Annotated in this window: 38 protein-coding genes and 5 pseudogenes (1 of these 43 running past the window's edge); 14 read left to right on the top strand and 29 right to left on the bottom strand. The window is 67.0% G+C overall.

Going from position 1 to position 57,671, the window contains the following annotated elements; translation table 11 throughout:
* From RZR99_RS27385 to RZR99_RS27355, 7 genes and pseudogenes are all read right to left on the bottom strand, one after another.
* A pseudogene (locus RZR99_RS27385) lies at nucleotides 1-381 on the bottom strand (TolC family protein) (its annotated part extends 756 nt beyond the left edge of the window); the annotation flags it as partial.
* Nucleotides 368-2,362, bottom strand: a complete 1,995-nt coding sequence (locus RZR99_RS27380; RefSeq protein WP_323122910.1) for an FUSC family protein — start codon at nucleotides 2,360-2,362, stop codon at nucleotides 368-370. The gene RZR99_RS27380 and the pseudogene RZR99_RS27385, both read right to left, overlap by 14 nt.
* The gene (gene mdtN, locus RZR99_RS27375) at nucleotides 2,343-3,392 is read right to left on the bottom strand and encodes a multidrug transporter subunit MdtN (RefSeq protein WP_323122909.1); all 1,050 of its coding nucleotides are present in this window, start codon (nucleotides 3,390-3,392) and stop codon (nucleotides 2,343-2,345) included. Before mdtN ends, RZR99_RS27380 begins: the two co-directional genes overlap by 20 nt.
* The gene (locus RZR99_RS27370) at nucleotides 3,389-3,706 is read right to left on the bottom strand and encodes a YtcA family lipoprotein (RefSeq protein WP_323122908.1); all 318 of its coding nucleotides are present in this window, start codon (nucleotides 3,704-3,706) and stop codon (nucleotides 3,389-3,391) included. The genes mdtN and RZR99_RS27370 overlap by 4 nt, the downstream gene beginning before the upstream one ends.
* An 86-nt stretch (nucleotides 3,707-3,792) precedes the next feature.
* A pseudogene (locus tag RZR99_RS27365) lies at nucleotides 3,793-3,975 on the bottom strand (hypothetical protein); the annotation flags it as partial.
* Between the two features lie 374 nt (nucleotides 3,976-4,349).
* Nucleotides 4,350-4,913: pseudogene (locus tag RZR99_RS27360) on the bottom strand (transposase); the annotation flags it as partial.
* A 39-nt stretch (nucleotides 4,914-4,952) separates the two neighbouring features.
* Nucleotides 4,953-5,660, bottom strand: coding sequence for a hypothetical protein (locus RZR99_RS27355; RefSeq protein ID WP_323122907.1), 708 nt, complete (start codon nucleotides 5,658-5,660; stop codon nucleotides 4,953-4,955).
* Between the two features lie 344 nt (nucleotides 5,661-6,004).
* On the opposite strand from RZR99_RS27355, the gene RZR99_RS27350 reads away from it, so the two are divergent.
* A complete protein-coding gene (locus tag RZR99_RS27350; RefSeq protein WP_323122906.1) occupies nucleotides 6,005-6,340 on the top strand; it encodes a hypothetical protein in 336 nt (111 codons plus the stop codon).
* Nucleotides 6,341-6,444: 104 nt separating this feature from the next.
* On the opposite strand, the gene RZR99_RS27345 is transcribed toward RZR99_RS27350, so the two are convergent.
* The 3 genes from RZR99_RS27345 to RZR99_RS27335 all read right to left on the bottom strand — a co-directional run bounded on the left by RZR99_RS27345 (nucleotide 6,445) and on the right by RZR99_RS27335 (nucleotide 17,564).
* Nucleotides 6,445-15,618: a hemagglutinin repeat-containing protein gene (locus RZR99_RS27345; protein ID WP_323122905.1), complete on the bottom strand. Its 9,174-nt coding sequence runs from the start codon at nucleotides 15,616-15,618 to the stop codon at nucleotides 6,445-6,447.
* Complete coding sequence (locus RZR99_RS27340; protein ID WP_323122904.1) at nucleotides 15,615-15,800, bottom strand: hypothetical protein; 186 nt, start codon at nucleotides 15,798-15,800, stop codon at nucleotides 15,615-15,617. Before RZR99_RS27340 ends, RZR99_RS27345 begins: the two co-directional genes overlap by 4 nt.
* A 558-nt stretch (nucleotides 15,801-16,358) precedes the next feature.
* Nucleotides 16,359-17,564 (bottom strand): MFS transporter, encoded by a 1,206-nt coding sequence (locus RZR99_RS27335; RefSeq protein WP_323122903.1) that lies wholly within the window; start codon nucleotides 17,562-17,564, stop codon nucleotides 16,359-16,361.
* Nucleotides 17,565-17,690: 126 nt separating this feature from the next.
* Here RZR99_RS27335 and RZR99_RS27330 point away from each other — a divergent pair, with 126 nt between their 5' ends.
* On the top strand, nucleotides 17,691-18,677 hold the full coding sequence (locus RZR99_RS27330) for an AraC family transcriptional regulator (protein WP_323122902.1): 987 nt from the start codon (nucleotides 17,691-17,693) through the stop codon (nucleotides 18,675-18,677).
* Nucleotides 18,678-18,830: 153 nt separating this feature from the next.
* Here RZR99_RS27330 and RZR99_RS27325 read toward each other — a convergent pair whose 3' ends face one another.
* Genes RZR99_RS27325 through RZR99_RS27315 form a run of 3 tightly spaced genes read right to left on the bottom strand, consistent with a single transcriptional unit; the run spans nucleotide 18,831 to nucleotide 21,445 of the window.
* A complete protein-coding gene (locus tag RZR99_RS27325) occupies nucleotides 18,831-19,940 on the bottom strand; it encodes an agmatine deiminase family protein (RefSeq protein ID WP_323122901.1) in 1,110 nt (369 codons plus the stop codon).
* Between the two features lie 45 nt (nucleotides 19,941-19,985).
* A complete protein-coding gene (locus tag RZR99_RS27320; protein ID WP_323122900.1) occupies nucleotides 19,986-20,387 on the bottom strand; it encodes a type 2 periplasmic-binding domain-containing protein in 402 nt (133 codons plus the stop codon).
* A gap of 11 nt (nucleotides 20,388-20,398) precedes the next feature.
* Nucleotides 20,399-21,445 (bottom strand): agmatine deiminase family protein, encoded by a 1,047-nt coding sequence (locus RZR99_RS27315; RefSeq protein ID WP_323122899.1) that lies wholly within the window; start codon nucleotides 21,443-21,445, stop codon nucleotides 20,399-20,401.
* Between the two features lie 101 nt (nucleotides 21,446-21,546).
* On the opposite strand from RZR99_RS27315, the gene RZR99_RS27310 reads away from it, so the two are divergent.
* Nucleotides 21,547-22,446 (top strand): LysR family transcriptional regulator, encoded by a 900-nt coding sequence (locus tag RZR99_RS27310; protein ID WP_323122898.1) that lies wholly within the window; start codon nucleotides 21,547-21,549, stop codon nucleotides 22,444-22,446.
* 126 nt (nucleotides 22,447-22,572) lie between these two features.
* Here the strand turns inward: RZR99_RS27310 and RZR99_RS27305 are convergent, their stop codons facing one another.
* Nucleotides 22,573-24,498: an NHL repeat-containing protein gene (locus RZR99_RS27305; protein ID WP_323122897.1), complete on the bottom strand. Its 1,926-nt coding sequence runs from the start codon at nucleotides 24,496-24,498 to the stop codon at nucleotides 22,573-22,575.
* Nucleotides 24,499-24,984: 486 nt separating this feature from the next.
* Between RZR99_RS27305 and RZR99_RS27300 the strand changes: the two genes are divergently transcribed.
* The gene (locus tag RZR99_RS27300; RefSeq protein WP_323122896.1) at nucleotides 24,985-25,188 is read left to right on the top strand and encodes a hypothetical protein; all 204 of its coding nucleotides are present in this window, start codon (nucleotides 24,985-24,987) and stop codon (nucleotides 25,186-25,188) included.
* Nucleotides 25,185-26,582, top strand: a complete 1,398-nt coding sequence (gene dbpA / locus RZR99_RS27295; RefSeq protein WP_323122895.1) for an ATP-dependent RNA helicase DbpA — start codon at nucleotides 25,185-25,187, stop codon at nucleotides 26,580-26,582. The genes RZR99_RS27300 and dbpA overlap by 4 nt, the downstream gene beginning before the upstream one ends.
* A gap of 186 nt (nucleotides 26,583-26,768) precedes the next feature.
* Here the strand turns inward: dbpA and RZR99_RS27290 are convergent, their stop codons facing one another.
* Nucleotides 26,769-27,707 (bottom strand): helix-turn-helix domain-containing protein, encoded by a 939-nt coding sequence (locus tag RZR99_RS27290; protein ID WP_323122894.1) that lies wholly within the window; start codon nucleotides 27,705-27,707, stop codon nucleotides 26,769-26,771.
* Between the two features lie 84 nt (nucleotides 27,708-27,791).
* Between RZR99_RS27290 and RZR99_RS27285 the strand changes: the two genes are divergently transcribed.
* Entirely contained in the window at nucleotides 27,792-29,225 is a 1,434-nt protein-coding gene (locus RZR99_RS27285) for a cytochrome P450 (protein ID WP_323122893.1), read from the top strand.
* 302 nt (nucleotides 29,226-29,527) lie between these two features.
* On the opposite strand, the gene RZR99_RS27280 is transcribed toward RZR99_RS27285, so the two are convergent.
* From RZR99_RS27280 to RZR99_RS27270, 3 genes are all read right to left on the bottom strand, one after another.
* Complete coding sequence (locus RZR99_RS27280) at nucleotides 29,528-30,295, bottom strand: class II aldolase/adducin family protein (RefSeq protein ID WP_323122892.1); 768 nt, start codon at nucleotides 30,293-30,295, stop codon at nucleotides 29,528-29,530.
* 370 nt (nucleotides 30,296-30,665) lie between these two features.
* Nucleotides 30,666-32,183, bottom strand: a complete 1,518-nt coding sequence (locus RZR99_RS27275; RefSeq protein WP_323122891.1) for an MFS transporter — start codon at nucleotides 32,181-32,183, stop codon at nucleotides 30,666-30,668.
* A 402-nt stretch (nucleotides 32,184-32,585) separates the two neighbouring features.
* Nucleotides 32,586-33,479: a glutamate/aspartate ABC transporter substrate-binding protein gene (locus RZR99_RS27270; protein WP_323122890.1), complete on the bottom strand. Its 894-nt coding sequence runs from the start codon at nucleotides 33,477-33,479 to the stop codon at nucleotides 32,586-32,588.
* A gap of 612 nt (nucleotides 33,480-34,091) precedes the next feature.
* Between RZR99_RS27270 and RZR99_RS27265 the strand changes: the two genes are divergently transcribed.
* Nucleotides 34,092-35,252 (top strand): porin, encoded by a 1,161-nt coding sequence (locus RZR99_RS27265; RefSeq protein WP_323122912.1) that lies wholly within the window; start codon nucleotides 34,092-34,094, stop codon nucleotides 35,250-35,252.
* 555 nt (nucleotides 35,253-35,807) lie between these two features.
* Here the strand turns inward: RZR99_RS27265 and RZR99_RS27260 are convergent.
* A pseudogene (locus RZR99_RS27260) lies at nucleotides 35,808-36,776 on the bottom strand (D-2-hydroxyacid dehydrogenase family protein); the annotation flags it as partial.
* Nucleotides 36,777-37,038: 262 nt separating this feature from the next.
* Between RZR99_RS27260 and RZR99_RS27255 the strand changes: the two are divergent.
* The gene (locus tag RZR99_RS27255; protein ID WP_323122889.1) at nucleotides 37,039-39,411 is read left to right on the top strand and encodes a DNA polymerase II; all 2,373 of its coding nucleotides are present in this window, start codon (nucleotides 37,039-37,041) and stop codon (nucleotides 39,409-39,411) included.
* Between the two features lie 218 nt (nucleotides 39,412-39,629).
* On the opposite strand, the pseudogene RZR99_RS27250 reads toward RZR99_RS27255, so the two are convergent.
* The 6 genes and pseudogenes from RZR99_RS27250 to RZR99_RS27225 form a co-directional block, all read right to left on the bottom strand.
* A pseudogene (locus RZR99_RS27250) lies at nucleotides 39,630-39,987 on the bottom strand (hypothetical protein); the annotation flags it as partial.
* Between the two features lie 69 nt (nucleotides 39,988-40,056).
* Entirely contained in the window at nucleotides 40,057-41,328 is a 1,272-nt protein-coding gene (locus RZR99_RS27245; protein WP_323122888.1) for a hypothetical protein, read from the bottom strand.
* A gap of 216 nt (nucleotides 41,329-41,544) precedes the next feature.
* Entirely contained in the window at nucleotides 41,545-42,615 is a 1,071-nt protein-coding gene (locus RZR99_RS27240; RefSeq protein WP_323122887.1) for an NAD(P)H-dependent flavin oxidoreductase, read from the bottom strand.
* A gap of 25 nt (nucleotides 42,616-42,640) precedes the next feature.
* Nucleotides 42,641-43,906 carry an MFS transporter gene (locus RZR99_RS27235; protein ID WP_323122886.1) on the bottom strand — a complete coding sequence of 422 codons (1,266 nt, stop codon included), beginning with the start codon at nucleotides 43,904-43,906 and terminating at the stop codon, nucleotides 42,641-42,643.
* Nucleotides 43,907-44,067: 161 nt separating this feature from the next.
* The gene (locus RZR99_RS27230; protein WP_323122885.1) at nucleotides 44,068-44,274 is read right to left on the bottom strand and encodes a tautomerase family protein; all 207 of its coding nucleotides are present in this window, start codon (nucleotides 44,272-44,274) and stop codon (nucleotides 44,068-44,070) included.
* A gap of 96 nt (nucleotides 44,275-44,370) precedes the next feature.
* Nucleotides 44,371-45,105: an SDR family NAD(P)-dependent oxidoreductase gene (locus RZR99_RS27225; RefSeq protein WP_323122884.1), complete on the bottom strand. Its 735-nt coding sequence runs from the start codon at nucleotides 45,103-45,105 to the stop codon at nucleotides 44,371-44,373.
* 146 nt (nucleotides 45,106-45,251) lie between these two features.
* On the opposite strand from RZR99_RS27225, the gene RZR99_RS27220 reads away from it, so the two are divergent.
* From RZR99_RS27220 to RZR99_RS27210, 3 genes are all read left to right on the top strand, one after another.
* Complete coding sequence (locus RZR99_RS27220; protein WP_323122883.1) at nucleotides 45,252-46,214, top strand: LysR family transcriptional regulator; 963 nt, start codon at nucleotides 45,252-45,254, stop codon at nucleotides 46,212-46,214.
* 272 nt (nucleotides 46,215-46,486) lie between these two features.
* Complete coding sequence (locus RZR99_RS27215) at nucleotides 46,487-46,882, top strand: GFA family protein (protein WP_323122882.1); 396 nt, start codon at nucleotides 46,487-46,489, stop codon at nucleotides 46,880-46,882.
* Between the two features lie 640 nt (nucleotides 46,883-47,522).
* Nucleotides 47,523-49,688: a TonB-dependent siderophore receptor gene (locus tag RZR99_RS27210; RefSeq protein ID WP_323122881.1), complete on the top strand. Its 2,166-nt coding sequence runs from the start codon at nucleotides 47,523-47,525 to the stop codon at nucleotides 49,686-49,688.
* On the opposite strand, the gene RZR99_RS27205 is transcribed toward RZR99_RS27210, so the two are convergent.
* From RZR99_RS27205 to RZR99_RS27195, 3 genes are all read right to left on the bottom strand, one after another.
* Nucleotides 49,676-49,954 carry a hypothetical protein gene (locus RZR99_RS27205; protein WP_323122880.1) on the bottom strand — a complete coding sequence of 93 codons (279 nt, stop codon included), beginning with the start codon at nucleotides 49,952-49,954 and terminating at the stop codon, nucleotides 49,676-49,678. The two genes, RZR99_RS27210 and RZR99_RS27205, sit on opposite strands and share 13 nt — an antisense overlap.
* 71 nt (nucleotides 49,955-50,025) lie before the next feature.
* Nucleotides 50,026-51,162, bottom strand: coding sequence for a TIGR03364 family FAD-dependent oxidoreductase (locus RZR99_RS27200; protein WP_407655508.1), 1,137 nt, complete (start codon nucleotides 51,160-51,162; stop codon nucleotides 50,026-50,028).
* Between the two features lie 863 nt (nucleotides 51,163-52,025).
* Entirely contained in the window at nucleotides 52,026-52,784 is a 759-nt protein-coding gene (locus RZR99_RS27195) for an SDR family NAD(P)-dependent oxidoreductase (RefSeq protein ID WP_323122878.1), read from the bottom strand.
* Between the two features lie 754 nt (nucleotides 52,785-53,538).
* Between RZR99_RS27195 and RZR99_RS33385 the strand changes: the two genes are divergently transcribed.
* Together RZR99_RS33385 and RZR99_RS27190 are read left to right on the top strand one after the other, a co-directional pair.
* A complete protein-coding gene (locus RZR99_RS33385; RefSeq protein ID WP_407655507.1) occupies nucleotides 53,539-53,754 on the top strand; it encodes a tryptorubin family RiPP precursor in 216 nt (71 codons plus the stop codon).
* 42 nt (nucleotides 53,755-53,796) lie between these two features.
* The gene (locus tag RZR99_RS27190) at nucleotides 53,797-54,909 is read left to right on the top strand and encodes a cytochrome P450 (protein ID WP_323122877.1); all 1,113 of its coding nucleotides are present in this window, start codon (nucleotides 53,797-53,799) and stop codon (nucleotides 54,907-54,909) included.
* A 112-nt stretch (nucleotides 54,910-55,021) separates the two neighbouring features.
* Here the strand turns inward: RZR99_RS27190 and RZR99_RS27185 are convergent, their stop codons facing one another.
* Nucleotides 55,022-55,975 carry a LysR family transcriptional regulator gene (locus tag RZR99_RS27185; protein WP_323122876.1) on the bottom strand — a complete coding sequence of 318 codons (954 nt, stop codon included), beginning with the start codon at nucleotides 55,973-55,975 and terminating at the stop codon, nucleotides 55,022-55,024.
* Nucleotides 55,976-56,126: 151 nt separating this feature from the next.
* Here RZR99_RS27185 and RZR99_RS27180 point away from each other — a divergent pair, with 151 nt between their 5' ends.
* Nucleotides 56,127-57,440: an MFS transporter gene (locus tag RZR99_RS27180; RefSeq protein ID WP_323122875.1), complete on the top strand. Its 1,314-nt coding sequence runs from the start codon at nucleotides 56,127-56,129 to the stop codon at nucleotides 57,438-57,440.
* Nucleotides 57,441-57,671: the final 231 nt, after the last annotated feature.

Genomic DNA, 57,671 nt, shown 5'->3' with positions numbered 1-57,671 from the left:
CAGCTGCGGCAGATAGGCGCTCTTCGCGATGCCCGCCGCGAGCGCGGCGTTGCGCGCGTCGTTCCACGCAATGCGCGTCAGCGGGTTCGACGATTCGGCGAGATCGATCAGCTCGGCCAGCCCGTACGCATGGGACGCATCCAGGTCGGGCGGCGGCGGCACCGCGGCCAGCGACGGATTCGCCGGCAGCCGGTAGGTGGACGCCGATACCGACGATGCCGCGCGCGGCGCGCCCGGCACGATCGCGCCCGTGGCATCCGTGCGGGGTTGCCACGGGCGCTCCGGGCTGTCCGGCGCCATGTCCAGCGACGAGGTGGCGCATCCGGCCAGACCGGCCGCGGCGAGAATCGCCAGCGCGAATGGCGGATTAAGCCGGCGCATGAGTCGTAAGCTCCTTCGCCGCATCGTCGGATGCGGCGCGTTCGAGTGGGGTCAGGCGCGCTTCGCCGAGCGCCGCCAGCGCATCGCGCGCGGCATCGGCCGCCGCATCCGGCGGAATCCGCTGCACGTCAGCGGCGGCGTCGGCGGCCGTCGCCGGCAACGTGTCGCCCCCGAGCCGCCGCAGCCAGCCGTCGATCGCCGCATCGCCCGGCTGCCGGTCCGCGAGCAGGAACATCGGCCCTTCCAGCGCGCCGAGTTTCGCGAGCGCGTGGCGGCGCTGCGCGATCCATTGCGCGGGCGGACGTACCCACCACGGCTCGTAGTGCATCAGCGCGATATCCTGCTGCAACGCACCGCCATGGGCCCGCGCGCTCGCCGCCTGGGCGCGCCGCGCGCCGGCATGCGTGAGCGTCGTCAGCCGCGCCCACTGGCCGCGCAACTCGGCCAGCGCAAGATCGACCCGCGCGGCGACACTGACCGGCCACATGCGGGTGAAGACCAGATAGACGACCACGTTGCCGAGCAGGATCCCGATCGTGCGGTCCCGCGCAATCGTCAGGTCGAAGCCCGGCGCCGCGCCCTGGATCACGCACAGGAAGAACGCGAAGGCAATCTGAAAGCCGACGTACCCAATGCGCGGCGAACCGAACGCCACCCACGCGGACAGCCACGCGCCGGCGAACACCACGCCCATCAGTTCGCCGACCGAGGTCAGTGCCGGCATCACGAACACGATCGCGGCGGTGCCGAGCAGCGCCCCCACCAGACAGCCGGCGATGCGCAGCGTCAGCTTCTCGACGGTTTCGGCCGTGGTGCCCAGCGACACCACGTAGACCGTGATGAAGCAGGTATGGATGCCCGACCAGTCGAGCTGCGAATACAGCAGGTAGCAGACCATCGCGGCAATCGTGGTCTTCAGCGCGTAGCGCACATGGTCGGGATTCGCGAACGCGTCCGGCAGGAAGAAGCCGCCGCGCTTGCCGGCGGGCGGCGCGGGCGGCACGTCGGGATCGACCACGGCGAAGCGCGTGATCGCGGCGCGCAGATCGCCGGCCACGGTGAGCGCGAGCGGCGTCAGCGCCGTGGCGTCGGGCAGATCGAGTGCGATGTCGACCGGATAGCCGCCCGCTTCGAGCATCTCCGCCATGCGCGCCAGCGTGTCCGCGAGCGGCGCGGCGAACGATGCCGGCAGCCGCGCCGACGGCTCGTGCACCGCCAGCTCGACGGCGACCAGAATCGCGAAGGTCGACGACACCGCCTGATTCAGCGCGGCCGCGTCGGCGCGCACCGACGAGCCCTCGACCACGGACAGCTTCAGCCACTTGCCGATCTGCTCGTCGCCGGTGCGCAGACACGCGGCCAGCGCCTCGCGCGCCGCATCGGGGTCGGTCAGCCCGCGCGCCGCGAGCCGCAGCCGTTTCGCCAGTTCGCGACCGGCCAGCCGGCGCGGCGACGGCGAAAACAGCAGGTTCACGCCGATCGCCACGCCGATCGGAATCGCCACCATCAGCCACGTGTACAGCAGCGCGCGCGTCGCGAGTTCGCCGAACGGCACGCTGCCGAGCTTGTCCAGCAAGAAACCGACGATCATCGCGGCGATCGCGCCCACCGGCCGCAGCTTGCTCGCCGACGTGACGAACAGCAGCAGCGCCGACAGCCCGGCGATGCACGCGACCCGCCAGAGCGGGTCGTCGAGCGAGAAGATCGCCACCACCAGCACGAGCGCCAGCACCAGCGTGACGAACACCAGCATCGCCACGCTCGTCACGATGCTCGTCAGCCGGTCGGGCCGGCTCAGGAAGAACACGACATAGGCGGACACCGCCGCTTCGGGCGTGCCGTACGCGCTCGTGACCCACACCGTCAGCGCGCAGATCAGCGCAACGCGCAACGTCATCGCGGCCCGGCCCGGATAGGGCGCGAGCAGTTTCAGGACCTCGGCTGCGCCGGGGCGCGACAGATCACCGGCAGGCAGCGCCATGCCTGACCTCGACGATTGCGCTTGCCCCGATCCGCACCAGCCGGGCGGCGGGTTCGTCAAGCTTCACCCGCACCGGGAAACGCTGGGCGACGCGCACCCAGTTCACCGACTGCTGGACGATCGGCAGCGCGCGCGGCAGGTTGATCCGGCTCGAATCGGAAATGCCCGCGCCGATGCCGACAACCTTGCCGCGCATCGCCTCGCTCCGGTCGATCATCGAGTAGACGGTCGCGCAATCGCCGACCTGGATGCGTTCCAGCGAGGCTTCGCGGAAGTTCGCGACCGCGAACCATTCGTCCGCATGGACCAGCGTGAAGAACGACTGGTTCGGCCCGACCGTCTCGCCCGCCAGCACCGACAGCCCGGTGACGAAACCGTTTTGCGGCGCGCGCACGACCGTATCGTCGAGGTTGTGCTGCGCGAGATTGACGGCGGCCTCGCGCGCCTGCACCGTCGCGATCGCGTCGGCGTCGTCGCCGATCGACTGCGCGGTGGCCTGCTTCTGCTGCTGTGCCTGGCGCAGCGACAGTTCGGCGTCGCGCTGCGCGACCTGCGCCTGATCCAGTTGCTGAGACGAAACGTAGCCCTTCGCGGCGAGCGGCGTGATGCGCTGCAGGTTGCGCGTCGCGAGATCGTAGTTGTGCGCCGCCTTGCTGGTCTGGTCGCCCGCGATGGCCGAGTTCGCGCGCTCGCTGGTGATGGTCTTGCGCCGCGTGTCGAGCGATGCGCGCGCCAGCGCGAGATCGGCCTGGGCCTGGGCGAGCCTCAGCCGGTACGGCACGGGATCGATCTCGTACAGCAGATCGCCTTGCGCGACCCGCTGGTTCTCCTCCACCGCGAGCTTGACGATCCGTCCGCCGACGGGTGTCGCGACGTGCACGACGTCGGCGTCGATCGTGGCGTCGTCGGTCGACGGGAAACGGGACGAGCGGTAGTACGCGTAGCACGCGGCGATCAGGCCGAGCACGATGATCGCGAGCGCGATCAGGCGACCCTTGCGCGAGGGTTGACGGGTGCCGGCCATCTTCATAGGAGCTGTCCTGTTCCCGAGAGCCAGACGAGCGCGGCGACCGTCAGGCCGATCGCCACGCAGACGGAAAGCTGAAGCGGTACGGTCTGCGCCCAGCCGGTCGCGACGAATACGCGATGCGCGATCAACGCACCGACGACACCGAGCACGCCGCTCAACAGCCAGAGCGGGAAATAGGCGCCGAAAATCTCATACGACGGCGCGCCACGCGATGCGCAACCCTGTAAAGGCAGGCCGATAGCGGCGGCAGGCAGGCTGCGCACGTTGGGTGGCTCCGGCGTACCGATACGGGGTTTCGTTGATTTGAATGGCATATTGGTATTGCTGAGAAATCTACTGATCCATCGGACAAGCAAGCGGAGAAACAACAGCGGGCGATGAGCGTTGGGGTTTCCCGGCNGACGACACCGAGCACGCCGCTCAACAGCCAGAGCGGGAAATAGGCGCCGAAAATCTCATACGACGGCGCGCCACGCGACGCGCAACCCTGCAGGGAGAAGGACAAGGCCGCGGCGGCCGGCAGACTTCGCGCGGAGCGAGCCTTCGAATTGCCGGCGCGTGGTTCGGGTAGCTTGAGCGGCATGGTGACGTGGGGATCCGGCTGTCAGTGTTATGAAGGGTTCTGAATCAGGCGTACTTTACCAGCGCACTCGCGTTAATTCGATACCCTTGCCAGGCGTTTTCTCTCTCTTATCATTCCCTTACAGTTAGGAATCCTCCGGCGGTTTCCCGGATGACGATGGACGTATCGCAATCGCTGAGGACCGGTTCCAGTGATGCGCGACATGGGATGGGGGACGGTCGAGGCAGCCGTCATGCGTGACGCGATGTCATGCGGCGGGATGTTCATTCGTGCGCGGATATCGAGGCACGAGATCGGGTGTGACGGGTTGGGTTTTCAGAGGAGCTTCCGCTTATGTTGCTCGCCGTGCGCCATGTCGGCGGACCATCATCGTCGACGGTCGCGGCGCGCATCCTGACTCGCAGCGCATCGAAGAACACGACCGGATACATCGGTTCGAGCGGCCTGGCCTGCCAGGCAGTGACTTCGGCCATGACCTCGTCGGTGACGGAACTGATGAAGTCGGGTGAGACCTCGGCGCCGTACTGTTCCAGCAGACAACCCTGGATCTCTCGCCCGGTCATACCCCGGGCATACATGGCGACGATCTGGTCGTCGAAGCCGGTGAAGCGCCGTTCGTGTTTGGGAATCAGCAGCGGAGCGAAGCGCCCGTCGCGGTCGCGCGGCACCTCGATACGGATCGGGCCGTCTTGGGTCAGGACTGTCTTGGTACCTTTACCGTTGCGCTGGTTCGTGGTGGTGCCCGGTTTGGCCGCACCAGGGGGATCGCCGAGAAAGTGGTTCATCTCGCCGCCCAGCGCTCGCTCGATCAGCGCCTTCTTGAACGCCAGCGTGGCTGCATTGATAGCGTCGGCCGTCATCGGGCCATTGCCGAGCTGCTCGAGCAGCTCGGCAATGGCCGCCAGGTCTGCCGGCTGGGCTTTCGGTTTGCGAGGCATAGACTCTCCTTGAGTGCAGGTTATGCCTTAAACACGAAATTACTGACAGGCCCCACCATCGCCTTTTTGGGTGTGCTTACCCTTATATCCCGGCAGCCCTGAGCCACTCGGATATGGTGGAAGTGGCGGCACCACTACTGCGCCCCAATTGTTCTCCCCTTCAATCTGCGCAGCATTCCCCGCCGTAGCTGGGTTCACCCCACCTGCCGACGCAATTCCTGCCACAACACTAGTTACCAGATCGACCTGAGCCTGCCGCTCCTGCTCCGTCAAACCACTCGCCGATCCAAGCACCGATCCCAGCAATGAACTTGCTGCCGCCCCCATCGCGCCCGCACCGCAGCCCTGTCTACCCGCGGCTGCCCCCACGCACCCCGCAATCGCATGTAACGCCGCCCGCGCCGATTCAGCCTCAGGTGTCCCGCTGCCTAACGAATCGGCAAGCTGCCTTACCTGATTCGCTGCAAGCCCCTGAACGCAACCAATCGTCGCATTTGCCGCAAACTGGCCCACACCGCCCATCACGTTACCGCCCGCCGCTGCCGTCAACGCCGTCAAAACCTGACGCCCCGGCTTGCCCGGCCCCCACGTCTGCTCGATATCATTCGCCTGCTGCAACATCTGCTGATGCTGATCCGTCGTTAGCGGATTGCCGGATGAATCTTGCGCATTCGGATCGTTCGCTACTTTCCTCAACTCATCGATCTCGCTCGCCTTGTTCCGCACGAACGTCCCGATCTGATTCACGAACTGACTCGTAACCTCAAACCCCGCCTCAATCTTCTCCTTGTCAAAGACACGCAACCCCGACACGTCCGCCCTTGTCGAATCGCCATTTCCCCCGACGCCTCAAGGCTTCGCAAACCCGTTTTCCCCGACGCTCAGTTCCCCAACCATTTTTTTCGCCCAGACGCTGTTTTCCGCCGTAAGACGCGAGTTCGTGCTCGAAGAAGCCCCGCACGATGGCTTCACCTCGCGGTTCCTGCCCGACCGTAACCGACCCGCCTTCCCCTGGCAAACCGCCGCCGATCGCTTGCGGCTTTGTGCCAGGAAACCGCGTACTCCTCCCCTTCAATTACCAATCGTGTCAGTTGACGATCTCCCCCGATCACGCCTATCGCATCGTCGGCCGCGAGTTGACCGAACAGGAGATTCAAGAGCTTATCCAGGCCGAGCAACAAGTCCTCGATGAACGACAGACATGCCGACGACAGCGCGAAGTCTGCATAAACACCGAGCCCGGCAACAGCCGGGCTCGGTGTTTATGGATTTTGGGGCAAATCCATCAGCCTATTTGCAATGTTTCGGGTGTGAGCCTCATCACCATCAAGACCAATGCGATCGACTTCAAGAAAGCGGAGGTATGCGTAAAGCTCCTCGGTAGTTTTTCGCTCCCTCAGCATCAAGCTAACGCGGGGCACGTATGAGTCGTACTCATCCTCTGCTTCCGGGCAATCGCGCACCCCGATCGGGTCCCACTCAAGAAAGAGAACATTCTTTACTGCCAAATCAAGTCCACTAAACGAATTCTTCATTTTCCGGGTGCTCCAGGAATTACCGTTACGACCAACCCCGTTTTTGAGTTTGTCACGACTCGCATATTGTTTACCGGATCGTAGTACCCTGTTGTTCCTTCGCGAGTGGGATAGACAACCCCGTTTTCAATAGTGTTTTTTACTGCCGAAGGCGGTACGCCGCGACCTTGCATTTGATCTATTGCATGAGCAGAGTAGTCAACTCCATTGATAGTAGCCGGGGTATTTGTTCCGCGTGGTACATCCATCGGACTACCGCTCATTCCTGTAGGTGTACTCGGTGATTTAGTCGCGTCTCCGCCCCCACCAACCGCATTAACAACCGCCTGCACAAGCTGCTTGATACTGTCCGGCACGGCCGCAGTAATCAACGCCTCGATCACCTTCGGCCCCGGATTCGGCGTAATGATCGGCCCCGCTTTCGCGCCCGGATCCAACTCCGTTGCAGGATCAGCGATCACCCCATCGCCTTTCTGCCCCGCCTCTCCTTTATAACCCGGAATCCCCGGCGGCAACAGTTGCGGCGCTCCGCCAACCATCCCCGCTGCCCAATTGTTCTCCCCCTCGATCTTCGCCGCATTCCCCGCCGTCGCCGTCGCCGCATCCAGCCCGCCCGCCATCGCGATGCCCGCCACGATGCTCGTCACCAGATCGACCCGCGCTTGCCGTTCCCGCTCCGTCAATCCTTCCGCTGAACCAAGCGCCGAGCCGATCAGCGAACTGGCCGCCGCACCCATTGCGCCGGAACCACATCCTTGACCTCCGGCCGCTGCCCCGGCGCATCCCACGATCGTATGCAGCGCCGCTCGCGCCGATTCAGCTTGTGGCGTCCCCTGACCAAACGAATCCGCCAGTTCCTTGACCTTGTTCGCCCCGAGACTCTGCACATAGCCAATCGCCGCATTCGCCGCAAACTGACCGGTGCCGCCCGTCACATTCCCGCCTGCCGCTGCCGTCAACGCCGTCATGATCTGACGCCCCGGCTTGCCCGGCCCCCACGTCTGTTCGATATCGTTCGCCTGCGCCAACATCTGCTGACGCTGCGTATCCGTCAGCGGGTTCCCGTTCGCGTCCTTCGCGTTTGAATCATTCGCCGTTTTCCTCAGTCCATCGATCTCGCTCGTCCTGTTCGCTACAAACGTCCCCACCTGATTCACGAACTGACTCGTAATCTCAAACCCCGCCTCAATCTTCTCCTTATCAAAAATTGGCGCCAGTGCGCCCCCCGTATCGGACGTATCTCGATTGACGCTCGAAACTGCTGCCTCCGCGGTCTGTCCTGTCAATTGCTGCTGTCTTGCTTCGTCCTTTATCGTCACCCTCCCACCACTAACGCCGCTCTTCGTCGTGGAGCTTTCGCTCCCCGACGCAGCAATCGCAACGGGCGGTACGACCGACCAACCTCCCCCCTTCGGCACGCTTGTCCCTGGTACCGGATTCACGTTGTCCGCTTGGCCTTTTTGGTCCTTCCCAATCGTTCCGCCATAACCGCCGGACAGCGCAATCTGTGACGCGTCATACGACGCATAATTCTCGATATCGCTATGGGTAAGCGTGCCCGTCGTCAGACTGTTCACCCCATCCCGCACCGCCTTGTCACTACTCCCGATCACGCCGCCCTTCAGATCGGTATTCCCTTTCACGTCGACCTGGAACCCGCCATCTCCCGCCTTGATGCCCGACTGCTCTGTTACGCTGGCGTAGTCGCTGTTCATCTTGGTCTGGCCGACGCTGCCCGACACGCTCGACACGCATGGCGGCGGACATACGCTCACGGATACACCGGCGTTCTGCTGCTTCGAATCGTAATGATTTTTGTCCTGCAGGCTCTCGACGTTCAGGTTGCCGCCAACGTCGGCAATCACCTGTTTGCCCGACGCAACCGCACCCTTCAGATTCGTATCGCCGCCCGACTGGATCGTCAGCTGATTACCCGCGGCCACGTGCGTGTTCGTCCACGTCGACGAGTCGCCGTCCGCGTTGCCGCGGTTGCCTGCAACGCCCGCCGTGAGCGCCACGCCGGTTTTAGCGCCGACGGTAAACGACACGCCAACCGAGGCACTCGATCCACTGTTCGTACTGTGCTGGCTGCTCGTGTTCTCTGCCGCTTGCAGATTCACGTTGCCTTCGGCCGCCAGCTTCGCGTTATTGCCCGCCGAAATCGCGCTGCCGATCACGTCGATATTGCTGTCCTTCCCCGCGCCAGCGGCGGCGATCGTCACGTTGCGTCCCGCCGAGACGGTGCTGCCGACCGCCGTACTCGACCGCGCCTGCATCTGGCTGTCGCTTTTGCTCGCGCCGACCGACACGTTGATCCCGACGCTCGTCGCGGCCTTCAACGGATCGCCGCCCATCTGCTTCAACGAATCGTAGGTATTCTTGGCCGCGAGCCCCGTCGTGGCGGCTGCCAGCGCGATCAGGCGCGGATCGCCGCCCACGCTTTGCGCCGCATTCGCCATCTGCCGCCCGGTCTGCACAGCCGCAACCACCGGGTTCGTTACACCCACGGTCAATCCGGACTGACGGAACTGCTGCTGCTCCGCAAAGTTGGACGTGTCCGTCGCGGCATCGATCTTGACCGTCTTCCCGACGAGGTTTACATCGTTGCCCGCGTGCAGCACGCTGCCGGTCGCGTGCAGGTCGTTGCCGGCACTGACGGTCAGATTGCCGTCCAGCGCGCCGATCGCGCTACCGTTGTTCGTCACGGACGCCGACTGCTGCTTGTCCGCCTGCGAGCGCGAACCCACCGACACCGACAGGCCACCGTTCGACATCAGGCCGGTTTCCTTCTTGTCGTAGTAGGTTGACGATTGCACCGTGTCCTGCGACGTGCCGATATTGACGTCGCGACCGGCTCTCAGGGTGACGTCGTTCGTGCCGACCACGTTGCTGCCGACCACATTGACATCCCGACCGCCAACGACATTCACGCCGTCCGCCGAAATCGTGCTGCCCTGACTATAGGTCGCGGTCTGATCAATCCCGCTCGCCACCTTCGCGCCGCTCACGACATTGCTGTGACTATGCGTCTCGTGCGAATTGATCTCGTGCGTTTCAGTCGCGGCACCCACATTCACATCGCCGGCCGCCAGCAAGTTCGCGTTGCCCTTGTCGAGACTGATCGCGCTGCCGCTGACCGTGATGTCCTTGCCGGACACGAGATTGACCGTATTGCCGCCCTTGAGGATCGTTCCCGTCAACGTCTGGTCCGACGTATGCAGCGTTTCCGCGTAGCTGCCGTGACTGTCGCTGCCGGAACTGTTGCTGTTCACGGTCGAAGTCGCGCTCGCCGCACCGAGCGTCACATTGCCCTTGGCCGCGAGCGTTCCGCCCTGACCGAGATCGATCTGCGCGCCGCGTGCCGTCAGGTCGCCGCCGACAGCCACATTCGACTGCCCGCCCACCTTCACCGAACTGCCCGCCACGCTATTGATATCGGTATTCGACACGCCATTCGCGCGCTGCACGATCTTGTGCTCGCCCGTGCGGACCGCGCCGAGATCCCAGTTGCCCCCGACATTCATGCCGAGATTGCCGCCGACCGACAGGTTGCCCGCGTTCTGCTGGAAATTGCCGCCCGTGACGATCGATGCATCGCCCGCGACATCGAGTTTCGCGGTCGGCCCGAGCGTGGTCACCACGCTCGTCGCGCCGTCGCGGCTCACCCGCGTATCCGACTTCGTCGCCGTATCGAAAATCAGGTCTTTCCCCGCGTCCACCCGCAGGCTGCCGGCCTTCACGCTGGCCGACGTCAGGTCGATAGTGTTCTCCGTCGCGAGCGACATCAACCCGCCGCTCTGCAGCGCGCCAAACGCATTGTCGATCTGCTTGCCCTGGATCGCCAGCGTATTGTCGGCCTCGATCGTGCCGCTGTTCGCGAACGACCGTGCATCCTGCAAATCGATGTTCGACGCCGTGATCAGCGGGCCGTCGACGTTCCGCTGATTCGCCTTCGCGAGATAGACGACCGGCACCAGCACCGGCTGGCCGTCGACCACCCGCGATTCCATCATGATCACGTTGCCGGTCAGCTTCGACACCTGCTCGGCCGACAGGCTCGCGCCAATCGGTAAATCGAGCGACTTCGACAGCCCCGCGCCGGCCGCCATCAGCGTCTGATACATCGTCTGGAGGTCCGCGTACGGCCCCAGCACCGCCTTCCCGGTCAGTGCCGTCACTTGATTGCGAACGAGCTGCTGCTCGTGGAAGCCGTCGCCGAGACGCTTCGGAATGTGGGTCAGGTCGACGCCGATCTGGCTGAAAAAGTAATCGCTCGACAGGAAGTTCTTCTGATTCGTGAACGCCGGATTCGTCTCGATCACGTAATTCGCATTCGGCGCGGTGGTCGGCTTGAACAACCCGCCTTGAGGAATCGTCAGGTTGTTCAGCACGTTCAGCGCCGTCGCGCTGGCGATGACCGGATCCACCGGAGCCTGCGCCCCGCCGTGCACCGCGGACGCCGATGATTTCGCTCCGCTCGCGTTGCCGCTCAGGCCGCCGAGCGTGAGGCCCGGCACCGCCTGGCCGGGCAACAGTCCGAGCGACGGAATCGACGCATTGCCCGCGGTGTTGTTGACGCTGACGCCCGTGCCGGAAATCGTCCCGTTCGCACCCAGGGTCGAATCGTAGCCGGGTAGCTTGTACGGCTTGACGGACGCGGGCGCCGCCTGCGTATAGCCGCCCGGACGCTGACCAACAAACGGCGCGTTGCCGAACGGCAGTTGCCAGTCGTGTTCGCTGTTGTCGTAGTTGTTGTAGTGGTACTGCCCGGAGTAGGAAACCGTCACGCCCGGCAACGTCTGGCCGGAGGCCGCCCAACCGTCGCCGTCGTAACGCTGCGGCATCGCGACATTGCCGACCGCCGTGATGTTGCTCCAGTAGTTCTGCAGATTGCCGACCGAAGTCGCGTTGATATTGCCGCCCGACACGATCTGCGCCGCCGGGCTGATGTCCGTCACGGTCGTCGCGGTCGCGCTGTCCGCGTAGTAAGTCGTGAACTGATACGTACTGTTCCACTGGCCGCCGTGAGGCGGTTCGGTATACACCCCGCCGATGCTGGTCGGATCCTTCACGCCCACCTGCCCGGTTCGACCGCTGATCGGAATGCCGAACTGCGCGAGCGTCGCCGGATCGATCCGATTGGTGGCGGTTTTCATCACGCGGCGCGTGTTCGTCACCTTGTCGGCGTGCAATGCCATATCGCCGCCGGACTGGATCAGCGCGGAAGCATTGTTGACCAGGGCCGCGTTCGTATAGTTGCCTCTCGCGTCCTTGCCGCCCGCCAGCACGACCTTGCCCATGCCGAAGATGGCCGTCTGCGCCATCGTGTCGGTCGCCGTGGTGTCGTCGCGGTTCTCGATGTCGTTCGCCAGGATTTCGAGCGTGCCGCCGCTGTCGGACCCGCCGATCAGCGCGGTCGACCCGACGTTCGAGATCGTCCCGGTTGCCTTGAGCGATACGCTGCCGCCGACGAGCGCACCCGTATTGGCCAGGTTGGCCGATTGCGTGCGCAGCAGCCCGCCCGCCGTCATCGCACCCGAGTTGACGATGTCGTCCGCATTGACGCTCAGGTTGTTGACCGATTGCACATTGCCGCTGTTGTGGAACGTACCAGGCAGCGTGAAGGCGAGATCATGACCGACGTTGAACTGATAATCGGGCGTCGCCGAGAAATCGCCTTGAAGGTTCACGTTCGCATCGTGCATCGCGCCGATCGTTCCGCCGCCTTGCAGCGCGGCCGCCGATATCGACAGATCGCGCGTCGAGCCGATCTGGCCGCCCGTGTTCGTGATGGCGCCGGTCGTCGTCACATCGACGTCGCCGCTCGATCCCGTGACATTGCCGATCCGCCCGCCGCTGTTGTCGAGGGTGTTGCCCCGGACATGCAGCGATGCGCCGCTCAATTGACCGCCCTGCGTATTGACGATCGACGCCGCGCCGATCGTCACGTCGCCGTTGCCGGTGATGGCGCCCATCCCCGATACGCCGCCGGCGTGGCTGTTGTCGATCCGACTGCCGCTCTGCACGGTCGTCTTGCCCGTGCCGAGGTCGACCATGGCGCCGTCCGCGTTGTCGATCGATCCCGACTGGATGTCGAGCGTGCTGGCGTCTCCCACGGTCGATTGTCCTGCCTGAACGTGGCCGCCACGGTTCGACAATGCCCCGCCGTTCGTGAGCGACAGCGAGGTGTCCGAACGCAGCAGCCCCTGCGCGTTGTTCACGTCACCCGAAATCGTTGCGTTGATGCCGCGCTGCGCGGCGAGAATGCCGCTCGCGTTGTTCCAGCTGCCCGCATTGACGATGGCCTGCCCCTTCGTCACGATCGTGCCCGACGCGTTGTTCAGCGCGCTGGCCCCGCCGCCGGGCGCGATCGTCAGCTTACCCGTACCGGCGTGCGTGATGGTGCCGCCCGCGTTGTTCAGCTCCGCCGACGCGAGCGTCAGGTCCGTGCTGTTGGTCTGGATGACGCCTGCGGCCGAGTTGTCGAGCGTCCCGCCGACATTCATGCCCATCGACGCCGAACCGTACTGCGTGATCGTGCCGCCGTGGTTCACGAGGTTCGCGGCCGTCAATGCCAGTTGATTGGTTTCGAGCTTGCCGCCGCTGTTGTCGAGCGTCGAGTCGACGGTGATCGACAGATTCGGCGCAACGACCGAGCCGCCCTGATTCGTCATCGAGCCGCCATGGATCATCGCATTCGTGCCCGCGCCGATCTGGCCGCCGTCGTTCGTCAGCGTGCCGCCGGTCAGGTCCAGATCCGTATTCGACAGCAGCTTGCCTTTCGCGTTGTTCAGCGTGCCGCCGACCTTCGCCGTCAAGCCGGCTTGAGCGTTGATCACACCCGACGTGTTGTTCAGCGCGGTGGCTTGCGCGACGATGCGCCCGTTGCCGGCAATCGTGCCGCCGGCATTCGAGATCGAACCTGCGGCGCCGACGAGCGCGAGCGTGCCGCTTCCGGCGTGCGTGATGGTGCCGCCGTCGTTGACGAGCGTCGCGGGCGCCAGCGTCAGGTCCGTGCTGTTGGTCTGCAGCGTGCCGCCGCCCGCATTGTCGAGCGTGCCCGACACGCCGACGCTCATTGCGCCGGTACCGGTCTGCGTGATCGTACCGCCGTGATTCACGAGGTCGGTTGCCGTCAACGACACCTGATCGGCCCGGACGGCGCCTGAACTGTTGTCGAGCGTCGTTCCGTTGAGCGCTGCCGTCTGCCCGGCAATGGCGCCGCCGCTGTTGGTCAGACGCGCGCCGGCGTCGACCGCGACGCGCCGAGCGGCCTGCAGCGTGCCGCCGCCGTTGTCGACCGACTGGCCCGCTACACGCAGATTCGCATTGGACGTGATCGTCCCGTGGTTGGCGACATTGCCGCCTTGCACGGTCACCTCCCCGTTGCCGCCGATGACGCCGCCTTGCGCGCCGTTCGCCGTCTTGCCGCCCGCATTGGTCAATTGCCCGCTCGTCGTGACCGAAAGGCCGTCGGCATTGAGCGACGTGATCCGGCCGGCGGAGTTGTCGAGCGACGTGCCGGCAACCGTCATGCCGGCCGCGCTTTGAAGGGTGCCTTGATGGTTCTCGATGGCGCCGGCTTGCACGTTCATCGTGCTTTGGGACACCAGCTCGCCGGACTGGTTGGCAACGCGTCCCGCTGTCCGTACCGACAGCGCGCCTTGCGACGACACCTTGCCGCCCTGGTTCGAGAGGCCGCCGCCCGACAGAGTCGTGCCGCCGTCGCTCGACAGACTGCCGCGATCGTTGATCACCATGCCGGACGCGTTCGCCTGAATGGTGCCTTGCGCGCTTGTCGTCGCGCTTGACAGGTTCAGGTCGCCGCCATTCGCGTTCAGCGACAGATTGGCGTTCGCCGCCGTCTGGCTGCCGGCCAGATTCACGCTGCCGCCGGTCAGCGACGCGTTGCCGCCCGCGACGTTCTGGTTCGTCGCGCTCAACTGGCCCGACGCGGTCACGCTCAGGTCGCCGCCGTGTGCCACCGAGCCGTCGCCGTTCACGCCCGCGCCGAGCGTGCCGGTCGAATTCACGGTGCCGGCGGTCGCCGTCAGATTCTGCTGCGCGGCGAGTGTGCCGCTATTGGTGAGATCGGCCGCCGTGTCGACCGACAGCGATTGCTGACCGTATGTGGTGCCGCGATTCTCGATACCGCCGGCGGCCGTCATCGCGAGATGGCCGCTCGCGCTCGTCTTGCCGGTCAGCATCAGACGGCCATCCGATTGCAAGGTCAGGTCGCCGGCCTGGGCCGCGATCGTGCCCGCGTTCGCGACGCCGACGCCGGCGGAATTGCCGACCAGGAACACGCTATCGGCATACATGCCGCCCAACTGCGCCACGTCGATGGCCACCGCCGGCGCGGCGCCGTCGCCTTGAATCGGCGTCGCGGCGAGCGTGTCGTGCCTGACCTGATTCGCGCCGGCGACGACGTTCAGGTTCCTGGCATAGATCGCCGCGTTGGCTTGCACGGCCCGGGCAAGCAGGTCGACCTGGTCGACGTTCGCCGCGTTCAGCCCCGCTCCCTGCACGGTGATGAGGCCGCGCGACACATTGAAGCCGGCCAGCGCGCCGTCCGCGCCGTAGTAGGGCTGACCGGTCGTCAGGGTCGCGCGGCTGGTGTTGATGAAGCCGCCGCCATCGACGACGATGCCGGCCGGATTCGCCAGGATCATTTCGGCGCGCTGCCCCGCGATCTCGACATAGCCTCGAATCTGGCTGGCCGCCGTGCTGTTGACCTGATTGACGATGATCCGCGCGGCCTGACCTTGCCCGAAATTCGGATTGCCGTTGATCACGCCCGCTTGCTGCGTATTCACGAGCGTGGGCGAATTGTTCAGGATCGCGCCCGCCTTCTGCACGTCGAACTGGTTGTACGTATTGACGGATACGCCCGCGCCCGAGGGCTTCGCGATGTCGACCTGCGGCAGGCCGTTCTGGGTCTGGACGACGTGGGTGCCGGTACCCGGCGTCGGTACGATCTGCGCCTGCGTCAGTGCCGGCAGCATGCCCGACAACGCCATCGCAACGGCAGTGGTTCGCACGGCCGCCGACCGCCGGCCGGCACGCGCTTCCCCGCCGGCCGATTTACCCGTAGCGGCGGCCGTTTCTTCGACGGCCACCACCATCCCGTGACGTCTGGAATACACCAGACGATAGGTCTTGTTGTTCATTGTTTTTTGCGCCAACTCTCATTTGACGCAAGAACGATACCGCTTACATCCGGTAATGTGCTGCCAAAAATTGCCAAATGGTGGAGAATGAACCACACATTTTCGTTTTCTAATTCATCCGATTGACGGATTTCGCATGATAACGAACGAATTGAATTGCCGGTCTCGCGGTCGATCGCCATTTCGGCGGTCGCGTTCGAATGCCTCGATATCCAGGGGATTTACCGAGTTGCGATATAGGAGGGCGAGTCGGAAGGGCGTGCGGTAGATGCCGGCCGGGTAGGCCGATTCACACATGCGCATCGTCGCTTCGCCGATGGGATGCTGCCCACCGCGAATTGGAGGGTCGCTGCATCCTGGATGCCGGCATGCTCCACGGTCGATTCACAAGATTTCCGTGCACGACGCGCGAGACGAACCCGCAACCCATGACGGCAGCGCCGATTGCCGCGATCGAGCACGAACCGCCGCCGAGCGCAAAGACAACCGACATCGCGCACAGCATGCGCGCTCGTGAATCCGATCTTGATTCTCGCTAAAGCGGACGAGAATCGCACGTTCGATTTCGTTATTGAAAATCCGGAATTCTGAATAATGGCTTTGCGCGCATCTCCATAAACTTTCACCGGAAAAGAGGAATGGCGCGAGATGAGTGCTTTCGGAAATATCCGCTCAATGCGTCAAGCGATTTTCACCCTCGATGACGCACCTTGGCCGATCACGCTATTCGACACCCGCCCTCAGCGCGCACCGCCCGCCTTCGCCGGCACCCCGACGACGATGGTCAGCACCGCCACGACCAGCACACCGACAGCGCCGACGAATACGCCGTTCGCTCCGCTCGAATCGAACACGACGCCGCCCGCCGCCGCACCCGTCGCGATCGCCAGTTGCACCGCCGCCACCATCAGGCCGCCCGCGCTCTCCGCTTCGTCGGGTACGGTCCGGGTGATCCAGGTCGACCACGCGACCGGGATGCCGCCGAACGCCGCGCCCCACAACGCGACCAGCACGGCATCCGCGATCGGCGCTCGGCCCAGCGCGACCAGCATCGCGCCGATCACCACCATCGCCGCCGGCATCGCGATCAGCACCGGCCGCAAGCTCCGCTCCAGCAGCCGCCCGGCCAGCGAGGTACCGACGAAGTTCGCCACGCCGTAGCCGAGCAGGATCGCCGACAGCCCGTTCACGCCGACGCCCGCGACGCCCTCCAGGAACGGCCGCAGATAGGTGAAGAACGCGAAGTGTCCGGTGAACACCAGGATCGTGGCGAGCATGCCCAGCCCGACGGTCGGCCGCCGCAGCACATCGAGCAGCGTGCGCAGCCGGGTCGCCCCGCTCGGCGCCATCTTCGGCAAGGTCGCGGCCTGCCACGCGAACGCGATCACGCCCAGCACGGCGGCGATCAGAAACACGTTGCGCCAGCCGATCAGGTTGCCGAAGTAGCTGCCGAGCGGCGCGGCGGCGATCGTCGCGACCGACACCCCGCTGAAGATGATCGACAGCGCGCGCGGCACCATCGCCACGGGCACCAGCCGCATCGCGGTGGCCGCCGCCATGGTCCAGAAGCCGCCCAGCGCGACGCCGAGCAGCACCCGTCCGATCAGGACCGCCGGCAGGCTGGTCGCGAACGCGACCAGCAGATTCGAGCCGAGCAGCAGCGCGGTGAACGCCAGCAGCACGCGCCGCCGGTCGATGCTGCGCGTCGCGGCGGCGGTCAGCAGGCTCGTCACGAGCGCGACCGTCGCGGTCGCCGTGACCGCCTGGCCCGCCACGCCCTCCGTGACGCCGAGGCTCGACGCCATCGGCGTCAGCAGGCTGGCCGGCAGGAATTCCGCCGTGACCAGACTGAACACGCCCAACGCCATCGCAAATACGGCGCTCCACGCCGGTTTGTCCTGCTCGTCCGCCGGCACGATGTCGACGGCCTGGATGCTGGTATTCATGCTTCGTTTCGCTCCGAAAACGGGTGATTCACTGAACCCACAGCGTAAGGAACCACGTCAAGACGGTCTATGACGTAAAATCCGTCATTCTTGATCAATCGTCCGAATCCGACGCCGGTGACCGCCATGCCGCTCCCGCCCGACTCCCGCGATCTCGTCAGTGAACTGCTGCTGGGCATGCGCCTGTTCGGCGTCAAGTACCGGCGCATTCAGGCCGCGCACCCGTTCGGCGTCAGTTTCGGCAGCGCGCCGCGACGGGCGCAGTTTCACTTCGTCGCCCGCGGCGCGGTGGTGCTGCGCATCGACGGCGGCGCCTCGTACCCGCTGGAAGCAGGCGACGCGCTGCTGCTGCCGCACGGCAGGGCGCACGCGCTGCTCTCGGCGCCCGACGTACCGTGCCGCGCGATCACCGCGTTCGAGTCCGCGCCGCTCTGCGACACCGTGGCCTCCGTCGACGCGGCGAAGTGCCATGAGACCGTTCTCTCGGGCGCCACGAGCGAGGCCGACGACGCGCTGATCTTCAGCGGCTGCATGGAGCTCGACCTGGGCGGCATGCAGCCGCTCGTCGCGTCGATGCCCGAGGTGATGCACGTCGGCACGCTGCTGGAGCGCTATCCCGAAATCCGGCCGATGCTCGACGCGATGGAACGCGAGTCCTGCTCCGAGCGGGCGGGCTTCGCCGGCATCCTGGCGCGGCTCGCGGACGTCGTGGCCGCCTTCATCGTGCGGGGCTGGGTGGAGTGCGGCTGCGGCGACGCGACCGGCTGGGTGCAGGCGCTGCAGGATCCCCGGCTCGGCCGGGCGATCGTCGCGCTGCACCGCGACCCGGGCCGGAACTGGACGGTCGCGGAACTGGCCGCCGAAATGGGGCATTCCCGCTCCGTCTTCGCGGAACGCTTCCTGGCAGCGACCGGCATGACGCCGGTCCGCTATCTGACCGAATTGCGGATGCGCCTGGCGGCGCAATGGATCGCGCGGGATCGCGAACCGATCGAAACGGTCGCGTACCGCCTCGGGTACGGCTCGCTCGCCGCGTTCAGCCGGGCGTTCAAGCGCGTCGTGGGCCAGTCGCCCGGCGCGGTGCGCGGGCAGGAGCCGGTCGCGGTCGAGTGAGGGCGGCGCGGCCGCCGCGCGCCCGGTCGCCGGCGCGACAGCGGCAACGGCTCGTCGCCGCGCCCGTCGCCGGCTCCGAGGGCGCCGGAGGCCTCAATGGCTCCGCATCGCGCCGGCGTCACGCCGACGCGGCATGCGGCCATTCCGGCGCGCTCAAGCGGGCTGCTGCTGCGTCGTGCAATGGATGCCGCCCCCGCCGGCGGCCACGCCGTCGATGTTCAGCTGGATGACATCCCGTCCGGGGAACAGATCCGCCAGCACGTCGCGCGTATGGCGATCCGCCTTGCTGTCGCCGAACTCCGGCGCGATCACCGCGTGATTGCAGACGTAGAAGTTGATGTACCCCGCCGCGAACTCGGCGTTCTCGTACTGCCTGCGCACGGTCGACGGTCCCGGCAGCACCACCACCTTCAGCTTGCGGCCCCGGGCATCCGTGGCGCCGCGCAGGATGTCCAGGTGGCGCCGCGTCACCGCATGGTCGTAGGAGGACGGATCCTGATCCAGTCCCGCCACGACGACGCCCGGGCTGGTGAAGCGCGCATAGAAATCGGTATGGCCGTCGGTGATGTCCTTGCCCGCCACGCCCGGCAGCCAGATGACCTTGCGCACGCCCAGCAGGCGCCGCAGCTCCGCTTCGCATTGCGCCTTGCCGACGCGCGGATTGCGATTGGCGTTGAGCACGCAGCTCTCCGTGATGATCGCGGTGCCCTCGCCGTCCACCTCGATGCCGCCGCCTTCCAGCACGAGGCGCGTCTCGACGAACTGCGCGCCCGTCTTGCGCGCGACGAACGCCGCGACCTCCGCGTCGTGTTCGTGCTCCTGCTTGTTCCCCCAGCCGTTGAAATTGAAACCCACCGCGCCGAGCTGGCCGGACGATCCCTTGACGAACACCGGCCCGGTATCGCGCATCCACAGATCGTCGATCGGCTGGATCACGAGGTTGACCGACGAGCCGCACAGGCGCGCGGCGACGTCGTAATCCTCTTCGCGCACCAGCATGTTCAGCGGCTCGTGGGCCGCGATCGCCTTGGCGATGCCGGCCAGGTTCTGCCGGACCACCGGCAGCAGCTTCTCGCCCCAGATCTCTTCGCCGGGGCCGAAGGCCATCCACGTGGCGGCGTGCATCGCCCCTTCGTCCGGCATCTGCCAGGTCTCGCCCTGCGCCGGCGCGGGCGCGCTGAAGCCGGCGCCGAACGCGCCGGCCATCAGGGTGCCGCCCGAGGCCAGCAGGCCTTGCTTCAGAAAATGACGTCTCGTCGTCATGGAACACCTCATGGAAATCGGCGGGAACGATATCCCGCGCGTCAGTCAGGGTTGGCTCGCCTTGAAGCTCAGCCGGGTCCGGCCCTCGATGCGGCTGATCTCCGCGGATTCGACCACCGGGGTCCGCAAGGTTTGCTTCTTCACCTCGCTCGGATAAATGTTCGGATTCCCGACCAGCACGGGATCCGTCAGCTTCAGCGCGTCCGAGTTCGGATGCGCGTACCGCGTCGCGTTGGAAATCTTCGCCGCGACATCCGGCCTCAGGATGTCGCTGATGCATGCATGCGCATTGTCCGGGTGCGCGGCCGTCTTGGGAATCAGCATCGCGTCGAACCCCATCAGGCTGCCGACGGCGGGGATGTCGTAGACGATGTCGCGCTTCGGCGTCCCGTTCCGGGCCTTTTGCGCGGCAAGGTCGAGCGCGCCCGAGTACACATGGATGCACACCTTCGATCCGTTCAGGCCGGAGCGGCCACGGCCGCGGGCTGCTGCTGCGTCGAGCAGTGAATGCTGCCGCCGCCGATCGACAGCGTCGCGATCGGCAGCAGTTCCACGCGGCGCCCCGGAAACGCCAGGGCGAACACGTCGCGCGCGGCCTGATCTTGCTCGACGCCGAACGCGGTCGAGATCACCGCGCCGTTCGCCAGCACGTAGTTCGCGTAGCAATCGCAGTAGCGTGTCGAGCCGAAGCGCTCAGTCACGATCGGCGACGGCAGGTCGAGCAGATCGAAACGGCGGCCGGCGGCGTCGGTCGCCCGTTCCAGCGCGCGGCGGTTCTCGCGCATCACGCGGAAATAATCGCCCTGTTCCGGGCTCGCGGTCTGGCACAGCATCTTGCCGGGCGCGATGAACGACGCGATGCCGTCGACGTGTCCGTCGGTTTCCACTTCGTCCGGATTGCCCGGCAGCCAGACGATCTTCTCCACGCCGAGCATGCGCCGCAGTTCCGCCTCGATCTCGGCCCGGCTCAGGTGCGGATTGCGGTTCGGATGCAGCAGGCAGCTCTCCGTCGTGACGAGCGTGCCCTGGCCGTCCACGTAGAACGCGCCGCCCTCCAGCACCATGTGCGAGTTGACGATGCGCGCCCCCGCCGCGCGGGCGATGTCCTGGCCGAGCTGCTGGCAGCCGTCGTAGGGCTGGTACTTCTCGCCCCAGGAGTTGAAGCGGAACACCGCGGCGCCCAGCTCGCCCCGCTCGCCGATCAGAAACACCGGCCCGCAGTCGCGCACCCAGTTGTCCTCCGCCGCGACGGCCAGCACCTCCACTGCCGCGCCCAGCAGCGCGCGCGCCGCCTCCGCCCGGCTGTGATGCGCGGTCACCACGCAGCGCTGATAGCGGGCGATCGTGCGCGCAACCAGCGCGAACTCCCGGCAGACCTGCGCGTAGTGGGCGCCCCATACCGCCTCTCGATCCGCCAGCACGGGCCAGCCCAGCCAGATCGTGTCCATCGGCTCCCACTCGGCGGGCATCCGGTAGCGCTGTTCACGGGCATCAAAGCGGTTCATTCCTCGATCTCCTGATTAACGGGTGAGCCATTGTGCCGCGCGCTATACTTGATGAAAAATGATGTTTATTGGGTTGATTAATCAATTTTTCTCATGCCTTGATGAAGCGTATCCCCTCGCTGAAGCTGCTGACGGGTTTCGAAGCCGCCGCCCGGCTGGGCAACTTCTCCCGCGCGGCGGACGAACTGCACCTGTCGCAATCGGCCATCAGTCACCAGATCCAGCAGCTCGAGGAACAGCTCGGGCAGCCGCTGTTCCGCCGGGTGGGGCGCGGCGTCGAGCTGACCGTGGCCGGCGAAGTACTGCAACGCAGCGTGCAGCGCTCGATGGACACGCTGCGCAGCGGCCTCGGTCGGATAGCGACCTATCTCGATCCGGGGCTGGTGGTGCTGGTCTGTCCCGCTCCGCTGCTGCACGGCTGGCTGCAGCCGCGCCTCGATGCGCTGCGGCAGGCGCTGCCCGATCTCGTGCCGTTGCTGTCCACCGACGAAAGCGCGCGCTACGTCGACGAGATCGACGTCGACATCACGATCGGCGCGCGGCCGATCCAGCAGGCCGGGCTGAGCGAAGCGCCGTTCCTGCGCGACGAATGGGTGACGGTGTGCAGTTCCGCGCTGGCGGCGCGGCTCGCGCGGCTCGCGCCGGCCGAGCACCCCGCGCATGCCGGTCTCGTCTGCCTCGAAGCGCATCTGACGAGCGAACGCACCGCGCCGTTATTTCGCGGGCAGCTGTCGGCATTCCGGATGACCGCCATCTACGACGATCAGCGCCTCGTGCTGGACGCCGCGCTGCGCGGGCGCGGAATCGCGTGCCTGTCGCGCCGGGTCGCGCAAGACAGCCTGGAGCAGGGGGAACTGGTCGTACTGGCCGATTACCCGCGCTTGCCGGGCATCACGTGGTGGCTGTCGCGGGTCGAAGGCCCGTCGCGCTCCCCGATCGTCGAGCGGACCTTCGACTGGCTGCTGTCGCAGGGCGATGTCGCCGAATCGCCCGGCCGCTAGCGAAGCGGGCGGCGCGGCGCGACTGCCGGGACGGCGATCGGGCCCGCGCCGAGCGGCCGATTCCGCTTCGCGCCGGACAGGCCGTCGCGGCGCCCCTCGGCCCGCCGCGTCGGCCCGGCCGCGCGATCAAGGCGTCCAGCGGTAGACCACGATGCTGGAGCCGTTGTAGTTGTCCTTCGTGATCACGTACTCCCCGGTCGAGCGCCGATACGCCCTGAGGCCGTACATCGAGTCCACGTCGTTGCCGACATCCATCGTGCCGGCGCTGGAGTTGACCAGCGTCGCGTCGAGGTTGCCGGTCGAGAGATTGAACGCATCGATGTTGGGCACCGTGTGCACGTAGCCGAGGAACAGATAGTTGCCGGCCGCGGCGATCGACTTGGGGTTGGCGCTCGTGATGCTGATCACCGGATTCGGATTCGACACGTTCCCCGCGCGCCAGCCGTGATACACCTCGATGCGCGTTTTCATCGCCGTCCAGTCCCAGCTTCCGGCAATGCCCTGCGCGAGAATCATCGTGTCGCTTTCCGGCAGGTAGATGATGCGCGCGAGCGGCTGGATGCTTTGCGCAACGGGCGTGACGACGGCCGTGCCCCAGCCCGGCTTGCCGTTCGCGTCGAAGCCGGTCAGCGGATAGTGGTAGATGCTGTTGGTGCCGTCCAGCCCGGCCCACACGTCGCCCTTGCTGTCGATGCAGAACCCGCCCGTCACCTGCAGCTGCGTGTTGAACGTATTGCCCGGCAGCGTCGCGTCGGGTATCGCGATGTAGCCGTTCGCCGCGTTGAAGTGATAGAAATTGAAGACGCCGGGGTTCTGGCCGGACGCCACCAGGATCCGGTTGCCGCCGACCGAAACCAGCTGGCCGAAGTGCTGGCCGCGCTGGTAATCGTCCATGCTGAGACGCGGATCGGACGGGTAGGTGAACGGATCGACGGTGTTCGCGACGAAGCTGCCGCCCGCCGAGCCGGTATAGAGGTTGGCCCCGGCGTAGAAGTACGCGCCGTCGGAGGCCGGGTCCGGTGCGGCGACGGCCTCGAAATTGAGGGACTGGAGCGTCCATTTCAGATTGCCGGCGCTGTCGTATGCGTGGAGATCGGTGTTGCCGTTGCGGCCGAGATCCCAGCCGCCGCCCCACGGGTTGTTCAGCACGTACAGGTTGCCGGCGGCGTCCTTGCCGAGTCCGACGACGCGGGTAAAACGCTTGTCGCCGACCTGGCCCTTGACCCCGCCGGTCGTGTCGAGATACCCGCCCTGAATCCCGAACGTGCCGGCCAGCGCCGGCGTGCCCGACACGGTGTAGCGCTTGACGTTCATGTCGGGGCCCTGGTCGCCGACCAGCAGCTGCCCGGACGCCGCGTCGAAATACAGCGCCGACGGCCGCGACGCCGGGGTCATCTGGATCGTGTTCAGCGGCGCGCCGCTCGGGCTGAACGCGAGAATCGCGCCCGCGCTCTTGCGGGCGACCCAGAGGTTGCCTGAGCCGTCCAGCGCGAGCGCGCCCGGATTCGGCACGCTGATGTCGCGCTGCCAGACGCCGTCGGTGGTGAACACCCTCACCCGGTTGCCGAAGAAGTCGCTGGCGTAGAGCAGCGAGCCCGACGTCGCGAGCCCGGTGATGACGTCGGCCCGGCTGACGGCATTCCATACGCTGACGGTGATGACGAGATCGCGCTTCCCGGTGGCGCGGTTGTAGCGCCCTACCGAGCCGCTGCCGTACGAGGTGCTGACCTGCAGCGCGGCGAAGATCGACGTCGCGTTGCCGGTGATCGCCCCGCCCTGGAATTCGCTGTGGATGCCGAGCGAGCCCATGCTCGCGCCGTTCCGGTAGATCGCGACGCCGCCTTCGTTTTCATCCCAGAAGGACGCCGTGTAGATGACGCCTTCGGGCGCCACCCACATCGACCGCGCGCCGTTGCCCACGTGGGCGGCGAGGGTGCCGTACGTATTCGCGAGCCAGTCGGTGGTGTACTGCGCGCCGCACGCCGGCGCGATCGACGCGAGCCACGCGATCGCGACGCCGGCGCATGCCGCCCGGATGAGTGTCCTGACCATGATGATGCCCTCCTGACGTTAGCCTCTCGATAAGATGAAAGCGGGGTGTCACATGTGGGTCATCGCGGGGTGCGCGGCGCGGGGATCGGCCGAATCGGTGGCCGGCGCCGCCGTGCCGGAACGGGCGGCGGCGCATCCCCGATGCGGCTATTCTTGAACGAAAAAATTCGCAAAAAATTCGCCGCTGAAAAAACCGCCGGCCGCCGCGCGCGCCGCTCCCGGTCCGTTGCCCGCCGTGCGCGCGGCGGCGCCGCGCCGGCCGGCCGGCGGGCGCTCCGGCGGCGGCCGTCGCGGATCCGTTAAAATCACGGCACGCGCGACGCTCCGATCGCCGCCTGATCAATCATCCATCCCGACGAAACATCAAGCGAACGGCCGCCCCACCGCCGTCCTTTCATCCGGACAACGCCCGCCGCGGCCGCGCCATGCCTGCGCCCTCACGCGAAACCGCGCGGGCGCACCACCGAATCCAGTTGGAGAATGACCGTGTTTATTTGCAGAAACCAAAGCTGCGACGCGCAATGGGCGCAGTCCGACGTCGTCATCAAGGACGAAGGACAAGGGCTGCTGTTCCGCTGCCCGCTGTGCGGCGCGCGCAACTATGTCGAGCGGTTCGACGCCGACGACGGCACCATCGTCTACGAGCAGATCCCGGGCCGCCCGTTCATCCAACCCGACGCCACGACATGACCCAGACACCGACCGCCACCTCCTTCAGCACGCTGGCGCTCGCGCCGGCGACGCTCGCCAATCTCGCGCAGCTCGGCTATGCCGACATGACGCCGATCCAGGCCGCCAGCCTGCCGATCGCGCTCGCGGGCCACGACCTGATCGCCCAGGCGAAGACCGGCAGCGGCAAGACCGCGGCCTTCTCGCTCGCGCTGCTCGCGCGGCTCGACGCGCGCCGCTTCGACGTGCAGGCGATGGTGCTGTGCCCGACGCGCGAACTGGCCGACCAGGTCACGCAGGAAATCCGCCGCCTTGCGCGCGCCGAGGAAAACGTCAAGGTGCTGACCTTGTGCGGCGGCACGCCGATGCGCCCGCAGACCGCGAGCCTCGAACACGGCGCGCACATCGTCGTCGGCACGCCGGGGCGCATCATGGACCACCTGGAGCGCGGCAGCCTCGCGCTCGGCGCGCTGAACACGCTGGTGCTCGACGAAGCGGACCGCATGCTCGACATGGGTTTCTTCGACGATATCGCGACGGTCGTGCGCCAATGTCCGAAGGAACGGCAGACGCTGCTGTTTTCCGCGACCTACCCGGACGGCATCGCCAAACTCAGCCAGCAGTTCCTGCGCAGCCCGAAGGAAGTGAAGCTCGCCGAGCGCCACGACGACAGCAAGATCCGCCAGCGCTTCTACGAAGTGACCGAGGACGAGCGGCTGCACGCGGTCGGCCTGTTGCTGAATCATTACCGGCCCGTCAGCACGCTGGCGTTCTGCAACACGAAACAGCAATGCCGCGATCTGCTCGACGTGCTGCGCGCGCAGGGTTTTCATGCGCTCGCGCTGCACGGCGAACTCGACCAGCGCGAACGCGATCAGGTGTTGATCCAGTTCGCGAACCGGAGCTGTTCGGTGCTGGTCGCCACCGACGTCGCCGCGCGCGGGCTCGATATCGCGCAGCTCGAAGCGGTGATCAACGTCGACGTGACACCCGATCCCGAAGTGCACGTCCATCGCATCGGCCGCACCGGCCGCGCGGACCAGGACGGCTGGGCGCTGAGTCTCGCGAGCATGAACGAGATGGGGCGCGTGGGCGGCATCGAGCAGGCGCAGAAGCGCGAGGTCGAATGGCATCCGCTGGCGGAACTCCAGGCCGACAGCCGGACGCCGCTGCTTCCGCCGATGGAAACGCTGCAGATTCTCGGCGGGCGCAAGGAGAAGATCCGCCCCGGCGACGTGCTCGGCGCGCTGACCGGCGAAGCGGGCTTCAGCGGCGCGCAGATCGGCAAGATCAACGTGACCGAATTCTCGACCTACGTGGCCGTGGAACGCGGCATCGCGCGCGACGCGCTGCGCAAGCTCAGCGCGGGCAAGGTGAAGGGCAAGAAGGTGAAGGTCCGTTTGATGGACGAGTGAGCCCGACGACGCGCCGGATCGGCCGGCGCGCGTCGTCCCTGCTCGCGGATGCCGGCGCGGCCGGCAGCCGGTGACTGCGTCTGCCTCGTTTTCGCCTCGTTTTCGCCTCGTTTTCGCCTCGTTTCCCGCCTCGTTTCCCGCCTCGTTTCCCGCCTAACGACCGCCCGCGCCGAAACGCCGCGCGCATCACACCCACAATCGATACAGCCAGAACGACTCGTCCTCGCCGAAACGCCGGATGAACTCGCTCGGCGAAAAGCCCGTGATCCGCCGGATCGTGCGGCTCAGGTGCGCCTGATCGGCGAACCCCTCGTCCTGCGCCAGTCCGACCCAATCGAAGGGCTCGCCCGCCTCGTAACGTTCCCGCGCCGTGAAGAACACGCCTTCGGTCTTGACGAGCGCCTGCCACTCGCGCAGCGATCGTCCGCTATGCGCCTTGATGCGGCGCTCGACCTGACGGGGACTGCTGGTGCGCCGCCATTCGCGGGCCTGCCACGCCAGCCGCTCGACCCAATGGCGGCCGAGCCTGCGCAGCGACGGCAGCGGCGACGCGCTGCCCTGAAGCGTTCGCCAGCGCGGCGCGAGATGCTGCTCGAGCGCGGCCTGCGTGGCCGCGTCGTCGGCGGCGTCGCGAAGCGCATCGAGGAACGGATGCCAGTCGGCGCCCAGCACGTCGGCGGCGGCGACAAAGCGGTCGTGCAGGGCCGCCGGCTCCAGTCCGAACAGCGTGCGCGCGACATCCGCCGTGAAGCAGATCATCCCGCCGCGCCCATCGGCCGGCGCCCAGCTCGTGAGCGGCCTGGACTGGCTGCCCGACAGCATCACCGTCGCGCCGAACGGCCGCCATCGCGGCGCGCCGCCGGTCGGCTCGACGAGCCCCGCCGACGACCCGACCCACGACAGGCTCACGAGCGGCGACGCCGGAAAATGCGTGAGACGCTGCGCGTCGGTCAAGCCCGCGCCGCGCGTATCGCGGTGGACCACCACGACGACCGCGCCCTGCAGCGCGAGGGGTACGCGCCCGAGCCGCGCGTGCGCGGTCTTCCCTTCGAGCCGCGCGCACGGCGCGCGCGTCAGCGGATCGGGGCAAAGCTGCGAATCGGACGGCCGCTCGGAAGAGATCATCGCGTGGGAGCCAGAGAACCGGAACGGGCCGCGTTGTCGTTTGCGTTCAAGACAGACGCCGCGCGGCGGCCAACAATGTGACGCATGAATACCTCATCGCCCTCCTCCTGTCCATTGCACGCGGGCTCGCCGTCTCCCGCGCCCGTCCTTCACCCGCCCGGCGTCTGGCCGCCCGGGCCGCCGTCCGGTCCGACCGGATGGCGCCTCCTGTATCGCATGTCGCGCGATCTGTTCGGCGAACTGGACGCGTGGCGGCAGACATTCGGCGACGTGGTCCACCTGCGGATCTGGCCGGAGCACCAGATCGTCGTCGCCGATCCGCATCTGGCCCGCGAGCTGCTGGTGACGCACCGCGACGCGCTGGTGCGCGTGGAACGCGCGATGCGCGTGTTCGCGCAGTTGCACGGTAACAGCGTGTTCATCGCCGAGGGCGATGCATGGCGCGGCAAACGGCACGCGTTGCAGCCGAACTTCTCGCGGCAGGCAGTGGAGGCGTTCGTGCCGACCATCGCGTCCGCCGCCGCGCAGGCGCTTGCGCAGTGGCCGGCCGAGACCGGCAGCTGGCCGGTCGAAAGTGCGCTGACGTCGCTCACGATGGACGTGATCATGCGCCGCGTGTTCTCCAGCGAGAACGACACGGATGCCCGCGTCGCGGAAGCCGCCGTGCGCACGGCGATGGTGGAGGCCAACAGCGAGTTCTACTGGCCCGCGAGCTGGCCCGACTGGATGCCGTGGAAGCGCGCGAAGCGTCACGCGCAAGCGACGCTGAACGGATTGGTCGACCGGCATCTGCGCACGCGCCGAGCCATGCCGGACGACGCGTGGCCCGACGATCTGCTGGCCCGCCTCCTGCTGCTGCATCGCGACGATCCGGCCGCGTGGCCGCTGCGGGCCGTGCGCGACGAATGCATGACGACGTTCCTGGCCGGGCACGAAACCAGCGCGGCCGGGCTGACCTGGTGGGCGTGGTGCATGGCCGCGAACCCGGCGATGCAGGACACGGCGCGGCGGGAGATCCGGCGCGTGCTGGGCGAGCGCGCGCCGACGCCCGACGACATGCCGTCGCTGCGCTACCTGACCCAGACCCTGCACGAGACGCTGCGGCTCTACCCGGTCGCGCCGGCGCTCAACATCCGCCGCGCCACCCGGCCCATCACGCTGGGGGCCTGGCAATTTCCGGCGCGAACCCAGTTCATGGTGCCGGTGCAGCTGATGCATCACGATCCGCGCTGGTTTCCCGATCCGGGCGTTTTCCGGCCGGAGCGGTTCGGTCCCGATGCGCCGGAGATTCCGCGCGGCGCCTACCTGCCGTTCGGCGCCGGACCGCGCGTGTGTCTGGGACAGCATCTGGCGGCGACGGAAATGACGGTGATCGCGGCGATGGTGCTGCAACGCTTCGTGCTGGCCGTGCCCGCCGGCATGGCCGCGCCCCGGCCGGTGTTCAACGTGTCGCTGCGACCGGAAACGGCAATGCATCTGCGGGTGTCGCCGGTGTCGCGCGCGGCTACCGAGGCGTGACGATACGGAGCGGATCCGTTGCGATGGGGACGCCGGCCGGCCCGGCGAAAAGCGATCCGGCACCGCGCACGGCCGTCCGCCCGGACGGCGAGTCAGGCCGCGCCGCCACCTTCATCCAGCACCTTGAATCGAACCGGCAGGCCGCGCCGCATCGCCCGCCGGTCGGCCGGTGACGCGGAGGCCGGCTCCGCGCCGGTTGCCGGTTGCCGGTTGCCGGTTGCCGGTTGCCGGTTGCCGGTTGCCGGTTGCCGGTTGCCGGTCGCCGGTCGCCGGTCGCCGGTCGCCGGTTGCCGATCCGCCGCTCAGGTGTCGTATCCCGGCGCGACGCGATCCAGCTTGCGTAGCAGCGCGGGCCAGACCAGCGCGCCGCCCAGTTCGCCTTCCCGGCCGCCCGTCTGCACCTTGATCGTCTCCACCGTCCCCGCGATGATCGACGCGTCGACGTGATGCAATGCGCCGCCGGCCTGCGCGGAAATCTGGATCTGGCAAGCGGTGTCGAACACGTACATCGCCAGAAACGCGTCTGGAATACTGGGCGCGGCGGTCAGCAAGCCGTGATTGCGCAACATCAGATAAGTCGATTTCCCCAGATCCGCCTGCAGGCGCGGCTTCTCCTCATCGCGCAGCGCCAGCCCTTCGTAGTCGTGATAGCCCAGCGACGGCAGCACGAAGGTCGCCTGCTGGGAAATGGGCAGCAGGCCGCCCTTCTGCGCGCTGACCGCCACGCCCGCGCGCGCGTGGGTGTGCAGCACGCACTGCACGTCCTCGCGGGCGGCGTGCACCGCGCTGTGGATCACGAAGCCCGCCGGGCTGACGGGAAACGGCGACGCCCGCACCTTGCTGCCCGCCGCGTCGACCAGCACGAGCGACGACGCCGTGATCTCGTCGAACATCAGGCCGTACGGATTGATCAGGAAATGGTGCTCGGCACCCGGCAGGCGCGCGCTGATATGCGTGAAGATCAGGTCGCTCCAGCCGTACAGCGCGGCCAGCCGATAACATGCGGCAAGATCGCGGCGCAGCGCCCATTCCTGCTCCGGCACCTGATGCTTCATCGATTCGACTTGCATGACGTCTCCCTTCGTGGCGGCTTCGTTCGTCGCGATGCGAACCGGGGCACGCGCGACATCGCACGCGCGATCCGCGCGACAGGCATCCGCACGATGGTGCACCAGCGCATGGGCGGCGGACTGTCGGGTAGCCGACATGCGGGTAGCCGACATGCGGGTAGCCGACATGCGGGTAGCCGACATGCGGGTAGCCGACATGCGGGTAGCCGACATGCGGTCGGGGGCCGGGTCGCGCGCGCCCGGCCCCCGACCGCTCAGGCGCGGCTGTCGCGCAGATAGCGGCGCACGCCGAACGCAGTGACGAGCAGCAGGCCGGCGGCCGCGCCCAGCACTGCGCCGTACCCTTGATCGAACGCCNCCCCCCGACCGCTCAGGCGCGGCTGTCGCGCAGATAGCGGCGCACGCCGAACGCAGTGACGAGCAGCAGGCCGGCGGCCGCGCCCAGCACTGCGCCGTACCCTTGATCGAACGCCGTCCGGGCCAGCGCGGCCAGCTGTTCGGCCGCCGCCGGCGCGAGGTGTTCGGCGATGCGCAATGCGTCGTCGAGGCTGTCGCGCACCGTCGCGGGCAACGCGAGCGCGTCGGGCAGATGCAGCCCGCGCGCGTAGACGACCGACAGCAGGCTGCCCATCAGCGTGACGCCGAGCGCGCCGCCCAGTTCGTAGGACACCTCTTCCACCGACGCCGCCATCCCCGCCCGCTCCGGCGGAGCGCTCATCATGATGGTGCTCGACGCGGCAGTCACCGCCGCGCCGATGCCCACGCCCAGTATCGACAGGCTGACGATCTGCAAGCCGGTGCCGAGGTCATGCGCCAGCAGGTAGCCGGCCATGCCGATACCGGAGATGAACAGCGACGCGGGCAACAGCCGTGCGCTGCCGATGCGGGGCAGCAGGCGGCCGGCAACCGGCCCGGCGACGAACGCCGCCAGCGGCAGCGGCAGGATCGCCAGGCCGGCCTGCAGCGGCGAGTAGCCGAGCACCAGTTGCAGCCGCTGGCTGAACACCAACTCCATGCCGATCAGCGCGGCCGACGCCACCAGCGCCGCCGCCACCGCGGCGCTGAACGCGCGATGGCGAAACAGCGAGAAATCCAGCAGCGGATGAGCGCTGCGTCGCTGGCGTCGCACGAAGCGCGCCAGCACCGCCGCGCCCGCGAGCAGCGCGATGCCCGCCATCGCCCAGTCGGGCGACGGCTTGCCCGCTTCCTTGATCGCGTAGGTGACGCCGATCAGCCCGGCCATGATCTGCAGCGAGCCGACCAGATCCCAGGGACGCGACGACGTCGCGCCGCCGGCCGGAATCATCCAGCGGGCGAGCGGCAGCGCGATCAGCACGACGGGCACGTTGATCAGGAACACCGAGCCCCACCAGAAATGCTCGAGCAGCGCGCCGCCGACCACCGGCCCGAACGCCGCGCCGCCCGATGCCACCGACGCCCAGATCCCGATCGCCAGCGATCGCTCGCGCTCGTCGGTAAAGGTGAGCCGGATCAGCGACAGCGTGGCGGGCATCATCATCGCGGCCCCCACCCCCAGCAACCCGCGCGCCGCGATCAGCGCCGTCGGCGTAGGCGCGAGGGCCGCGCCCAGCGACGCGGCGCCGAACACCGCGAGACCCGCGAGAAACAGCCGCTTGTGCCCCAGCCGGTCGCCGAGCGTGCCCATCCCCGGCAGCAGGCCGGAAACGACCAGCGCGTAGGCGTTGACGATCCACAGCTTGTCCGAGGCCGTCGCCGCCAGCTCGTGAGTCAGGCGCGGCAAGGCCGTGTAGAGCACCGTCATGTCGATGACGATGAGCAGCAGCGCCACCGAGACGATGGCGAGAATGATCCAGCGGCGCGCGCCCAGGTCGCCTGGGGGGCGCGCCCATGTGGCGTGCCGTTGCATGGAGAGTCCTTAGTGTCGAATGGTCCGGGTACGGACGGGATGAGCGTCGTACGCAGCGGCGGCCGGTTCGAATCGGGAATCGAACCGCACATCGCCGCATCACGCGGATCATCCGTCAGCCGGCCGATGATCGAAAGTCAGATTCCATCGGAATAGCCGATACATCGACACGCAAGCCGCGCGCGGCCGGGCGGGCGCCCCCATCCTTCAGACGCCGTTGCCATGCACGGCGAACCCATCCGGCACAGTCATTCGGCAGCGGCACGGCTCGCATCCACGCCGCGTCGCGGATCGCCGCGCGCGCGTTCAAGCTGCTTCATGAGCCGCGCCCCGCTGCGCTGAACGAAAGCAGGCCGCCGGCACCCTCGACGGCCTTGCGCGCGGCAGCCGGCCCGCCCTCGCTCAGTCGAAGGCCTTGTCGTTCGGCGCGGCGTACAGCTTCTGCACGGCGTCGCTCATCGGGAAATCGAAGCTGATGTTCTTCGGCGGGACGGGCTTCATGAACCACTTGTCGTACATCGTCTTGATGTCCCCGCTCTTCATGACGCGCGCCATCGTATCGTCGACCAGCTTCTTGAACTCGGGATCGTCCTTGCGCAGCATGAAGCCGTAGGCCTCCGACGACTGCGGCGTGCCGACGATCGTCCAGTCGGCGGGCCGGGCCGTCAGCGAGCGCGTGCCGGCGAGCAGCACGTCGTCCATCATGTATGCGGCCGCCCGGCCCGTCTCGAGCGTGACCCGCCCCTCGCCGTAGTCCTTCGCGCTGATGATCTGCATGTTCATCTTCTTCTCTTCGTTCATCTTCCTCAGCAGCCGCTCGGACGTGGTGCCCTGGTTGGTGACCACGGTCTTGCCCGCCAGATCGGCGAAGTCCCGGATGCCGCCGTTCTTGCGCACCAGCAGGCGTGTGGTCGCGACGAAGAACGTATTGGAGAACGCGACCTGGCTCTGGCGCGCGCTCAGATTGGTCGTGACGCCGCATTCGAGATCGACGGTCCCGTTCTGCACCAGCGGGATGCGGTTCTGCGAGGTCACGGGGATGGTGCGGACCTGGAGGTCCGGATGTCCGGTCCTCGCCTTGACTGCATCGATGATCCGATTGCACAGATCCTGCGAAAACCCGACCACCTGGTTATTCGCGTCGACATAGGAGAACGGCACCGACGTCTCGCGATGGCCGATCGAAATCGAATTCGCGCCCTGGATCTTTTCCAGCGTGGACGGGGCGCCCTGGGCGGAGATCGCGGTCAAGCATGCCGCGAGGGTTGCGAAAGCCAGGAGCGGCGCGTATTTCATGACATTCCCCTATCGTGGTGGCAAACGAAGCGCATCGGAACCGATGCGCTACATATGTTTCACTAGACAAAAATAATGCAACATATGTTAACCCCCCATGCGGATGCCTCCGGGCGGGCGGCGATTCGTCAGTTCAACAATCCGTCGATGCATGCCGGGCAGGTTTCCCGACCGGTGCCGGATGACGCGGCACGCGCCCCAGGCGGCCGCCGACACACACGGTTTGCCGCCGATATGCGCGCACCCGCGAGCCGGGTCGAGCGCCGTTGTGCGATCCGGGCAGGCGTGACAAGCCGAGGTTCCGGCGTCGTCCGGCCGCGCATCGCGGCCCGGCTCCGTCATCGATTCATCGCCGCGCCCGCTCCCACCGACCTCCCCCGCACGCGGCCGATCGCATCGATCCGCGCACGGCGCACCGTCAAGACTGCGAACGAAATGCACGGACGCCACGCACGCGCCGAGTCGCCGAATGTGTCCGGCCCATGACGGATTTATCACGCCTCGCTCATCTTGCCGGAGTACGCGCGCCCTAGCATCGGTCGTCAATCGATGCGACGGCGCCGCGCGCGGCGGACGACAAGAACACGCTTTCAGCCACCCGGAGGAGACATGGTGAATCGATCGGCATTACCCCTGGTCGCGCTTGCATTGGCGGGCAGCGCGAGCGGCGTTCGCGCTCAATCGAGCGTCACGCTTTACGGCTTGCTGGACACGTCCGTCATGTACGTGACGAAAGCCGACGCGAGCGGCGGCAACCTCGTCTCGGCCGGTTCCGGCAATCTGCTCGGCAACCGCTGGGGCCTCAAGGGCTCGGAGGATCTCGGCGGCGGGCTCAAGGCGATCGTCCAGATCGAGGGCGGCTTCAATCCGAACACCGGCCGGCTCGGCCAGGGCGGCCGCCTGTTTGGCCGCCAGTCGTTCGTCGGCCTGTCCAGCCCGCGCTTCGGCACGCTCACGCTCGGCCGGCAATACGACGTGCTCACCGACGCCACCTGGTCGATCGGCGGCGTCGGCTACTTCGGCAACGCGTTCTCGACGCCCGGCGACGTCGACAACTACAACGCGACGTCACGGACCGACAAGACGGTGAAATACGTATCGCCCTCGTTCAACGGGCTGACGCTGTCGGGCATGTACGCGCTGGGCGGCGTTGCCGGCAGCACCGGCTCGGGGCAGACCTGGGGCGCCGCGGCCGCATACAAGAACGGCGGGCTGTCGGTCGGCGGCGGGTATCTGTTCATGACGAACACGAATCCCGCCGCGACGCTGCGCACCGGATGGTCGGGAACGTCGGACGGCACGTTCGGCGGCTCGGCGATCAACGGCGGCTATGCGAGCGCGAAGTCGATCAGCATCGCGCGGGCGACCGTCAACTACGATGCGGGTGCGATGATCTACGGCGCCTACTACAGCAACGCGCGCTACACCCCGGACGCGTACTCCGCGTTTCGCTCGACGCAGCGCTACGACACCGGCGGCGCGCTGCTCGGCTACCGCCCTTCGCCCGTGGTCCTGCTCGGCCTCTCGTATGCGTACACGAAAGCCAGCGGCGACACGAGCGCCTCCTATCATCAGGTCGCGCTGGGATCGGACTACTTCCTGTCGAAACGCACGGACCTGTATCTCGTCGGTGCGTGGCAGCGCGCGAACGGCACGCAGCGCACGGCGAACGGCGGGCTGCAAGCGGCCCGCGCGTCGATCGGCTCGTTCGGATTCGCGGGCGGAGGAACGAATCAGCTGCTCGTGAGCGCGGGGATGCGGCATCGTTTCTAGCAGGCATCCCGCATCGGGACGACAGGGGCGGCGGCTCGCGCGCGGCGCTGCCCGTCTCGCTCGTCCGGCGCTCCGGCGCACGGCGTGCGTGCGCGCGAGGGCGACATGCCGTCGTTCGACGGCCCCGACGCGAGCCCGGGTTCCGAACGCCGATGCCGGTGCCCCGTCATGTGCGCCGGTACGGCGGAACCACGCCATCCCGCCGCCGTTCCTGCCCGCTTCGATCGCCATCAAGAACACGCTCGCGATATCGAGCCCGTCTCGTCCGCGCATCGCCGGCCGGCGCGGGCTGCCGACCGTTCAGCGGCGCGCTGGCGGCGGTGTGCCGCGACTCGCGCGCAGATGCGCGATGCCGGCTTCGCTGACCGCCACTTCCGCCTCGCCGCCGGGCGAATGAAGGCGGGTGAGATAGCCCCGCGCACTCGCTTCCTCCCAGACCGGCAGACGCGGGCAGGAGGTTCGCCAGGCTTCGATGACCTCGCTGTAGGGCCGGGGCGCGGGTCCGATCCATTCGAGCAGGTCGAGGATCAGCGGGTCGATCGAACCCTGCGCGCCGGCCAGCACGTCCGGATTGACCACATGGATCGGATGGCCGGCCGCGTACGACACGATCTGGTCGAAGATGTCGGAGAACTGGATTTCATATTCGTCTTCGGTGACATAGCCGATATGCGGCGTGCAGACGACGTTGGGCAGGCGCAGCAGCGGGTGCCGCGGGTCGCGCAGCGGCTCCTCGTCGTAGACGTCCACCGCCGCCATGCCGGGCCGCCCCGCCTGCAGCGCCTGCTCCAGCGCACCCGGCGCGATCAGCCCGGCGCGGCTCGTGTTGACCAGCAGCGCCGTGGGCTTCATCCGGCCCAGATCCTCCGCGGTGACGATGCCGCGCGTGTCCTTCACCAGGCGCATGTGCAGCGACAGCACGTCGCACGCCTCGAAGAAGGCGCGCTGGTCCGGCGCGGCGGACCAGCCCTCGTCGCGGGCGCGCCGCAGCGAGGCCTCCCGCGCCCAGACCAGCACCTTCATGCCGAAGGCCGCTCCGTACCGCGCCACTTCGGCGCCGATCCGGCCGTACCCGTAAATGCCCAGCGTACGTCCCCGCAGGGTGCGGCCCACGCCCGTCTGCCAGCCTCCGGCCTGCAGCGAGCGCATCTGCTGCGGAATCTGGCGCATGCCCGCGATGACGAGCCCCCAGGTCAGCTCCGCCGCCGCGTAGGACGGGCTGCCCGCATGCTGGTTCGAGGAGACGATCACCCCGTGCTCGGTACATGCGTCGACGTCGATATGCGGATAGACGCTGCGCTGGCTGATCAGGCGCAATGTCGGCAGACGAGCGATGAGCGGTGCGCGGATCTCGGTGCGCTCCCGGATCAGCACCAGGACTTCCGTGTCGCGCAAACGCTCGGCCAGCGCGTCAACATCCTGCACGTGATCGTTCCAGATCGTGACGGCGTGGCCGTCCAGCTTGCGGAAGCTGGGCAGATGGCGCAGCGTATCGAAATAGTCGTCCAGGATCGTGATGTTCATGGGGATGTCGTCTCCTTGGAGAAACCCCATCTTGAACGCCGCGACGTCCGGAGAAAAATGAATTTATTTCAGGAATTGCTGCATTTTCTTGATGGAAGGCGGTGGGCTCGCCGCGCGGGCGCCTGACGGGGAACCACGCCGCAACGCACGCGCGATGCCGCCGGTTGATCCCGCGCGCCCGGATGCCTGGGGCGACAGTTCAGCGCGCGCCGCGTCCAGGCGCTAAAATCCGCCGCCTGAGCATCGACAACGAGCGTGCGTCTTGACGGAATTCGAGCAGGGCTTCATTCTCACGCGCCACTGGCGGGACACCCCGAACGGCATCGAAATAGCGTTCTGGCTGGCGACCGGGCACGGCCCGCGTCAGGTACGGCTGCGTCCGCAGGAGTCGGTCGCGTTCATTCCGGCCGAGCAGCGGGTCGACGCCGAACGCGTGCTGGCGGGAGAAAGCGACGCCGAGCTGCGCCCGCTCGCACTGCAGGATTTCCGGCAGCGCCCGGTCGTCGGGCTCTATTGCCGGCGCTACCGCAACCTGGTCGGGCTCCAGAAGCGCCTGGTCCGCGCCGGTGTCGATGTCTACGAATCCGACATCACGCCGACGGACCGCTACATGATGGAACGCTTCATCACGGCGCCGGTCCTGTTTCGCGGCGTGCCGGCCGGCGACGGCGCCCTCGCCGATGCCGAACTGAAACCGACCCCCCACTACCGTCCCGCGCTGCGCTGCGTTTCGCTCGACATCGAGACCAGCGCGCACGGCGAGCTGTATTCGATCGCGCTGGAAGGCTGCGGGCAACGGCAGGTATTCATGCTCGGCCCCGCCCATGCCGACGCGCGAGACCTGGACTTCGACCTCGAATACTGCGACAGCCGGCCCGCGCTGCTCGCCCGCCTGAACGACTGGATGGCGCAATACGATCCGGATGCGATCATCGGCTGGAATCTCATCCAGTTCGACTTGCGGGTGCTGAACGCGCATGCGCAACAGCACGGCATCCCGCTGCGGCTCGGGCGAGGCGGCGGCACGCTCGACTGGCGGGCGCACAGCCAGCACCCGGACCACTTCTTTGCCGCCGCGGCCGGGCGTCTCCTGATCGACGGCATCGAGGCGCTGAAATCCGCGACCTGGACCTTTCCGTCGTTCAGCCTCGAGTATGTCGCGCAGTCGCTGCTCGGCGAGGGCAAGGCGATCGACAATCCCTACCAGCGGATGGACGAGATCCAGCGCCGCTTCGATCACGACAAGCCGGCGCTCGCGCGCTACAACCTGAAGGATTGCGAACTGGTCACGCGCGTCTTCGAGAAGGCGAATCTGCTGTCGTTCATGCTCGAACGCGCGACCGTCACCGGCCTCGCGACGGATCGCAGCGGCGGCTCGGTGGCGGCCTTCACGCATCTGTACCTGCCGCGCATGCACCGGCTCGGCTACGTCGCGCCGAATCTCGGCGACGTGACGGGGCAGACGAGCCCCGGCGGCTTCGTGATGGATTCGCGGCCGGGGCTCTACGATTCGGTGCTCGTGTTCGACTACAAGAGCCTGTACCCGTCGATCATCCGCTCGTTCCTGATCGATCCGGCCGGGCTGATCGAGGGCCTCGCGCAGCCCGACGACGCGCATTCGGTGCCCGGCTTCGTCGGCGCCCGCTTCTCGCGGACCCGCCATTGCCTGCCGGACATCGTCAAGACGGTCTGGGAAAGCCGCGAACTCGCCAAACGCCAGCGGAATCCGCCGCTATCGCAAGCGTTGAAGATCATCATGAACGCGTTCTACGGCGTGCTCGGCTCGACGGGCTGCCGGTTCTTCGATCCGAGGCTCGCGTCGTCGATCACGATGCGCGGGCACGAGATCATGCACAAGACCCGCGAACTCATCGAATCGCAGGGCTACGAAGTGATCTACGGCGACACCGATTCGACCTTCGTGTGGCTCAAGCGCCCGTATACCGACGAGGAATCCGCGCGCACCGGGCGCGCGATCGTCGAATGGGTGAATCGCTGGTGGAAGACGCATCTGCGCGACCGGTTCGGCCTCGACAGCGCGCTCGAGCTGCAGTACGAGCGGCACTATCACCGCTTCCTGATGCCGACCGTCCGGGGCGCGGAAGAAGGCAGCAAGAAGCGCTACGCGGGCCTGACGGTCGCGGCCGACGGCACCGGGGACATCGTGTTCAAGGGCCTGGAGACGGTACGAACCGACTGGACGCCGCTCGCGCAGCAATTCCAGCGGGAGCTGTACCGTCTCGTCTTCATGCGCGAGCCCTACCAGGATTACGTTCGCGACTACGTCCGCCGCACGCTCGGCGGCGAACTCGACGAACTGCTGGTCTATCGCAAGCGCCTGCGCCGCCCGTTGAGCGAGTATCAGCGCAACGTGCCGCCGCACGTTCGCGCCGCGCGCGTCGCCGACGCGTTCAACGAGGCGAACGGACGGCCGCTGCAGTACCAGCGCGGCGGCTGGATCAGCTACGTGATGACCACCGCCGGGCCGGAGCCGCTCGAAACCCTGCGCTCACCGATCGACTACGCGTTCTACATGAGCCGTCAGCTGCAGCCGGTCGCCGACGCGATCCTGCCGTTCCTGCGCGACGACTTCGAAACGGTGATTTCGGGGCAGGGGTCGCTGTTTCACGGGTAGGCGGGGCCATGCCGATCGATGCGCGATGTATCGCATGCGCTCGCTTGTCTTCGAACAGCGGGCGCCCGCGTGCCCGCTCGCCAATCCCCTCGGTCACCCGATACCGCGACCGAGGCTCGATGCGCGCTCATCGCCCGACATGAAGGCGACGCATGAACTTCAATGCCCGCCACATCACTGAGCGTCGCATTTCGCGGCGCCTCGGACTCGCTGCTTCCCGCCGCATCCAACCGCTCGCGCCCCTCGCGCTGCCCCGCATCCTCGTACGACGGGTATTTCCGCTGCGTGGCGATATGCTTCGCGTCGTGCCAGATGCCCCGGATGAAACGCGAACCACGGCGCGACAGCGGCGGCAGGCCCGGAAAGTAGACGCCGGGCTTGCTGGACACGCCACGCCGATGCTTCGGCTTCCCCTTGTCGTCGAACGCATCCCCCTGCAGCCCGCCGTAATCGACCGCATAACCCGTCACCCAGACGATCGAGGCGACCCCGACTCTTGCGGCAGATCGAGGCCATTGCGCCGATATACGCGTCGGCGGCGTTCAGCCGCGACAGGTCGTTTTCGGCGCCGCACGCGCGATCTGCTCAAGTGCGCGGAAGAGCTCCCGAGCGCCATCGCGGCACGGCAAACCGCTCGGCTGCCGCTCATTTGCCGCCGGCACGCCGATACTTCACCCACAGGAAGCGCGAGTAAGCACCGATGTCGCCGGTACTGCCGACCTGGATACCGCCGTCGCCCATCATCGTGGCGTACGCGTCGGGCTGCAGCAGCGCGAGGAACAGATAGCCGCTACGCAGATAGTTGGTGCCCTTGCTGTTGCCGTCGCCGGTGGTGCCGTTCAGCCGCCCGGCAAAGCGGCGGTCGCCGAGCCGCAGGACGTCCATGACCGTGTTGGCCATCGGCGCCATCCAGTCGATGCCGACGTTGTAGCGGCCGCTCTGCGAAAGCCGATAGAACCCGGCGACATCGAGATTGCCGTGATTGCCGTCTTCGCCGGAGACGTCCGGCATGGTGTAGCCCCAGTCGAACGCGGTGCGGCCGCGCTTGTCCGCGTAACGCGTCAGGCCGTCGTTCATGAACCAGTCGAGATTGGCCTTGACGATCTGGTCGTAGCGCTGCACCCGTTGCGGGTCGTCCTTCAGCAGCTCGTGCGCCTGCGCGAGATTGAGGAAGCCGTAGTCGAACATCATCTGCTGGTTCCACGGCACCGGCTTGCCGGATTTGTACGGCGAAGCGTCGGAGAAAATCATGTGGCCGCTGCCGTCGAGCGTCAGCAGCGATCGCAGGATGTGCTGGTCGACCGTCTTGTCCGCTTCGACGACGTAGCGCCGCGCACGATCCAGGTAAGTCGCGCCGAAATGGAACGGGTCTCCGCCGCTCACGCCCTGGTCGTAAAGCGCCGGCGTCTTCAGGATCTGCCGGGCGCAGCTCGCGAGGTGTCCCACCGGGTCGCCCTGCTCGCCCCCGGTCTGAATCGGATGGGCGTCCGGGTCGTTCGGCCACACCGGATCGACGCGGCCGGTCCAGATCACGCGATGGCCCGCGGGCGCGGGAAGGATGTCGTTGCGCTGGGACAGCAGCGTGTCGCAAAACGACACCATCCTGTCCAGAATTTCCTTGCGCGGCGCCATGTCGTACACCAGCGACATGGCCTTGAGGTTTTCGCCGCTGCGGCCCTGCGCCCATTCGTTGCCGACATTGCCGAGCCCGGGCCGCAGCGTCTGAGCAAAGTCGACGAACGACTGGATTTCAGCGTCCTTGACCGGCCCCTCCAGACTTTGCACCAGCATGCCGGCAGCAGCATATGCGCCGGGTTCGACATAGCGGGGAATGGGCTGCCGGCTTTCTGCGGCCAGCGACACGGTGCAGGCGAGCCCCGCACACGACAGCAGGACTAACGGAATGAGACGTTTCATGGCCGCCTTGGAAGAAAATGGGTTTCGCATCATAGCTCGGCGATAGGCGCGACGCCCACCGCGATCGCGCCTTCCATTCCCGCGTCCACGCATCGAATTTCAATCGGCTTGCGGATAGCTATCCGGGCGGCCTGCCGTGCGCGATTTCCCCGACAATCGCACGGCGATCCGAGATCGTTTCCCGACGGCCGCCCGATGAAAACAACGCGCGCGCGATCAACGCGCGGCGAGTTCCGCAATCAGTTCGCCCATCAGTTTTTCCGTGGTCATCGCGCGCGCAAGCGGCGCACCCTGCCCCGCCCATTGCGCGCCATAGCCGGTCTCGCGCAGCGCCTTCGCGGCGACGTTGAGCGATTTTCCCGCGTCGTACGCAATCGGGTACGCGGGCACGTCGGCCGGCGACACAGCCTCGCCCCACGCCGTGAAGCGATTGGCGAGACATCGCGCCGGCCGGCCGGAAATGACGCGCGTCATGACCGTGTGGTGCGCGGCATCGCTGAACAGCGCCGCGCGGTAGCCCGCGTCCGCCGCCGATTCGTCGGTGCCCACGAACGCCGTCCCCAGTTGCGCGGCGCTCGCGCCGAGCCGGAGCGCCGCCGCAATGCCCGCGCCGTCCATGATCCCGCCGGCGGCGATCACGGGCACGTCGAGTGCGCGCGCGAGAATGCGTACCAGCGCGATCGTGCCGAGCCGCTCGTCTTCGCCGTCCGGATCGTAGATTCCGCGATGGCCTCCCGCCTCGTAGCCTTGGGCGACGACGGCATGCACGCCCGCCTCCACGGCGAGACGCGCTTCGCGAAGATTCGTCGCGGAGCCCAGCAGCACGATGCCCGCTTCGCGCAACGCGCGAATCCACTCGCGCGAAGGCACGCCGAAGTGAAAGCTCACGACCTTGGGCCTGGCGGCGAGCAAGGTCCGGAACATCGCTTCATCGGCGAGGAAGCTCCGGTAGATCTCATGCATCGCGGCGGGCGGCGCCGCCTTCACCCGTTCGAACTCGGGGCGAAGCCGATCGAGCCACGCCGCTTCGCGCGCCTCGTCCGCTTGCGCCGGCCGATGGCAGAACACGTTGACGTTCAGCGCGCGTGCGGACCGCTCGCGCATCGCCGCGATCATGTCGCCCGCGGCGTCCGCGGATGCCGCGCCCACGCCGATCGACCCGAGGCCGCCCGCGTTGGATACCGCCGCCGCCATCGCGGGCGTCGAGGTTCCGGCCATCGGCGCCTGGATGATCGGCCATGCGATATCGAGCAATTCGAGCAGCGACCGCGGCGATGCAGCTGTCATGATGTCTCTCCCGGTTGTCCAGCATTCACTGAGTCCGGCGGGACTGTACCCACTGGTTGAGCCCCGCGCACAGCACCAGCAGCGCGCCCGTCACGAAAAATACCGGGTGCAGGCCGACATGCGCGCCGATCTGCCCGCCGATCAGCGGACCGACCACCTGTCCGCTGAACTGGGCCGACTGCAGATAGCCGAGCGCCTTGCCCGTGCCGCGCTCGTTCACGGTTTGCCGCATCAGCTTGGCGATCGCGGGAAGCAGCCCGGCGATCGTCATGCCCATGAGCCCGCGCAATGCCGCCAGTTGCCACCAGTGTGTCACGAACGCCTGCGGCACCATCACGAGCCCCGTCGCCAGCAGGCACCCGACGATGACCTTCCACCCGCCGATCCGGTCCGCCAGCGCGCCGAGCCGCGCCGCCGTCAACAGGCTGCCCAGCGCCGATGCGGCCATGACGATGCCCGCCGTGCGGGCGACGTGATCGTCGGACACGCCGAGCTGCCCGATGAACACGGTGATGATCGGCTCGATCGACATGTTGGCGAGCAGCACCATCATCGCCGTGAGCAGCAGCGCGCCGATGCGCGTGCGGTCGGCCGCCGTCATCGGCGCACCTTCCCGCGCGGCCCGGATCGTCGTATCGGCCGCACGATCGAAATCCTCGCGGACCAGCAGGATCGTCGCCGCGGCCGCCGCGGCGATCATCGCGCCGCCGACGAAGAACGTGCCGCGAAGGCCGACCCAGGCCGGCAGGAAGCCGCCCACCAGCGGACCGACCAGGTTGCCCGTCAGCGCGCCGGTCGACAGGATGCCCAGTGCCCACCCGGCACGCTCGCGCGGTACCTGCGTGCCGATCATCACGATCGCCGCCGACGCGTACCCGCCGATCAGCCCGGCCGCCAGTCGCAGCAGCACCAGCTGAACGACGCTATGCGCGACGCCGATCAGCGACATCACGATCGCCATGCCGATCGCCGCGCGCACGAGCATGGGCTTGCGCCCGTAGCGATCCGCCAGATGGCCCCAGAGCGGCGCCGTGACGGCGGTGCCGAAAAACGTCGCGCCGAACGCCACGCCCGACCACTGGATCACGGCGGACGGCGTCGCAGCGCCCAGCTGCCGCACGTACAGCGGCAGGAACGGCAGCAGCATGCTGAGGCTGACCAGCGTGGTAAACGAGCCGAACACGCAGACGGCGAGATTGCGCCGCCAGTGCGCGGCGTTGCGCTCCGCATAGCCGGGCCGACGGACATCCGTGACCCGGCCTCCCGCGCGCTGACTGAGTAGGGTCGACATATTCGCTACCTCGCCGGACGGCCCATCGGGCCGACCGTGTTGAGTGCCTGGGCCGCCGGGAGCGGCGCGATGCGCGCGCATGCCCCACGGCATCGGCGGACGGAGTGCCGGCGCCCGACGGGCGCCGGCCGTGTTTGCCTCGCGCTGCGCCGTACGCCGGGCTAACCGGCCTGCTCACGGCGAATCGCGGTGGTGGTGCGGCCGCCGAAACCCCAGTTATCGGTCTCCACCTTCTCGATCACGATGTGGGTCCACTCGGGCGGCTTGTGCAGCACGCGTTCGAGGGTGTCGGTCACTTCCCTGATGACTTGCGCCTTCTGCTCGGCGCTCACGCCTTCGCGCGTGATGCGAATGCTGACGAACGGCATGATTCGACTCCGTTGAGTGATGCGGACCGCATGCGATCCGCACAGGCTGCCGCCCCGGGCGCCGGATATCGATTCCGGCGCCGGAGGCGGCGGCGCTCATTTGCCGGCGCTCGCGCCGCCGTCGACCGGCATGACCGTGCCGGTCACGTAGTCGGATCGGGCCAGGTAAAGCACGGCGTCGGCGACTTCGCTGACCTTCGCGATACGCCCCAGCGGCTGCAGCGTGTTCAGGAAAGCATGCGTCTCGGCGGGATGCATCGGCGTATCGACCACGCCCGGGGCGACCGCATTCACGGTGATGCCGTGCGGCGCGAGCTCCAGCGCCAGCGCGCGGGTCGCCTGATTCACGCCGCCCTTCAGCGCGACGGCGAGCAGTGCCGGAACGTTGCCGATCGGCTGCAGCGCGATCGACGCGGTGATGCTGATGATCTTGCCGCGCCGGCGGCCGATCATGTGCCTGGCCGCCGCCTGCGACGCATACAGCACGCCCTTCAGATTGGTGGAAATCTGCTCGTCGATCTCGGCGGGCGTGAACTCGACGAACGGCTTCGCCGCGAAGATGCCGGCGTTGTTCACCAGCACGTCGACCTTGCCGTACCGGGCAACGGCCTGCTCGATCACCCTGCCGGCGGACGCCGGATCGCCGACGTCGCCCGCGACGCCGAGGAAGCGCTCGCCCGCGTTCAGCCGGGCGGCGCTCGCCTGCAGCCGTTCGCTCGAGCGGCCGGTTCCCACTACGTTGTAGCCCTCCTTCAGGAAGGCTTCCGCCAGGCCCAGGCCGATACCGCTGCTGGCGCCCGTGATGACGACGGTCTTGTCTGCTTGACTCATGATTTCACCTCGATCGGATAACAGGAAACGGACGCCGGCGTCAGCGGGGAATCGGGCTGTACCGGCTTGAGATGCATTCTATTGATGCCGATGGAAGCGATAAACAGGTGCTGATACACTTCTGTTGATACATGGTGTAACAAATCATGAAGCGACATTTCGACGACGTTCAACTGGGCAGCATCGAGCTGTTCTGCCTCGCGGCGGAATCCGGCACCTTCACGTCCGCCGCGCTCGCCGCCGGCGTGACGCCCGCGGCGGTCAGCCGGTCGATCTCGCGGCTGGAAAAGCGCCTGGGCGTGCGGCTGTTCGTGCGCTCGACCCGCAGCATCCGGCTCACCGAGAGCGGCAGGGCTTACTTCGAGGAATGCAGCCAGGCGCTGAACCAGCTGGTCGAGGCCGAGCGCAACGTCACCGGCGAGCAAGTGCAGCCGGGCGGCACGCTGCGCATCACCGCGCCGACGACGTACGGCCACCACCGTCTGCTGCCGATGCTCCCGGCATTCCGGGCGAAGTACCCGTCGATCAAGCTCGAAGTCCACATCGGCAATCGCAACGTCGATCTGCACGACGAGAACTACGACCTCGCCATCCGGGTGCGCGCGCAGCCGGATTCGACGATGATCGTTCGCCTGCTCGAAGAGGCGCCGCTGATCATGGTGGCCAGCCCGGCCTATCTGCAACGCGCGGGCGTGCCGCGCACGCTCGCCGACCTGGAACGGCACGAGTGCATCCAGTTCGATCTGCCGAGCAGCGGGCGGCGGATTCCGTGGCTGTTCAACGAGGACGGCCACGAGAAGGATCTCTCGCTCGACGGCAACTACTCCTGTTCGGACGACGTGCTCGCCGGCGTCACGCTGGCGAAGGCCGGCGCCGGGCTGTTCCAGGCCTACCGGTTCGTCGTCGAGAACGCGCTGGCAGACGGAACGCTGACGGAAGTCCTGCAGCCCTTCGGCGGACGCACCCGCCCGTATAGCCTGATCTATCCGCACGGGCGGCTGTTGCCGCTTCGCGTGCGGGCCTTCATCGATTTCGTGATGGAGGAAACCCGGCGCCTTCAGGCTGCGGCGGCAGCGGGTTCCGGCAAGGGCAGGCGGGTCAGGAGGTAGGCGGCAAGCACGAACGGGCGGCATCGCGGCCGGCGGGGGCGCGCTATTCGGAAACGGCGGGTACGTCACGGCCGGACAGGGCCCCGCTTGCCTGCCGTCACCGTGCTTGCGAGGCAGCCCCGCCCCGGTCGCGCGGCCATGCCGAGCGCGGCGGCGGCAAGGCCGCGACAGGCAGCGAGCGGGAGCGTCCTTCGCCCGTCGACCGGGGCCGGAATCGGCAGTAACATGGCCTCGCTCGATCAGTCGGGCCCCCCCAACCCAGGTGACTCGCCATGTCTACTCGCATCGCCAGCTGCAGTTGCGGACAACTCACCGCGACGGTCGACGGAGATCCCATCCGCGTCTCCGTCTGCCATTGTCTGGCTTGCCAGCGTCGCACCGGCAGTGTCTTCGGCGCTCAAGCGCGCTTTGCCCGGGCCAACGTGCGCTTCTCGGGGCAAGGCCGGGAGTTTGTCCGCGTCGGGGACGAGGGCGGCCAATGCACGTTCACCTTTTGTCCCGCTTGCGGCGCCACGGTGCACTACACGATCGCGGGGTTCGAGGGGTTCGTCGGCATTCCGGTCGGCGCATTCGCCGACCCGGCATTCCCCAGCCCCAGCTTCTCGGTGTACGAAGACCGCATGCACGCGTGGGTACGCATGCCCGACGGCATCGAACACATGCACTAGCAGCGGCCCTCGGCGCTGGCGGACCGCCGGCCGCGCTTCACGCGCCGAACGGCAGATCGAACGGCAGATCCGGAGCCTCGTCCGGGCCGGCTTCCGTGCCGGGTCGATTCGAGCGAGCCCGGGGCTGACGGAACGGCAAGCGGCCGGGCTCGGACGCATTGAGAAAACCCGCGCCGTCGGTTCGTGCTCGCCGCGCGTCAGCCACGCCGGCCCCGTCCGGCGGCCTCGGTTGCCGCGAAGCCTCTCGTGCATCCGGTCGCGCATTTCCACGACGGCCGGCTCCCGCCGCTCGTCGACCATCCTCCTTCTCGTCTAGCGGCCGGATCCCGATCTCGCTCGGGACCGGCATCGGACTGGAGCAGCGCTTGACCCGGGCGGGCGCCTCGTCCCTGTCCCCCACCTCCCGGAACCGTGAGCCGGCGCCCCGAGCGCGCAACGCGCCGAGCGGCCCGTCCCCCGATGCCCTGCCCGGCGGTCCCTTCCCGCCCCATTATCCGAACCCGACAACATGATCGAGACAGGCTTTACAAACGCATTACCAAGCGTGAGAATGCGCTCCGCAAATAGAAATAATTCGTATTTGCATTTACAGAAACGATCGGGGAGAAGCAGGGTGATGGCAGGTGGGACGAATTCGGTCATGGTGAGACCCATGAAGATGGCGGTGTTGCTTCTGTTCGCGGCGGGCCAGTATGCACAGGCGCAGGAGACCGGCCAAGCCGCCGGGAAGACAGCCGCGAACTCGGCTGTCGAGCATGCGCTTCCGGCCGTCAACGTGACCTCGCAAAGCGACCGGGACACGCCGTACGGGCCGACCGCCGGCTACGTCGCGACCTCGAACTCGACCGCGCTGAAATTCGGCGCGTCGATTCTCGAGACGCCGCAATCCGTGTCCGTCGTCACGCGCGAGCAGATGGACCAGCAGAACGCGCAAACCCTGAACGCGGCCGTGCGGTACACGTCGGGCGTGTCGCCGGAGACGCGCGGCGGCATCGCGACGCGCTACGACCTGCTGAAAGTGCGCGGCTTCGATGCCGACACGTACTGGAACGGGCTGAAGCTGGTCGGCAACGGATGGTATGCGACGCCGCAGGTCGATCCTTATCTGCTGGACCGGATCGAGGTACTGAAGGGGCCGGTTTCCGTGCTATACGGGCAGGCGGCGGCGGGCGGGCTGTTGAATCAGGAAAGCAAGCTGCCGACGGCACGGCCGCTGCACGAAGTAGGCGTCGAGTTCGGCAACTACGGACATGTGCAGGGCAAGTTCGACCTGTCCGGGCCGATTGCCGACGATACGCGCTACCTCTATCGCGTGACCGGCATCGCCCGCAAGGAAAACGGGCAGGTGAGCCAGACGAAGAACGAGCGGATCGCGATCGCGCCGTCGTTCACCTGGCGGCCGGACAACCAGACGTCACTGACGCTGTTCGCCCTCTATCAGCGCGATCCGCGCAGCACGTCCTACGGCAGCGTCCCGCCGCAAGGCTCCGTGCTCGACAACCCGTACGGCAGGATCCCCAGCAACTTCTACGACGGCGATCCGAACTTCGAGCGCTTCAGCCGCGTCCAGGAATCCGTCGGCTACAAGTTCGAGCGGCGCCTCACGAACACCTGGAAGTTCCGTTCGAACGGCCGTTTCCTGCATCTGTCGCAGGACTACGCGAGCGTCTACGCATCGGCGCTCGCAGCGGACCTGCGCACGCTCAACCGCGCCACCGCCGCGTCGACGGACAACCTGAACACGATCGCGTTCGACAACCAGCTCGAAGGCAATTTCTCGACCGGCCCGATCGATCACACGCTGCTCGTCGGCTTCGACTATCAGCATTACGCGAGCAACTACGAGGCCGGCTTAGGCTCGGCGCCGCCGATCGACCTCTTCGCGCCGAGGTACAACCAGACCATCGCGCCACCGTCCCGCTACAGGCAGGTGCTGAGCGGTACCCAGTACGGCGTGTATGCGCAGGACCAGGCGCGCTTCGGCGATGCGATCCTGACGTTGAGCGGGCGCGAGGACTGGGCCGGCAGCAAGACGCGCAACGAGACTTCCGGCGCGGCGTCGAGCCAGTTCAACCGGGCGTTCACGGGCCGGGCCGGATTCACCTACGTGTTCCAGAACGGCATCGCGCCCTACGTCAGCTACACGGAATCGTTCACGCCGCAAGCCGGCTCCGACATCAACGGCAAGGCGTTCGATCCCGAACGCGGACATCAGTACGAGATCGGCATCAAGTTCCAGCCGAAGAACGTCGACGCGCTGTTCACCGCCGCGCTGTTCAGCCTCACGCGCTCGAACCTGCTCACCAAGAATGCGTCGAATCCGAACTTCCAGACGCAAGCCGGCGAAGCCCGCTCGCGCGGCCTCGAACTCGAGGCGAAAGTCAGCCTGACGAACGCGCTGAACGTCACCGCGAGCTACACGTACCTGAATACCGTCTACACGAAGGACAACGACGGCCTCGAAGGCAAGCACGTCGCGGCCGTGCCGCAGAATCAGGGCGCGCTGTGGGCGTACTACACGATCGATCGAGGCCCGCTCGCCGGTCTGTCGATGGGAGCCGGCGGCCGCTACACCGGCACGACCTACAGCACCGACAACAGCTTCAAGGTGCAGAGCTTCTTCCTCGTCGACGCCACGCTTCGCTACGATCTCGGCCGGGCGGCGCCGCGGTTCAAGGGGGCCGAACTGTACGTGAACGCGCAGAACCTGTTCAACAAGGATTACGTTGCGTCGTGCTACTACGGCAGCTGGTGCGCATTCGGTTACGGGCGGCAGGTGTTCGCGGGGATGAATTACCGCTGGTAATCGCGGCGAACCGAAGGGCAATCCGCGCGCGCCCTCGCGGGGCGCCGCGAAACGCCGGCCGATTCGCGGCGCTCGCGCGGCTCGTCCAGAGCCGCGCTGGCCGCGCGCGCCATCGCGCCGGCCCTCCTGGCGGCTATTTCGCCGCCGACCTGCCGCTGCATGCGGCCCGCGCGGCGGGCGGCGGGCGAAACATCCGCCGGATCATGCGTCGGGTAGCGACCGCTCACTTGCCGGAAGTTCGGGCTATCGAAACGCACGCCGTCCATCGTCCGAAGCCACGCCGCCAATCAAACGGCCCGCGCATCGCTCGCGGGCACGGCCTGCATGCCGCCCCCGCTCACCACGAAGCGAACACGTCCCGCGCAATCCCGAAGCCCGTGCTCATCCCCGCGCCGCTCGTCACGACGACCACGCGCGTGGCATCGTCCGGCGCCTCGATGACGCAATCGGCATCGGAGGCCGACGGATAGGTGCCGGTCCAGCGCTCGACCACCTCCAGGTCCGGCACGTCGAGCGTTTCATGCAGGTGGCGCAGGATCAGCGCATCGATCTCCTGCGTCGCGAACGGCAACGGCGCCGCGCCGTATGCGTGCGAGTCGCCCACCACCAGACTGCCGTCGGCGCTCTGCACCGCGATCAGATGGATGCCGTGGCGCAGACTGACGGATTCCTCCGCCTCCAGCCGCGCGCGCAGCGCCTGCGCGGCGGGCAACGCGGCGAAGCCCTGATAGCGCAGCAGACTCAGGTCGGTCATCACCGCCGCGCGCAGCGCGAGCGCGCGCCGCGGGCGCACGCGCAGCATCTGCAGCTGACATAGCCGCACCGCATGCTTCGCGAACCACGTGCCGTACAGGTGGCGGCTGTCCGCGTTGCCGCAGACGACGACGCGCTCCGCATGCAGCACGCCGCGCGAGGTACGCACCGACGGCGCACGCACGTCGTGCACCATCTCGCCGTAACGGAACCGCACGCCGAAGCGTTCGGCCAGCCAGGCCGCCAGCAGCCCGATCGCGGTGCGCGGTTCGACGCGCAGCTCGTGTGGGCTGTGGAACACGCCCTGCACGCCGTCCAGTTTGAGTTCGGGCGCCTTCGACGCCGCCTCGCCGGGCGTCAGGATCTCGCAGCCGGCCGCCATCCCGGTCCGCATGAACGCGTCGATCAACGCCATCGCCTCGGGGCGGCGCGCGACAAGATGCAGGCCCGCATGGAGCACGTCGATGCGAGCCTGCGGCGCCACGTCGGCCCATACTTCGCGGCTGATCCGCGCACGACGCCAGCTGTGCTCGGCATGCTGCCCGGTGACAGTGACGAAACCGAAATTGCGGATCGACGCGCCGACACACGCGGCGTCGCGTTCGATCACGCAGACGCGGAGCCCCTTGCTCGCGGCGGTATACGCATGCGCCAGGCCGATGATGCCGGCGCCGACGACAATCAGATCGTAGGCGTTGGCCGTGCTGATGGAATTCACGATTGCGCTGTCCCTCTCTCGAAACCACGCGCGCCGCCCGCATCGTCGGGCGGCGCGCATCCGTTGTCGCCCGCCTGTTCGCGCGAGCGGAAACCCGGAAACGGATCGGCTTGCCGACCCGTTTCCGGGCTTCCTGTTATCGACGCTTGACGTCCCCGGCCCACTTGCCGGACGTGCCGCGCCCCTTTGCTCCTTCCGGCGCGCGGTCCCGCTCCGCTTGCGCGCCATCGCCGCATGCCGGTCGACCGGAATCCGCTTCGTGCCCCGCTCGCCGATGCGCGGAACGCGCCGACACCGGCGTCCGAGGATTTCGGGAACGTCGGCCGCTTCTCCATCGTCCGGAACCCGGGCCGCCCCGGTGCCGTTGCCGACGATGATTCCCCGAGGTATCGCGCGACACCGGGAATATGGCGACGCGAAATGACAGATTCATGAAAACCACAAAATCACCTAAATTGGCACTTTTTGCCACTACACCGAGACACGCACGCGCATGTCGGCCGGCGGCGCATCAGGTCCACTTATTCAACGCGGGTACGCAATGCAGTGCGCGTCAACGCGCGTGCGTCTCGTTCGATCAGGCAGCGCAGCACGCATCACGTCGAGGGTGTCGCGGCGCCGGGCCGGACCGATTGCGCCGGAAGCGAACGGCGCGACGTTCGTTCCACCGTCTTCATGAGAGGGGCATCGCCGCCCATGGCGATGCGGCAAGACCGCGCTCGGCGGGCATCGATTCGCCGCTTCGTCGATCTTCGCCAAGGCCGCGGTCGTGCAGGGAACAACGGCCGACGCGCGGTTCGTATCCGCTTGCTCCGCATCCGTCGGCCAGCCGATCCGTTCGACTGTCCTCCGGAGCCCGGCGGCGCCTATCGCGCGGTCCAGCCGCCATCCACGACCAGATCCGCTCCCGCCATGAACGCGGAGTCGTCGCTGGCGAGGAACGCCGCAGCGGCAGCCACTTCCTCGGGGCGCCCCAGCCGGCCCAATACGGTCGCCGCCTCAAATCGCCGGCGAAGACCTTGAGGATCATCGCGACTGGTCAAGACGTCTTCAAACAGCTGCGTCGTGACCGGCCCCGGACACAGGCAGTTGATCCGGATGCCTTCGCGGCCGTGATCGATCGCCATGGCCTTGCTGAGCATCACCACGCCGCCCTTCGACGCGCAATAGGCCGCCACGTTGGCTTCGCCGACCAGCCCGAGTTCGGACGCGATGTTGATGATGTTGCCTTTGCCCTGCTTGCGCATCGGAGGAATGACGGCCCGCGCGCACAAAAACGCACCGCGCAAATTGACGGCCATCAGCCTGTCCCATTCCTCGACCGTGGTATCGACGACGGTCTTTGCGAACTCGATGCCGGCGTTGTTGACCAGGATGTCGATGCGGCCGTGGAGCGCCAACGTCCGTTCGACCGCATGCGCCACATCGGCCTCCCGCGAAACGTCCGCCCGAACGAAGGCGGCGTCGTGCCCGCGTGCGCGCAACGCGTCGATCTCGCCCGATGCGTCGTTCAGATCCACGACCACGAGCTTCGCGCCTTCCGCCGCGAACCGCTCCGCGATCGCCAGCCCGATGCCGCGCTGCGCCCCCGTGACGATCGCCACCCGATCCTTGAGTTTCGTCATTCCCGCATCCTTGTTTGTCCTGAAGATACCCGGCCTCGTCGAACGGCCGTACCGGTCAGGGCGTTCTAACCCGGCGCCGGTCCGGTTCCAATCCCCTTGCGCCCATCCCCAGGATATCTCCCGGCCGCCGCGCGCTCTCCGGCATCCTCATTCGACATCATGCGGCCCGCTTGGCATGCGCTTTCCGGAAGCGAGATTTTTCAACGAAATCGGGATTATTTATTTTTATTCAGCCTGTCATTCAATCCGTTTTTCATGAATTTTTCGCAAAAAAAAACGATGATTTTCTATTGGAATCAATCGGTATGTCCACGACCTGAATGACCAGCCGTTACTACACGCCGATACATCGATGAATCAGCCGCCGGGCGCCGCCGATTGACGTGCGCCCCCCTGCTTTCGATCAGCGACGCGATCGACACGAGACCGCCATCGCCAACGAATCGCTTCGCAAACCGCCGGCCTCGATGTGCGAAAACCCCTGCCTTGGACGCCTGCCGGATCGACGATTCCGCCCGCCGACCGCGACGCCGCCGGCACCGTGCCCGCCCATCGAAGACGAAAAATCCTCAATCCGAAATAATCAAATCGATCGTTCCATCAGAACATTTATCGACAATTGTTCGAGACGATTCGACATATCAATACGCAAGCATTCGAATGTCGACATGAAATTCACGCTCAATTATTGGGCAAATAACCCCGCATTGAGAAAAAGGTTTACTTAAAAATATTGATCTGGTTTAGTTTCGAAATGTACATATCTCGATATGTACATACAGCATGTCGCCGGGGCATCACACCGGCCGCGGCGCATGTTTTCGAGGGCAGTACAACTCCCACAGACGCCGCCTCATCAAGGCGGCTCATCACAATGAAAGGGCTAATCATGAAAATTCTTTTCTCGCTGAAAGACAAGCTCACGTCCAAGAAAAGCCTCAAGGCATACGCCTGGTACATCTGGTATTGAACGTTCGAACCGACATCTTCTCTTCCTGAAGGGATGTAAGTGATGAACCGGACCGCGTCCAGTGAAGCTACCGAACAGTTCGCCGGGCGTGGTTCTCCGCCCGCCCGCCCCGGCTCGTCGTTGCCCGTCGCGGGTCGGCCTGCGCGGACGACCGCCTTTTCTCCCAGGCTTCACGCGCTGCTGCGCGATCATCTCGGCGAGGATGTGTTCCGCCTGGATGCCAACACCGTCGGCGTCGCCGGCGCCGATCTGAGCGACAGGCTCCTTCGCGCCAGGCCCGCCACCGAGATCGAGCGGCCGACCTTCAAGCCGCTGCAGGGCCGTTCGATCGCGCGCCCGCAGGCCTTGCAGCAGATGCAGGCGATCGGCCGCGACGTGCGCGCGGCCCTGAAGCGCCCGATCCCCGCGAATCTCGATTTCTCCGGCGCATGGCCGCACGTCGGACATGTGTATCTGCGCGACCTGATCCTCCGTGACGACCCGCGCCGGCTGCGTTTCCTGATGAATCGCATCCTGGAGCTGACGCCGATGCTCACCTGGGCCGTCATCGCCACGGGCGCGGTACGTTCCTTCACGCTGCGCGAGGGCGCCTCCTCGCTCGCCGCCTTTTCCGCCGCCGCGCCGAGCTACGACGAACGCCGCTACGCGATGGGCCTGTACCGGCGCACGGCCGCCCCGGTCTGCTTCACCATCTCCACTCTGGTCGCCAACGCGCTGTGGCTGGGGTCGCCCTTCGACGATCGCATGTCGAACCGGAACATCCTGTACGAAGCGCTGCGGCTGCTGCCGCCGTCCTGGAACATCCTGCGCAATGCATCGCCCGAGTATCCCGCGCTCGACGACCGGATCAAGCCGGACGACGACATCCTGCTGCTGCCGCTGCTGAGCCACCGCGACCCCGCGCTCTGGGACGATCCCGAAACGTTCCGGCCCGAGCGCTGGGACCGGCTGGATCCCGACGATCACCCCGGCTATCTCCCGTTCGGCCATGTTTCCGAACGCTGCTGGGGACGCCACATGGTGATGCCGCTGGCCGAGATGATGCTCGACATCGTGCGTGACGGCGGCCTCGTGGTGAACCCGCGCCAGACCCGGGCCGACGTCCGTCTCACGGGATTGCTGGGCGTCACGGAAGTCGATATCGTGCGCGCATGAGCGCGCCGACGCGCAGGCCTTGTCCCCGCCCGTCCGCGCATTCGCGGCCGCGCCGGATCACCGCCCCGGCGCCCGCGAGGCCGGCGGCGACCCGGCTCGCGCGTTGCGCCGCTCAGGCGTCCACGTACCGCATTTCCGTCGACTCCCCCATCAGCAGCGGCCGGTTCGCGTCCGCCACCGCGCGAAGGTAGTCCCACAGCGCCGTGATCCGGCGCAGCTTGCGCAGATCTTCGCGCCCGCACAGCCAGAAGCGCCGCGTCACGACCACGTCGTCGGGCAGCACCTGCACCAGCAGCGGGTTCGGCTCGGCCATGAAGCACGGCAGGATCGCCAGTGCATCGCCCTGCAGCGCCGCGTAATACTGCGCGATGACGCTGGTGCTGCGCAGCTTCGCCGTGACGTTCGGCACCGCGCGATTCAGATAGAGCAGCTCATGGCTGAACGCCAGATCCTCGACGTAGTCGATGAACGCATGATGCCGGAGATCGGCCACCGAGCGGATCGGCGGATGGCGCGCCAGATAGTCCGCGGTGCCGTACAGCTTGAGCCGGTAGTCGCATAGCCGCGTGCAGACATACTGGCCGTGCTTCGGCCGCTCCAGCATGATCGCCAGATCGGCTTCGCGCTTGGACAGGCTCACGAAATGCGGCACCGGCAGCAAGTCGATCGATACGTCGGGATGGCTACCCGTGAAACGCGCCAGCTGCGACGACAGGAAGAAGCTGCCGAAGCCCTCCGTCGAGCCGATCCGCACATGCCCCGTCAGCGACTGCGCGCCGCCCGCGAACTGCTCGCTCGCCGAATGCACGGTCGTCTCGATCGTGTCCGCGTAACGGAGCAGGCGCTGGCCCTCGGCGGTCAGCACGAAGCCGCCCGCCCGCGATTTGTCGAACAGCACCGTGTTGAGCGCCGCCTCAAGCTCCCGCACGCGCCGGGCCACGGTGGTGTGATCGACGCCCAGCCGCTTCGCCGCGCCGCTCGCGCGCTGCGTCCGCGCCACCTCGAGGAAATAGCGCAGATCGTCCCAGTTCAATTCCCGCAGTCTCCCGCTTGTGTTTTTTTGCATATCGGATGGGCTTTTTCGTCTGTATCCAGTGGATATTCGAATAAATATACTCCTCCGGATGCCGGCGCAATATCGGCGGCATGGGCCGGACGCGCGACGCGTGTCGCGTCCGTACGGCCGACCCAATAAAGACGAACGGAGACGACCCAGCATGCAGATACCCTCAACGACCGACGGGGCGGCCCGGCTTCGGTCGCGCCCGAGGCGCGCCCGGGATTACCTTCTCGCGGGCTGGGCCAGCATGGCCGGCACGACGATCGAGTGGTACGACTTCTTCCTGTACGGCACCGCCGCGGCGCTGGTCTTCAACAAGATCTTCTTTCCCACGCTCGACCCTGTCCTCGGCACGCTCGCGGCATTCGCGACCTATGGCGTCGGCTTCATCGGACGACCGATGGGCGGCATCGTGTTCGGCCATTTCGGCGACCGCGTCGGACGCAAGTCGATGCTGCTCGTCACGCTGCTGCTGATGGGTATTCCGAGCATGGTGATCGGCCTGATTCCGCCTTATCAGAGCATCGGCTACGGCGCCGCGGCGCTGCTCGTGGCCATGCGCTTTCTGCAGGGAATGGCGGTCGGCGGCGAGTGGGGCGGCGCCGTGCTGATGGCCGTCGAGCACGCGCCGCCCGGACGCAAGGGGTTCTTCGGCAGCCTTCCGCAAACGGGCGTGGGTTTCGGCTTGATCCTGTCCTCGCTCGCGATGGCGGCCGTGACGCGCCTGCCCGAGGACCAGTTGCTCTCTTGGGGCTGGCGCATTCCGTTTCTCGCCAGCATCGTGCTGGTCGTGATCGGCTGGGTGATCCGCGTGAGCGTGCCGGAATCTCCCGATTTCGAAACGGTGAAGGCGGCGGGGCCGCCGGTGAAAGCGCCGGTGCTCGACGTATTGAAGCGCCAGCCGCGCGAGCTGCTGATCATCCTCGGCGCGCGCACCGCCGAAAACACCTGGTTCTATCTGGTCGTCGCGTTCGCGCTCGCCTATGCGGCGAATCAGCTGAAGATCCCCAAGGCCGACATCCTCAACGCGATCACGGCGGGCGCCGTCCTGTCGCTGTTCACGATGCCGTTCTGCGGCTGGCTGAGCGACCGGATCGGCCAGCGCACGCTGTTCCTGATCGGCCTCGTGATCATGTGCCTGTTCGTCGCGCCGTTCTTCGCGATGCTCGGCACACGGCATCCGGCCCTGGTGTGGTGGGCGATGGTGCTGGGCGCCGGCGTCGTATTCCCGATCCTCTACGCGCCGGAATCCCAGCTCTTCGCCGCGCAGTTCCCCGCCGAGATCCGCTACAGCGGTATCTCGCTGTCGGTTCAACTGGCCGGCGTGCTGGGCGGCGGCGTCGCGCCGATGATCGCGACGGCGCTGCTGGCGGCAGGCGGCGGCAATCCGCGCTACGTCGTCGCGTACATGGTGGCGCTGGGCATCGTCGCCCTGATCTGCACGTCGCTGATGCGGCCGCGCGCCGATTGACCGGCCTGCCGGCCAGGTTCGTTCCGGGACGGCGCTCGCCGCGCCGTCCTGCCGTTTTCCGCCGCGCTCGGGCGCAACCCGCCCGCCGGCACTTATCCGAAAGAGAGAATCCATGATGAATGCAGTGACCCAGGCATCGAACTCCTCCGTCGCAACGGTCAAGCTGCTGATCGACGGCGAATTCGTCGAGTCGGCCAGCACCGAATGGCGCGACATCGTCAATCCGGCGAC

It is taken from the genome of Burkholderia alba, from assembly GCF_034721475.1.
In the GTDB taxonomy this organism is placed as follows: domain Bacteria; phylum Pseudomonadota; class Gammaproteobacteria; order Burkholderiales; family Burkholderiaceae; genus Burkholderia; species Burkholderia alba.
Note: the sequence above shows the minus strand (reverse complement) of the source record. Positions and strands in the feature narration are given on the sequence as shown.

Excerpts from the sequence above, each read along its gene's own strand:
- RZR99_RS27380 (WP_323122910.1), bottom strand. The coding sequence starts at position 2,362 with ATGGCGCTGCCTGCCGGTGATCTGTCGCGCCCCGGCGCAGCCGAGGTC.
- mdtN (WP_323122909.1), bottom strand. The coding sequence starts at position 3,392 with ATGAAGATGGCCGGCACCCGTCAACCCTCGCGCAAGGGTCGCCTGATC.
- RZR99_RS27370 (WP_323122908.1), bottom strand. The coding sequence starts at position 3,706 with ATGCCATTCAAATCAACGAAACCCCGTATCGGTACGCCGGAGCCACCC.
- RZR99_RS27345 (WP_323122905.1), bottom strand. The coding sequence starts at position 15,618 with ATGAACAACAAGACCTATCGTCTGGTGTATTCCAGACGTCACGGGATG.
- RZR99_RS27340 (WP_323122904.1), bottom strand. The coding sequence starts at position 15,800 with ATGGCGATCGACCGCGAGACCGGCAATTCAATTCGTTCGTTATCATGC.
- RZR99_RS27335 (WP_323122903.1), bottom strand. The coding sequence starts at position 17,564 with ATGAATACCAGCATCCAGGCCGTCGACATCGTGCCGGCGGACGAGCAG.
- RZR99_RS27330 (WP_323122902.1), top strand. The coding sequence starts at position 17,691 with ATGCCGCTCCCGCCCGACTCCCGCGATCTCGTCAGTGAACTGCTGCTG.
- RZR99_RS27325 (WP_323122901.1), bottom strand. The coding sequence starts at position 19,940 with ATGACGACGAGACGTCATTTTCTGAAGCAAGGCCTGCTGGCCTCGGGC.
- RZR99_RS27315 (WP_323122899.1), bottom strand. The coding sequence starts at position 21,445 with ATGAACCGCTTTGATGCCCGTGAACAGCGCTACCGGATGCCCGCCGAG.
- RZR99_RS27310 (WP_323122898.1), top strand. The coding sequence starts at position 21,547 with ATGAAGCGTATCCCCTCGCTGAAGCTGCTGACGGGTTTCGAAGCCGCC.
- RZR99_RS27305 (WP_323122897.1), bottom strand. The coding sequence starts at position 24,498 with ATGGTCAGGACACTCATCCGGGCGGCATGCGCCGGCGTCGCGATCGCG.
- dbpA (WP_323122895.1), top strand. The coding sequence starts at position 25,185 with ATGACCCAGACACCGACCGCCACCTCCTTCAGCACGCTGGCGCTCGCG.
- RZR99_RS27290 (WP_323122894.1), bottom strand. The coding sequence starts at position 27,707 with ATGATCTCTTCCGAGCGGCCGTCCGATTCGCAGCTTTGCCCCGATCCG.
- RZR99_RS27285 (WP_323122893.1), top strand. The coding sequence starts at position 27,792 with ATGAATACCTCATCGCCCTCCTCCTGTCCATTGCACGCGGGCTCGCCG.
- RZR99_RS27280 (WP_323122892.1), bottom strand. The coding sequence starts at position 30,295 with ATGCAAGTCGAATCGATGAAGCATCAGGTGCCGGAGCAGGAATGGGCG.
- RZR99_RS27275 (WP_323122891.1), bottom strand. The coding sequence starts at position 32,183 with ATGCAACGGCACGCCACATGGGCGCGCCCCCCAGGCGACCTGGGCGCG.
- RZR99_RS27270 (WP_323122890.1), bottom strand. The coding sequence starts at position 33,479 with ATGAAATACGCGCCGCTCCTGGCTTTCGCAACCCTCGCGGCATGCTTG.
- RZR99_RS27245 (WP_323122888.1), bottom strand. The coding sequence starts at position 41,328 with ATGAAACGTCTCATTCCGTTAGTCCTGCTGTCGTGTGCGGGGCTCGCC.
- RZR99_RS27240 (WP_323122887.1), bottom strand. The coding sequence starts at position 42,615 with ATGACAGCTGCATCGCCGCGGTCGCTGCTCGAATTGCTCGATATCGCA.
- RZR99_RS27235 (WP_323122886.1), bottom strand. The coding sequence starts at position 43,906 with ATGTCGACCCTACTCAGTCAGCGCGCGGGAGGCCGGGTCACGGATGTC.
- RZR99_RS27230 (WP_323122885.1), bottom strand. The coding sequence starts at position 44,274 with ATGCCGTTCGTCAGCATTCGCATCACGCGCGAAGGCGTGAGCGCCGAG.
- RZR99_RS27225 (WP_323122884.1), bottom strand. The coding sequence starts at position 45,105 with ATGAGTCAAGCAGACAAGACCGTCGTCATCACGGGCGCCAGCAGCGGT.
- RZR99_RS27220 (WP_323122883.1), top strand. The coding sequence starts at position 45,252 with ATGAAGCGACATTTCGACGACGTTCAACTGGGCAGCATCGAGCTGTTC.
- RZR99_RS27215 (WP_323122882.1), top strand. The coding sequence starts at position 46,487 with ATGTCTACTCGCATCGCCAGCTGCAGTTGCGGACAACTCACCGCGACG.
- RZR99_RS27210 (WP_323122881.1), top strand. The coding sequence starts at position 47,523 with ATGGTGAGACCCATGAAGATGGCGGTGTTGCTTCTGTTCGCGGCGGGC.
- RZR99_RS27205 (WP_323122880.1), bottom strand. The coding sequence starts at position 49,954 with ATGGACGGCGTGCGTTTCGATAGCCCGAACTTCCGGCAAGTGAGCGGT.
- RZR99_RS27195 (WP_323122878.1), bottom strand. The coding sequence starts at position 52,784 with ATGACGAAACTCAAGGATCGGGTGGCGATCGTCACGGGGGCGCAGCGC.
- RZR99_RS33385 (WP_407655507.1), top strand. The coding sequence starts at position 53,539 with ATGTACATATCTCGATATGTACATACAGCATGTCGCCGGGGCATCACA.
- RZR99_RS27190 (WP_323122877.1), top strand. The coding sequence starts at position 53,797 with ATGAACCGGACCGCGTCCAGTGAAGCTACCGAACAGTTCGCCGGGCGT.
- RZR99_RS27185 (WP_323122876.1), bottom strand. The coding sequence starts at position 55,975 with ATGCAAAAAAACACAAGCGGGAGACTGCGGGAATTGAACTGGGACGAT.
- RZR99_RS27180 (WP_323122875.1), top strand. The coding sequence starts at position 56,127 with ATGCAGATACCCTCAACGACCGACGGGGCGGCCCGGCTTCGGTCGCGC.